Here is a 56,019-nt window from a genome sequence, read left to right as displayed (position 1 = left end):
CCAGGTGGTGGCCCAGGCCGACATCAGTCTGAACACCGAGCCGGCGGTGTTGGACCTGCTCTCGGCGGCGGCGATCGATCAGGACCATCGCCACGGTGTGGTGCTGATGGTGGAGCTGGGCGATCTACGCGAGGGGATCCTGCCGGAGCGGCTGGAGGGGATTGCGGCGGGCCTGCTGCGCCTGCCCGGCCTGGACCTGATCGGCATCGGCGCCAACCTGGCCTGTCAGAACGGCGTGGTGCCCTCCCAGGCCTCGATGGCCCAGCTCTCGTCGTTGGCCACGGGTCTGGAGACCCGCTTCGGCCTCGTGCTGCCGCTGGTGTCGGGCGGAAACTCCGCCAATCTCCCCTGGCTGTTTACCGGAGGGACGCCGGGGAGGATCAACAATCTGCGCCTCGGCGAGGCGATCCTGCTGGGCCGCGAACCGCTGCAGCGCCGCCCGATTCCTGGTCTGCGCACCGATGCCTTCCGCCTGGTGGCCGAGGTGATCGAAGCCAATCTCAAACCCACCCTGCCCTGGGGCCAATGCCAGCAGGGAGCCTTCGGCGCCCCGCCCGCCCGGGTTGATCGGGGCGAGCGCTGGCGGGCATTGGTGGCCCTGGGCCTTCAGGATGTGGATGCCGCAGGGCTCACGCTGCCGGCGGGCATGACCCTGCTGGGGGCCAGCAGTGACCATCTGGTGCTCGACACCGGCTCCGTGGCCGTGGCGGTGGGAGCGGAGCTGGGCTTCGATCTCAACTACAGCGCCCTGCTGCGGGCGATGACCTCACCCTTCGTGGCCCAAACCCTGATCGAGGCCCCGATCCAGGCAACGGCGGAGGGCCGTCAGCGGTTGGCCTCCAGCCCTGCGGGGGTCCAGGCCTGAGCGGTACCGAGGGCCGGGTCCAGGCTGGCCAGGTAGCGCTTGCGTTGCCCCGAAGCCCAGGGCTCATCGATGCAGACCCCGAGGGGGAGCAACGGGATCGGCTCAGGGGCGGCGCCGTGAGCGTTAGTCAAAGACGTGTCCATGGCTCGGAAGCTAGGCAGCAAGCCCGTTGTCGACTGTGCGCTGCATGGCCAAGGTCAGTGCCAGCGAACACGGCAGACGCCGGCGCACAGGCCGATCAGGCCAGGAACAGCCAGGCCGGCCAGCAAGGTTCAGAATGCAACCGACGGTTCCAGTGGCTCACACCCTGGAGGCAACGAGGAAAGACCGGTGTGGTGGGGCCCTTCTGGCCCCGTCGAATCCGGCACTGTCCCGCAGCTGTGATTGGGTTCCCCCTGGGCGTCCCTTCAGTCAGAACGCTCGCCGTCTCAGTTCCCCAACCCACCGGCGCGGACCGTTCCCCCACGATGAACCGAGCTCCCAGCACCAGCACCACCTCCCTCGCCCTCTACGGCGGCCTGGCCGCTGTGGCCTTTGCCCTGGCCGCCCAGCCGGCCCAGGCCCATGGCTTCGCCCATGGGGGCATCGGCTCTGGCTTCCTGCACCCCCTCACCGGCCTCGACCACCTGCTGCTGTTGATCGGTGTGGGCGCCGCCTCCGCCGCCATCTCCTCCACCCTGCTGCTCTGGGCCCTGGCGGGCGCCGTGGCCGGTGGCGTGTTCGGAGCGATGGGCGGTAGCCTGCCCTTCGCGGAGCTTCTGGCGGCCCTGGCCATCACCGTCGTGGCCGGCTCAATCCTCTGGGCCGAGCGCCAGGGGTCCAGCCCACGGCTCAGCCTCTGGGGGGGCCTGGTGGCCGCCGCCGTGGCCGTGCACGCCATGCTGCACGGGCTGGAAGCACCCAGTGATCACAACTCCCTCTCCTGGTGGCTGGGGGCCTTCGTGGGCTCGCTGCTGGTGAGCGGTGGCACGGTGCTGGTGCTGCGCCGTCTCCCCTGCAGCGTCACAACCAGGCTGGCAGTGGCCCTGGCCCTCGGCGGCGGCCTGGTGGCCTTCGCACCACTGGCCCTGCAACTGCGCTGATTCAGCGATGCCCACCGGGGGACTTGAACCCCCACGACCGAAGCCACTGGTACCTAAAACCAGCGCGTCTACCAATTCCGCCAGGTGGGCGTAACCCAACTCTATCGAGCGGCTCAGAATGGCCGCACCGCCGCTTCCGTCGCCATGCTCGCCACCCTCGGTGGATCCCTGGCACTTCTTGCCGGTCTGCTGGTGCTGCTGCTGCCGCTGCTGGTGCCCGAGCTCAGCCGCCCCCGCGATTCAGTATGGGGCGCCCTGGTGCTGGTGCTGGGCCTGGTGCTGGTCACCAGCGCCGAGCGCCTCAGCGGGGCCCCGATGCTGGCCGTGCTCTGCGGCGGCCTGCTGATCGGCCGGCTGAGCACGGAGGTGAGCCTGGGCCGCTGGCGCCAGCTCAGTCGCGAAGAGCAGGTACGCCTCACCGGCGTGGAGCGCTGGCGCACCAGCCTGCAACAACTCAGCGCCGCCCTGATGGGGCTGATCGCCCTGGCGGGATCCAAGTTGGGGGTCCTGAGCACCTGGCTCAAAGAGCGGCGCGAAGCCAGCGCCAAGGTCCAGACCAGCGGCAAGCGCTGGGTGCGTCCCGAGCCCGAAGCCAGCGACACCAACGTGACCACCGTGGAGTCGTTCGCCGAAATCGAGCAGCTGGTCGAGCAGGCAGGTGCACAGAGCCCAGACGCTTCCCCAGTGGTGGATTCAGTTCAGGGGCCAGCGGCGGACGCCGCTGCAGCCGCCGTTGGGGAAGCCGGCGCCGAGCCGACGACCGATGACGACGACAGACCCTGAGGGCTGGGGTCGATAATTCGCCCTTGCTGCCCTCCCGGAGCCGTGACAGTCAGCCCGGTCTCCTACAAGGACACCCTCAACCTGCTGCAGACGCCCTTCTCGATGCGGGCGAACGCCAAAACCCGTGAGCCGGAGCTGCAGGCGTTCTGGGCGGAGCTCGACCTCTACCAGCGGCTCAGCCGCGGCAATCCCGGCGAGGTGTTCACCCTCCACGACGGCCCTCCCTACGCCAATGGGCCCCTGCACGTGGGCCACGCCCTCAACAAGATCCTCAAGGACATCCTCAACAAGTACGCCCTGCTGCGCGGCCGGCGGGCCCGCTTCGTGCCGGGCTGGGACTGCCATGGGCTGCCGATCGAGCTCAAGGTGCTGCAGAGCCTCTCCAGTGCCGAGCGCTCCGCGCTCACGCCGATCGACCTGCGCCGCCGTGCCCACGCCTATGCCCTCGAGCAGGTGGAGGGCCAGAAGGCGGGCTTCAGGCGCTGGGGTATCTGGGCCGACTGGGAGCAGCCCTACCTGACCTTGAACAAGGCCTATGAGGCCGCCCAGATCGGTGTGTTCGGCCGCATGGTGCTCGCCGGCCACATCTACCGGGGCCTGAAGCCGGTGCACTGGAGCCCCAGCTCCCGCACCGCCCTGGCCGAGGCGGAACTGGAGTACCCCGACGGCCACACCTCCCCCAGCGTCTACGTGGCCTTCCCGGTGGTGGCCCTACCCGGAGGGCTCGGCGCCCGACTCACCGCCCTTGGCCTCACTACTGCCGAAGCGGCCACCACGCCGGCTGAAGGCGATCTGGCGGTGGCGATCTGGACCACCACCCCCTGGACCCTGCCCGCCAACCTGGCGGTTTCGGTGAACGCCTCCCTGGAGTACGCCCTCTGCCGCGTGGGCGATCAAGGAGCCAACGGCTATCGCACCAGCCGCCACCTGATCGTGGCCGCCGAGCTGGTGGAGAGCCTGCGCAGCAGCCTGCAGCTGGAGCTCGAACCCCTGCTCAGCCTCAGGGGCGCGGAACTGGAGGGGGCCCAGTACCGCCATCCCCTCCTCGATCGCACCAGCCCGGTGGTGATCGGCGGCGATTACATCACCACCGAAGCGGGCACCGGCCTAGTGCACACGGCACCGGGCCACGGGGTCGACGATTTCATCACCGGCCGCAAGGCCGGCCTGCCCGTGCTCTGCCCGGTGGATGAAGCCGGCACCCTCACAGCCGAAGCCGGCCCCTTCGCCGGCCTCAATGTGCTCAAGGACGCCAACCCGGCCATCATCTCCGCCCTCGAGGCCGCCGGCGCCCTGCTGCGCCATGAGCCCTACGAGCACCGCTACCCCTACGACTGGCGCACCAAGAAACCGACGATCTTCCGCGCCACCGAGCAGTGGTTCGCCTCGGTGGAGGGCTTCCGCGCCCAGGCCCTCGAGGCCATCGCCGCCGTCGACTGGCTGCCCGCCAGCGGCCGCAACCGCATCGAGGCGATGGTGCGCGACCGCGGCGACTGGTGCATCAGCCGCCAGCGCACCTGGGGCGTGCCCATCCCCGTTTTTTACCACCGAGACAGCGGCGAGACCCTGCTCAATGCCGGCACCCTCGCCCACGTGGAGGCCCTGATCGCCGAGCACGGCTCCGATGTGTGGTGGGAGAAGGACGAGGCCGAGCTGCTGCCGCCATCCCTCGCCGCCGAAGCGGCCCAGTGGCGCAAGGGCACCGACACGATGGACGTGTGGTTCGATTCCGGCTCCTCCTGGGCAGGAGTGCTGGGGGGCCTGGGCACGGGAGCAGATCAGGCAGCAGATTCTGGCGACGAGGCCTCCGGGGACGCGTCAGCGACCGCTGAGACTCCACCACTGAACTATCCCGCCGATCTCTACCTGGAGGGCTCCGACCAGCACCGGGGCTGGTTCCAGAGCAGCCTGCTCACCTCCGTCGCCGTCAACGGCCAGGCCCCCTACAGGCGGGTGCTCACCCACGGCTTCACCCTCGATGAGAAGGGTCGCAAGATGAGCAAATCCCTGGGCAATGTGGTCGATCCAGCCGTGCTGGTGGAGGGCGGCAAGAACGAGAAGCAGCAGCCCCCCTACGGCGCCGATGTGCTGCGCCTGTGGGTGAGTTCCGTGGATTATTCCGCCGATGTGCCGCTGGGGCCGGGCATCGTCAGGCAGCTGGCCGATGTGACCCGCAAGGTGCGCAACACGGCCCGCTACCTGCTGGGCAACCTCCACGACTTCGACCCAAGGCCGGCGGCCGAAGGGGGTGATGCGGTGGAGATCGCCGATCTGCCGCTGCTGGACCGCTGGATGCTGGAGCGCACCGCCAGTTTGATCGAGGTGGTGAGCGCCGATTTCGAGCGCTACGAGTTCTACCGCTTCTTCCAGGCCCTGCAGAACTTCTGCGTGGTGGATCTCTCCAACGTCTACCTCGACATCGCCAAGGACCGGCTGTACGTGAGCGGGGCCAGCGACTTCCGCCGCCGCAGCTGCCAGACAGTGCTGGCCCTGGTGGTGGAGCGGCTCGCGGGCCTGATCGCGCCGGTGCTCTGCCACATGGCCGAAGACATCTGGCAGAACCTGCCCTATCCGGTGACGGAGCGCTCGGTATTCGAGCGGGGCTGGCCTACCGCGCCGGCCACCTGGGGTGAGGCGGCCCTGGTGGAGCCGCTGCGGCCGCTACTGGAGCTGCGCGGGCAGGTGAACCGCCAGCTGGAGAGCTGCCGCACCACCGCTGATCTGGGGGCCTCCCTGGAGGCCCGGGTGGAGCTGGAACTGGGGAACGGCGATCGCGCCGCAGCCCTCGACGCCGCGCTGGAGCTACTGCAGGGCAGCCCCCATCCCTCCGTGGACAACCTGGCCGACTGGCTGATCGTCTCGAAGCTGGAGCTGCGCAAAGACGGCGCTCCAGCCCTGGCTGATCCGCTGGCTGAAGCCAGCGAAGGGGGCATCACTGTGCGGATCGCCCGCGCCGAAGGCCGCAAATGCGAGCGCTGCTGGCACATGGAAACCGACATCGGCTCCCATGCCTCCCACCCCAGCCTCTGCGGCCGCTGCGTGGCCGTGCTTGACGCCTGAGAGGGGCTGGTCAGGGCTTGATGCGGTCCCAGTCTGGAGCCAGGGCTTGGATCCCGTGGTCAATCCCGATCAGGCTGGGTGTCCTGACCTTGAGAAGACGGCTGGTGCATCGGCAGTCCAGCAGGTGAGGGGCGCCCCTCTGATGAAATCTGATGAAGAATCAACTGGCAGTTCTGTTCTTCTGAGAGGGCCCACTCCAGCAGATAGGCCGCCAGATTGCTAAGGGGATCGCCCTTGTTCGTTGGCAATCTGAGCCAATCCCTCATGAACGCTGTCTGGGATGGTGATACTGATGCGTACGGGAGAGCGGAAAGCAGAGGAAACTCGATGCTCACTTCTCATGGTCGCTTCCTCTCCTTGACTCCATCAAAAGAAACGATCGGTCATTGCGTGCGACCAGCAGGGCGGGCCAATTGAGCATCAATGGGACCGCACCCCTTACAGACTCAACCTAACGCTGTTGCGCCTTGATGGCATGCCAGCAGCGAGGCATGGACCAGGCTGGCGGCTATCGCGGCCGCAGACAGTAGGGGGCAACCCCCATTCATGCCTGGCCAAAACGCAACAGTGCTCAGAATCGGCATACCTGAGCCGAACACCCCGCAGATCAGCCTCGAATCGACGGCAGATCGACGATATCCCTCTCACATCTCTCTGACTATCCTGAAGAGGAAGGGAAGAAAACGGCATGGATAAACTAATCGTTGAACTCAGTCTTTCTCCAGGGACTGTCGACGTGATACAGCACGTTGCGGAAGCCTTGGGAACCAGTGTTGAGGGCACTCTGACTGTTTACCTGGAAACCCTCCGTACAGCGGTCGACTACGCCCCTTCCAGATATGGGCACAAGATTTGCTCCACTCCCATGAAAGTCATTGTTTCAGACAATCTCGTGACCATGGCCTGACCAGACCTCACAACTTGAAACTCCGAGTGGGCCTCGCTGCCTAGAGATTCACTCGCCAGCACTGCACTACAAGTCACTCTGCTGCCTAAGCTCTGAATTTCTCCTGAATGATGACAGAAAGACGACGCAGTCAACTCGGTGAACTCGATTCCAGGAGTTATGTATTGCATCGAGTCATCTCTTGCGCTCTGGAAGATCTCCAGCAAGAGATTCTGGCAGACTCTGCCATCACATCAGCTCTATCGCCCTTGGCCTCAGCCAGCCAGGTTCGACGTCTGCTGGTGGAATGGCTGCAAGATCCGGGATTCCCGCCAGCATCGGCCTACAATGATTGCGGAATCACTACAGACGTCGAGGACGGCTTGATGGGCGGTTCAGTCTAAAAGAAGCGGGTAGCTAGCTCAGGGGAGAGGACAGCAGAGGGCATCCCAGCTCAATGGCATGGACTGAATGGGGAAGAGGAATCGCTTCTGATGGGTCTTCGCCAGCAGGAACACATCAGCAACACAGGAGCCGCGCTGGGTCGTTCCACTGGGTTGGTGCAAAGATCCGCTCCCTTTGGGAGCCAACCAGCAATGGTCTGCGCACCTTCATCAAGCCAGCAAGCCGGAGGCAAGGAAAGCGCATGTATCACATAAACATGCTGACAAGCTGTCTGCCATCCTCGGGTCCAGTGGATGCGTTCTAGCATGAATAAGTGAATAAAACGCCTAACAAATAGAAGCCAACGAGACCAACTCTTCTGAGGGAATATGCATAAAACTCGTCCGAGCAGGAACGCTGCCGGCGATGGTCTCAACGACTATCTGAGACGGATCAAACGCACTCCACTGTTGGCTCCTGATGAAGAACTGCATCTGGCCGGACTCGTGCAGGAGTGGCTCAACCATGCCAATCCACCAAAGGCTCTGATCAAAGGTGGCACCGGGGCCAAGAGCCGCATGGTATCCGCCAACCTCAGGCTGGTGGCGCTGATCGGCCTCAAGTATAAGGACCGGATCGGCAGCCTCCAACTAGAGATGCTTGACCTTCTGCAGGCCGGCAATCTTGGATTGATCCGAGCAGTTGAACTGTTCGATCCCACCCGCGGCTACAAATTTTCCACCTATGCCTTCTGGTGGATTCGCGAGGCGGTCACGCAGGCCATGCGTGAAGGTGGCCACGGCATCAGGATTCCAAAGACGATACTCAATCTCGCCTTCCGTGCTGAACATCTGCAAGCCTCCTCCGACCAGGCTCTCTCCACCCGCATCATGGCGGTTCGTCTCGGAGAATCAGAACGACGTGTGGGGAATTCATTACGCACTGTACGGCAGTGCCGCACCACGTCACTCGACCAAAAGGCTGGAATCATGGGTGAGGATACATGCCTGATGGATCTAATCCGCGACGAAAAGAGCCTAACACCCAATGACGACTATCAATGGCTTCTTAGACATGTTCAAGCTCTCGATAGTCGTGAAAAGCATCTACTCCAGCTTCGCTTTGGCACTGAGGAGAGCCGTTCCTATGCCGAGGTGGCCGGCTCGATGGGGATGAGCAAGGGTCAGGTGCAGAGTCTTGAACAGAGAGTCCTGCGCAAGCTGCGCCGTCAACTCACACCTACAGCTCAGGGAGATGGATGCCGCCACCAGCCGGCAACTGGCCGGACGCTGCCAACACTGAAGCGGGAGCGAGCCAGCGCCAGGCTGTGATGGTCCAGCAGGAGGCCAAGCGTCAGCAGGCAGAACGGGAACTGCAGGATCTCAGGGCGCAACGAGTCCGGCTTGAAAAACAGGTCGACTGCGAACGGATTCAGTTGTCGATAAATCAACTGAAGTCCGGAGGGGAAATCGATCAAGCGCTCAAACTGCTGAAGCTCTGGAACGCCCCATGCCCGAACCTCCAGGCTGCTCGCTAACAAGGTTATACAGACTCAATCGCAACCACCGCATGGCCCGGCGCTGATGGCTTCTTTTGATCATGGGCGTAGCGATGGCCGTCGGGGATCTAACACCTCACACCCCCTGTTAAAAGTTGTCCAGGAAGGCCTGATGCTCTGCTCTGATGACGCTTGACCGAGCCCGGTGCCGTGATACTTAGCGGCGAGAGGGCCTTGATTGAGTGGACCATGGGCCTGAAGATCAAGGGGATCGAGTCCGTCTTTTCCGACAGCACCCATCTGCATTTCGGTGCCTTCGGAAGATCGTGGATTACCGCGATTACATTGATTTCCAAGGATCCACTTTCGCGCCGGTGTCGGTGCGGACCATCTAATACAGTCGCAGCCTTGAGATTGTATTAGATTCTAGTGGGCTTTTCGGATATTGCCTGAGCCCGTTCATCACTTGGTTATCATCACATCAACACCGGGCGTTCGCCGTCGTACCAAGACGCCGGTGTCATGATCGCTGCGATGCAGTTGCAGGTCGATCTCCTCCTCGCCGAGCCGCAGCCCGTTGACTTCCAGCAGGTTGATGCCCTTCGGGAGCACCGGCTTGCGGAACAGCACCTGCACCCGGTCCGTTTCGGGGTCGCGACCGATGCCCATTCCGGTGATCGCTTCCAGCAAACCAAACACCGAGCCGCTGGCCCAGGCTTGGGGGCTGCAAGCCACCGGGTAGAGGGTGGGGGCTTCATCATCGCGACGAGGGAATCCGCAGAACAACTCGGGCATCCGGAACTGCGGTATTGCCCGGGCCGTGTCGAACAAGCCGGTGAGGATTCGCATCGCCTCTGGCATGTGGCCGTAGCGGGCCAGGCCCAGGGCGATCAAGGCGTTGTCGTGGGGCCAGATTGAGCCGTTGTGGTAACTCATCGGGTTGTAACGGGCCTCTCGTTCATCGAGAGTGCGCACGCCCCAGCCGTTGAAGCTGGTGGGTGCAAGCAGCTGGCGGGCCACCGACGCAGCCGCGTCACGGCTGGCGATGCCGGTCCAGAGGCAGTGGCCCGTGTTGGAGCTGCGCACTGCACAGGGTGTGCCCTCTCCGTCGAGTGCCAGGGCATAGGTGCCGATGGCATCGCACCAGAAGGCTGCGTGGAAGCGACGGCGCAGCTGATGAGCTTCCTCGCGCAATTGCTCGGCTTCGGCGGCACGTCCGAAGCGATGCTCAATGCCCGCCATGGCGGTGCGGGCCCCGTAGGCGTAGGCCTGCACCTCGCAAAGGGCGATTGAACCCTCGGCCAGGCGGCCGTCGGCGTGGTGAATGGCATCATCGGAATCCTTCCAACCCTGGTTGCGAAGGCCGCCTTGGGCGGCGCACTGGTAGCGCAGGAATCCGTCCTGGCTACGCGCTTCGGCGGCCCTGATCCAGGCCAGAGCCTGGTCCAGCGCCGGCCGCAGGTGGTCAATGAAGGACTTGTCATCGCTGCGCAGGAGGTAGTCGCCCGCCAGGATCAGGAACAGAGGCGTGGCATCCACCGAACCGTAGTAACGGGCAAAGGGCACCTCCCCCAGGGCCGCCATTTCGCCCAGACGGGCTTCATGCAGGATCTTTCCGGGTTCGGCATCCACCGCGGGGTCGAGGTGGATGGCTTGCTGATCCGCCAGGTAGCCGAGCACGCCGCGGGCCAGGCGCGGTTCCACCAGGAGCATCTGGCGGGCGGTGATCAGCCCATCACGGCCGAAGGGGCAGCTGAACCAGGGAACGCCGGCATAGGGGTAGAGGCCGTGCTCGAGCTGGCTGGAGAGCAGATGCACATCCGACATGGAGCGGGCCACCCAGCAGTTGAACGCCTGGTTGTCGGTGGCGATGGAGGCTGCCTGGCGGTGGCTGTCGCGCAAACGCTCGTTCGTCGCCGCGAGTGCGGCATCAAAGGCATCATCAACCGCGACACGAGCGCCGGCGGGATGGAAATCAAGCAGGAGATGGACGCGACGGGTGCAGCGAGGTTCCAGCTGCAGGATCAGATTGATGTGGGTTTCACCCACCTCCGCCGCCACACCTTCCACCCGCAGGAGCGTGCGGCGATCCTCCCCGTCAAGCCCGCCGTAAGCCACTTCCAGGAAGTCCTGGGTGTGCTGGTGGACCGTGCGGCCGCGCTGCGGACGCTGGTGTCCACGGATCTCGAAGATGTCACGGAAATCGGCGTCGAAGCGCAGGGTCAACGGCAGCAACACCGCACCGCCCAGGTAACTGGTGAAATCGAGGGCCTGCAAACAGCTCGTGGGGGTCAGGACAGTGCTGCGCTTCAGGTGCACGGAACCGGGCGGGGGCGCACCGGGCCCATCGATGTCGTTGCTGAGATGGCTAACGTGAAGCCCCATCTCCTCGCTCTCGGCGGAGCTCAGCACGATCGGGGACTGATCCCAGAGCAGGAGTTCCAAGCGGCTCACATGGCGAGCGCCGCGGTGATAGATGCCGGAATCGGGATGGGTCTCGGGGCAGATTTCACCCCGGCGATCGAGCATCGCGAAGGTTTCTCCGTCCTTGAGTACGAACGGGGGGAGCAGATCATGCGGCATGGGAACACGTGGCAAGGAGCCTGGCCGGGGAGGGACTGCGACGGGCCTCGATCTGGCGTTGGAAGAGACGTTCGTAGTCGGCCGCCTGCCGGGCGACTGTGAAGCGCTGCTCGAAATCATGGCGAACACGCCGGCGATCCAGTCGCTCGATTCCCCGCACCGCCGTCACGGCCTCCTCGATCGTTTCCACCAGCAGTCCGTTGTGGCCGGGTCGGATCACCTCGGGGGTGGAGCCGTTGCGCCAGGCGATCACGGGCGTACCGCAGGCGTTGGCTTCGATCATCACCAAGCCGAAGGGTTCGGGCCAGTCGATCGGGAACAGCAGAGCCAGGGCGTTGCCGAGCAGCTCCTGCTTGCCGGCATCATCGACCTCCCCGATGAACTCCACCAGGGGACTGTCACGCAACAGAGGTTCAATTGTGGTGTGGAAATAATCCAGATCAACGGCATCGATCTTGGCGGCCACCTTGAGGGGCAGACCCAGAGCGTTGGCGATGGAGATGGCACGGTCAAGACGCTTCTCGGGTGAAATCCGCCCCACGAAGGCCAGGTACTCGGAGGGTGACGGCTGGAAGCGGTACAGATCGGTGGGCAGACCATGGTGAATGGTGCCGAGCCAGTGAGCCCCAGGCAGAGGCGCCCGCTGGGATTCCGAGATCGACACCAGGGGCACCGGATCGGAATCCCCGTGGAGCTGGGCCATCTCCGGACCCGTCAGGGGTCCGTGCAAGGTGTGGAGCTGCGCCACCGGCAGGCGGGCGATGCCGGGGTGGAGGCCATGGCCGGTATGGAAATGGAGAATGTCAAAGCGATCGAGCTGACCGATCACCTGATCAAGCTGGCGATCCTCGGGCACCCGTAGATCGCCCCGATAGCCGGCCGGCCTGAGGGCTCGCGGCACACAGGGGAAGAGCTCAGCGCTGGTGAGTGAATCACCGCTGGCAAACAGCACGACCTCATGACCACGGTTGACAAATTCTTCTGTCAGATAGTGAACAACTCGTTCCGTTCCGCCATATCGCAGCGGCGGAACACTTTCAAACAGTGGTGAAATCTGGGCGATCCGCATCGACGTGCTCTCGAAGAATCAATTGGCATCCCGCGTCCGTTAACGCTCAGAATGCAAATCTGCGGCCACCAAGGTGTCGCAGCAGGGGCGTTGCAGCAACCTGTTCCTAGTTCAAACGTAGACACGAACCAGTGGCGCTGCACCGAACAATGGGAATTACTGACACAGAACAGAAGTTCACAGGATCAGGGCAACACAGCCGCGCCAGCTCAAAGCATTGAGCGTTGATGGCGCCGTGGATATGGGGCACATCTACAGCGCTCAAACACCAGTTTCAGGCCCATGGTGAAAGGAGAGGGGCTATGGCGTGACAGGCGAAAGGATTTGCTCAAGCAGCGATCTGGCCGTGCCACATGCTCTGGCATTGATCTCACACCCTTGCGGACCTGATCATGAACAAACTCCAGTTCAAAGGTGAATGGCATGAATTGAAAGGAAAGCTCAGGCCGAAGTTCGCCGATCTCACCGATGACGACTTGGCCTACACCGAGGGACAGGAAGAAGAATTGCTGGGCCATCTGCAGAAGAAGCTCGGCAAGAGTCAGCAAGAGATCACTCAACTCATCAACACTCCTTAGGAGTCCCGTCATGCTGAACTACGCCATAACCTTTTTTGTCATTGCGATCTGGGCCATCAGTGATCACTGATGCTCAAATAATATGAGACATTCTGGTTACCGCAATAGAGTCTAGTTAAGCGCTAATTCTCATCCCCCTTCGCCTTGATCACCATGAATCACCAACTTCGCCTTCTGCGCCAGCTGGCCGCCACTTGCCTTGGCCTGGTCTTCAGCCTGCTGGTGCTGATTGCCACGCCGGCCTTGAGCACTCCCGGCCAGGCCTCAGCAGCCTTCACCCTCAGCGCCTCCGGCTTGCCCCTGGCCGCCACCGCCGGCCGCGTCAAGGCCGGCGCCAAGGAGTTCGAGGGCAAGACCCAGGAATCGATTGGCAACGTCACTGGCAATCAGGGAGATCGCCTCGCCGGCAAGGCGAAGCAGGCCGAGGCCAAAGTCCGGAATGCCGTCGAAGATGTAAAAGACAAGGCCGGAATGGGTTGAGCCAAGATCAGCGGAGTGCCCCAGCATCACGCCTGACGACGCCATGCCGGGGCATTGAAGCTTCAAACTTATTCGAGTATGGAGCTAGGGATGAAGCACGTTCCGCCCCCTGGTGTTCTCCAATTCACTGAACTTTTTACACATTAGCTCTCGCCACTCCAGCGCTCGCTAAAATGAGTTGATCAACTGAACTCGGCCAATCAATCGACCACGGCCCGCCAGACGCCTACGGGCTTACCACGCTCCATCTAAACAGAAGTACCGCCCACCAGAACTCCAAAATACCCCTCATCTTGTGCCAACCTCGAGACCTACATCTTGGCGAAGCATTTCGTTCGTGACAGCCAGTACATCAACATCTGAGTCCCGCTGCAGCAAGCATTAACTTAGCAGCGAAAAATATGACGAAGACGGTGACTTAGCCAGCAACACAATAATCCTTGCCATAATAAGAAATAGCCCTTAAATCTCTTGGCAATGACTAATATTCACGTCTACGGGCCAAATCACAGAAGTTCGAATCACGCGGCGTCGGGTGGATCCTGACCGCTGGTGAACGAAACTCACCAGCGGTCAGGATCCAGGAATCTCTCCGCCGGCTCTGGTCCGGCCAGCACCAGCTCAGACTCTGGGTTCATTGGCCCCTGCAGGAGCTCGGCGCTCTCCAGGCTTGCCCCCTCAGGCAGCGCCGGCTGATCGGGATCGAAGGCGGTGGGATGGGTCACGCTGCTGGAAAAGCCTCGGAAGATCAGCAGTTCAAACTCCTCCTCTATCGCTTCTTTGTCCCCTGGACCCACCAACGAGGGGAGAGTGCCCCGCAGACGCAGGACGCGGTCAGGCCGGCCGCGGCTGATCGCTTCAAGCTGGGCCAGCAAAGCGACCACCATCAGAACCCTCCAGCCACCCGCCCCTGGCGAGGCAGACGTACCAGGATCCACTGCAGCAGGCCCACCACGTAGGCCACCAGGGCCAGATAGCCGAAAAAGGCGGTGAGGGTGGGGGTGAGGTCGGCGCCGAACACGAAGGAGAACACCTGGGCGGCCCCACCGTGCAGGCGACGGGGCGCCTCCAGCCAGGCCTGGCAGAAGGCCGTGCCCGCCGCGCCAAGACCGCAGCCCATGGCACCCACTCCCAGTGCGGCCCCCAGAAGGCCGAAGGCCGTGAGCGCCCAGCGCCAGCTGCGCACTGCCAGCGGCAGCGGCCGCCAGGGGGGCAGATCAGCCAGTTCCTCGTTCAGATCCACCCAGAACCAGAGCGACGCCACCATCAGCAGCTTGGCCACGACCATCAGCGGATAGGCCAGGGGCCGGGCGTCGACGAACAACAGCACCGCGATCGCCGACAGGCTGGCCACCTTCCAATAGATGCCCATCAACCGCAGCAGCGCCCCCTCCCGCCGCCACGCCGCCCAGATCAGCAGCACCAGGGGCAGACCCAGGGTGAAGACCACCGCCAGACGGAAGTCGAGCCACACCAGGGTGCGGTACAGCAGGTCGGGCACAGCTTGGGTACGGGAAGGCGCCATTATCCGCGCCATGCTTCACCAGTAGGTTCAGTTGATGCCTGCGCCTCCCCTGTTCTCCTGGCTCCGCCGCGGTGATGAGCAGGCGTCCTGCCGCACGTCGCTCTCACGTCTGCCCTCCCTCGAAGACGCCGTCAGCGAGGTGGTGCAGCAGCTCAATGCCAAGGGCTTCGGCGCCGCGGTCCGGGGCGAGGCGGACCTGGCCCTGGTGTTCTGCTCCACCAGCTACGCCAGCGACCTGCAGCGGCTGATGCCTCTGTTGCGCTCCCGTCTGAAGGCCCGCCATTGGCTGGGTGCCGCCGGCGGTGGCGTGGTGGGCACCGGGGCGGGCGGCAGCGCCCATGAGGTGGAGCAGGAGCCGGCCCTGAGCGTGATGCTGCTGCGCCTGCCGGGAGCCGAATTGCAGCTGTTCGAGCTCGACACCGATCAGCTGCCCGATCTCGATGGCGACAGTCGCGTCTGGATCGACTGGGTGGGGGCCGATCCGGCGCGGGCCAACGCCATGGTGCTGCTGGTGGACCCCACCTGCCAGGCCATCAACGATCTGATCAGCGGCCTGGATTACGCCTTCCCGGGCCTGGCCAAGGTGGGGGGGATCGCCGGCCCCCACAGCGCCAGCCATGGATCCCTGCTGTTCGACGACCGGGTGGTGACCGGCGCCGTGGGCTGCCTGATCGGCGGCAGCTGGACCATCGATCCGGTGGTCGCCCAGGGCTGCCGACCGATCGGTCCTGTGTTCGAGATCGAGCAGGCTGAGCGCAATGTGGTGCTGCAGCTGAGCCGCGGCGACCAGCAGAACACACCGGTGAACTGCCTGCAGACGATCCTGCAGACCCTCAACCCCGCCGAGCGGGAACTGGTGCGCCACTCGCTCTTCCTCGGTGTGGCCCGCAACAGTTTCAACCTTGCCGGCGGTGGCGACAACGGCGAGACCACGGCCTTTCTGGTCAGGAATCTGATCGGGGTGGATCCCCGCAACGGAGCCGTGGCGGTGGCCGAACGCCTGCGGGTGGGCCAACAGGTGCAGTTCCAGTTGCGCGATGCCGACGCCTCCCGCCAGGAGCTGCGGCAACTGCTGCGCAGTCAGGCCAGGGGATCCGAGCCGCCCCTGGCGGGCCTGCTCTTCGCCTGTCTGGGCCGGGGCAAGGGCCTCTACGGCGAAGCCGATGGCGACGTGAGGATTGCCCAGGGGGAGTTTCCGGAGCTGCCCATGGCCGGGGCCTTCTGCAACGGCGAGATCGGGCCAGTGGCGGGCAGCACTTATCTGCATGGCTACACCGCCAGCTGGGGCTTCTTGGTGCCCCGCCCGGACGCCGCGGTATCAGCAGAGCCGCCGGAGGCCTGAGCGGTGGTGCGCCAGCACGTCAACCCCCTCTCGCGGGTGCACCAGCAACCGCTTGAGCTGCCAGCTCCAAAGGACCTGTTCGAGCGGCCACAACAACCTCTCCACCTCGACATCGGCAGTGCCCGCGGCCGCTTCCTGCTGGCGATGGCACCGCTCCAGCCTGGGTGGAACTTCCTGGGGGTCGAGATCCGCCGGCCGCTGGTGGAGGCCGCCGAACGCGACCGCCTGGCGCAGGCCAGCAACAACCTGCGCTTCCTGTTCTGCAACGCCAATGTGAGCCTGCTGGGCTGGCTGCGGGCCCTGCCGGCCGGGCGGCTGCAGCGGGTGACGATCCAGTTCCCCGACCCCTGGTTCAAGAGCCGGCACCACAAGCGACGGGTGCTGCAGAGCGATCTACTGGAGGCTCTGGCAGCGGCCCTGGCCGCGGGGGGCGAGCTGTTCCTGCAGAGCGATGTGACCGCGGTGATCGAGCCGATGGTGGCCCTCAGCGAAGCCAGCGGCTGGTTCCTCCGGCCAGCGGAAGATGGGCGCCCCTGGCGGACTGACAACCCTCTGCCAGTGCCGACGGAGCGGGAGCGGATCGTGCTCGCCCAGGGTCTGCCTGTGTACCGGGTGCTCTACCGCCGCAGGGCCGAAGGCGCCCATAATCCGTCGGCCAGCCCCGCCGGCCACTGATGTCCACCCCCACCGCCCACGCCATCGCCTCTGCGGAGCGGGAGGGGCGCGTGCCCTGGCTGCTGCGCTGGCAGGGCCTGCTCGCCCGATCCTCGGCCGGCCCCCTGGCCCGGCACCTGCCCCTGCTCTGCGGGCTGGTGCTCTGCGCGCTGATGGCTGGGCTGCCGCTGGTCACCCGGGCTGGGCTGAGTCTGCTGATCGTCGCCAGTGGCCTGCTCTGGCTGATCTGGGCCCTCTGCACCCCCGCCGGCCGCATCGGCCCGATCAGCGGCTGGCTGCTTGTGATGCTGGCGGTGGCGGTGCTGGCCACCGGCTTTTCTCCCGTTCCCACCGCCGCGGCCAAGGGCCTGCTCAAGCTGCTCAGCTACCTGGGCGTCTATGCCCTGATGCGCCAGCTGCTCGCCAGTGCTCCCCCCTGGTGGGACCGGATCGTGGCGGCCCTGCTGGGCGGGGGACTGATCACCGCGGTGATCGGCATCCGTCAGCTCTACGGCGACAGCTCGGCCCTGGCCCGCTGGTCGGATCCGAACTCGGTGGCAGAAGGCACGGTGCGCATCTACAGCACCCTCGACAACCCCAATCTGCTGGCGGGCTACCTGCTGCCGATCCTGCCCCTGGCGGCGGTGGCCCTGCTGCGCTGGCGGCGCCCCATGGCTCGCCTCTACGCTCTCTCGGCGCTTTTGAGCGGTGCGGTGGCCTTGCTGCTCACCTACAGCCGAGGTGGCTGGCTGGGGATGGTGGCGGCCGCAGGCAGCCTGGCCCTGCTGCTGGCTCTGCGGGCCAGCCGCCACTGGTCACCCCTGCTGCGCCGGTTGTTTCCCCTGCTGCTGCTGCTAGGGGGTGGCCTGGTGCTGGTGCTGGCCGTGAGCCAGATCGAACCCCTGCGGGTGCGGGTACTGAGCCTTGTGGCGGGCCGGGAAGACAGCTCCAACAATTTCCGCATCAACGTCTGGATGGCGGCGCTGCAGATGATCCAGGACCGGCCGTGGCTGGGCATCGGCCCCGGCAACACGATCTTCAACCTGATTTATCCGCTGTACCAGCAACCGAAGTTCAACGCCCTCAGCGCCTACTCGATCCCCCTGGAGCTGGCGGTGGAGGGGGGCATCCCCGGCCTGCTGGCAGGCCTGGGCCTGCTGCAGTGCAGCCTGCGCCAGGGCGTGGCTCAGCTGGGGCGTGAGCATCCCCAGGTGTTGCCGGCACTGGGGGCCGTGGCGGCCATCCTGGGCCTCTGCGTCCAGGGCCTCACCGACACGATCTTCTTCCGCCCGGAGGTACAGCTCACCGGCTGGTTCTGCCTCGCCACCCTCGCCACCCTGCCGGCGGCGACGGCGACAGATGACTGAGCCGGTCCTGCTGGCGGGCTTCGATGCCGGCCAGACCCACACCACCTGCCGGCTGGCCCTGCGCCGCAGCGACGGCAGCCTTCGGGTGCTGGGTGAAGGCGACGGCCCTGGGGTGAGCCATCTGGCGGCCGCCGCTGGCGAGGAGCGCTTCAGCGCCGCCCTGAGCATCAGCCTGGAGCGGGCCCGCGCCGCTGCTGCCAGCAAGGGTGAGCAGACCCTGTCCACGGCCCTGCAGGCCGCTGCCGTTGGGGCCAGCGGTATCGAGCAGGGCAGCGCGGTGCAGCGCCTCGGCACCACCCTGGCCGCCGCTGCGCTCGGGTTAACGCTGGAGCGCGTGCTGGTGAGCGGAGATGAGCGCACCGCCCTGCATGGCGCCTTCGGCGGCGGCCCTGGCATCGTGGTGATCAGCGGCACCGGCTGCATCGCCCTGGGGCGCACCAGCAGTGGGAACGTGAACCGTTGCGGTGGCTGGGGCTGGCTGCTGGATCAGGCCGGCTCCGCCTGCGACATCGGCCGCGATGCCCTGATCCGCTCTCTGGAGATGGCCGACGGCCGACGGCACGAGAGCGACTTTCGCAGCCGCCTCTGGGCGGCCCTGGGGGACGGCACCATCACCCCCCAGCGGATCAAGGCGATGGTGGTGGAGCCAGGCTTCGGCGCCGCCGGCTTCGCACGGCTGGCCCCGGCGGTGCATGCCCTGGCGGAAGCCGGCGATCCCGACGCCAACTCAGTGCTGGAGCGCTCGGCCCGGGGACTGGTGGAGCTGGTGGCGGCTGTGGCCCGGACCCTGGACCTTGAAGGCGGCGAGGTCTGCGGCCTGGGCGGGGCCCTGGAACACCTCAGCCTCTTCAGCGCGGCCTATCAACGCCGCCTGAGGCTGGTCTTACCGCAGGCCCAGCTGGTGCCTCCCCGCGGAGATGCCTGCCAGGGGGCCCTGCAACTGGCCGCCGGGCTTCTCACCATGAAGAAGCCCGAGGCCGCGCCCAACTCCACTTCGCTTGACCCCGGTGCGCTCAGGCCCGGTTGAGGTGAGCCGCGGCCAGCTCCGCCAGGTGCGACGACCAGTGATCGACAGCCTGCTGCTCCGCCGCCTCCACCATCACCCGCAGCAGCGGTTCGGTGCCGCTGGCGCGCACCAGCACCCGGCCGCTGCCGGCCATAGCCGTCTCGGCCTGCTCGACGGCCTGGCGCAGGGGGTCGCAGCGCTGCCACTGCTGGCGGCGGCTCCGGTCGGGCACGGTGACGTTGACCAGGGCCTGGGGATAGGGCTCGAAGCTGGCTTCCATCCAGTCGGCCAGCGAGCCGGTGCCGTTGTGGATCAGGGTGGCTACCTGCAGGGCGGTGAGCAGACCGTCGCCGCTCATGCCGTGCTGAGCCGAGAGAATATGGCCCGACTGCTCGCCCCCGAGGCCGGCCCCGCTTGCGGCCATCGCCGCATGCACGTGCTGATCCCCCACATCGGTGCGCTGCAGCAGGCCGCCCCGGGCCTGCCAGGCCCGCTCGAAGCCCAGGTTCGACATCACGGTGGCCACCAGCAGCCGGCCAGGCAGGTCGCCACTCTCCAGCAGCTCCCCCCCCCAGAGGTAGAGCACCTGGTCGCCATCGACGACCCGGCCTTTGCCGTCGACCGCCATCATCCGATCGGCATCGCCATCGAAGGCGAAGCCCATCTGGGCACCTGAGTGCAGCACCGCCTGGCGCAGGGCCTCCAGGTGGGTGCTGCCGCAGGACACATTGATGCGCTGTCCATCAGGTTCGCCATGCAGCACCGTAAGGTCGGCACCCAGGGCCTGGAACACCTCGGCGCCGCAGGCGGTGGCTGAGCCCCAGCAGAGATCCAGCACGATGCGGCAGCCATCCAGACGCCGCCCGGCGACGCTGGCGATCAGCGCTTCGCGGTAGTTCTCGAGCAGATCCTCTCGTTGATGGGCCGGGCCACAGCCGTGGGGGCCGCTCAGGCCCGTGGTCTGGATCGTGGCGGCCTCGTCTCCGCGCAGCCCTGCTTCGATCGCCGCCTGCAGGGTTCGATCGATCTTGTCGCCGGCCGGCCCGAACACCTTGATGCCGTTGTCGCCAGGAGGGTTGTGGCTGGCGGAGACCATCAGGCCACCGGCGGCTCCGACCCGGCGGATCGTGCCGGGCACGGCGGGAGTGGGGCAAAGCCCCAGGTTCCACACCTCCCGCCCGGCGGCGGTCAGCCCGGCGGTGAGGGCAGCGGCCAGCATCGGGCCGCTGTTGCGGGAGTCCATGCCGATCAGCACCGGGCGCTCCGCCGGCAGCACCCGGCCGCACCAGTAGCCCACCTGCAAGGCCAGCAGCGGTGTGATCAGGCTGCCTACCTGCCCCCGGATGCCATCGGTACCGAAACCGGTGCAGGCCTCCCCGAGGGGGGCGCCGATGGGGGACGAAGCCAGCTCCAGCATCAGGTGGGGGAGGAAGGAATTCAGGCTAAGCCGACCGACCGCCGCCACCACAGCTCAGCGCCAGCGCTTCGGCCACCAGGCCCAGCGCAGCAGCTCGATCACCGCCCAGAGCAGTAGACCGCCCACCACCCATCCCGGCACCCAGAGCAGGGGGATTAGCGGCCTCAGCACGTAGACGCCCAGTGCCACTCCGAGCACCAGCAGCGCCCGGCGGCGCCCTGTGGCACCAGGGAGTTGGGCCGACCAGCGGGGCCAGGACAGGGGCACAGGCCTGAGAGGAAGACACAAACCCCAGAATGCCAAAGCTCCAGCGGCCTGCCCTGCCCTGTCCGTGCCAAATCCCACCCCTGTCGGCCGCCGCGGGCCTCTGCCGCTGGCCCTCGCCGTGGCCGGCTGCGCCGGAGTGCTCCTGCTGGGGCGCCTGCTGCTGCTGCAGCGGCCCTTACTCTCCCCTGAGATCTCAACCCTCAGCCTGGAGCGCATCCGCCGCTGGGATCCCGATCCCGAGCGGCGGCGGGAGGCCAGCCTGCTGCTCCTGCCCGCCACCAGCAGCGACGACCCCGCCCGCCAGATCCAGTTGCTGCAGGGGCAGGGCTGGGGACCGGGCCCACTGGCCCCTGTGGCCTTGAAGCGAGAGGCCTTGGCCTTGGAAGCCCAGGGCCTCTCGGCCAGCTCCGAGTGGAAGGAGCTGCTGCAGCGGTTCCCCCAGGCTCCCTCCAGCGCCGATGCGCTCTATTCCCTCGGCCGCGAGAATCCGAGGCAACGCCTCGAGCTGCTGCGTCGCTTCCCGGCCCATCCCGCCGCCCTGGCGGCCGCCCTGGAGCTGGGGCCCAAGCCCGTCCAGCGCCAGCAGGGGGCCCTGCATCTTGCTCGCTGGGGTCCGCGCTGGCCCGGAGCGGACGGTCGCCTGCGCCAGATCTGCTCCCGGCCAGCGACGCCCCTGGGCGCCGCCGAGCGGGGCACGCTGGCGGCGGGTCTGGCCCGGCTGGGGGACAGCACCAGGGCCCTGAGCTGCCTGGGATCGGGGCGGGCCGAGCCTGGCCAGGAGCTGGAGATCGGCCGCGCTCTGTTGAAGGGAAGCCCCGCCGAAACCAAGGCCGGGGTGGCGCGTCTGCTGGCCCTCAGCCAAGGCCAGAGCCAGCGGCCCGAAGCCCTGGAGGCCGTGCGCCTGCTGGCCCAGACCCCCGCCCCCACGGTGACCCCGGCCGAGTTGCTGCAGCTGCCGGAACCCCTGCGCCAGAGCGCGCCGGTGCAGGCCAGGCTGGTGCTGGATGGTGGTGGCAACTGGCGATCGGTGCTGCGGCGCTGGCCCCAGGATCCCGCCAGTTGGGACCTGCAGTGGGAGCTGGCCCGCACCGCCCTGCTCAAGGGGAAAGCCGCCGACGCCCTGGCGCTGTTGCAGGCCCTGCCGCCCGAGAGCCTGCCGCCGCCCCTGGCGGTGCGCCAGCTGTTCTGGCAGGGCATGGCTCAGCAGCAGCTGGGACAGCAGCCCGCCGCCCGCCGCAGCTGGCAGGCGGTGCTGCAGCGGGTGCCCTGGAGTTACTACGCCTGGCGCAGCCGGGTTCAGCTGGGCGAACGGCCCGAACTGCGGCTGAGGGCCAGCGGCCCCATCGCCCTGCCGGCCCAGCCCTGGCGGCCCCTGGAGAGTGGTCAGCCCCAGCTTGATCAGCTCTGGCGCCTGGCCCTCAACCTCGAGGCCTGGGAGCACTGGCGGCAGGAGCGTCCATCGGCCACCCCCAGCTCCCCCCAGGAGCTGACCCTGGAGGGGCGGCTGCGGCAGGGCGTCGGCGACGACTGGACCGGCCTTGGCCAGCTGGATGAGGCGAACCTGCGCTGGGCCGGAGGCACCTGCCCCACCACCCTGCCCCTGCAGCGGGCGCTGCTGCCGCTGCGCCATGGCGAGGCCTTCACCGCATCGGCGGCCCGCCATGGACTGGACCCCACCCTGCTGCTGGCGGTGGCGCGGCAGGAATCGCGCTTCACCCCAGGGGTGGGATCAGTGGCAGGGGCCATTGGCCTCCTCCAACTGATGCCGGAAACGGCGGCGGAATTGGCCGGGGGGGCGGTCAGCGGCGATCAGCTGCGGGAGCCCGCCTTCAATGCCGAACTGGGGGCGAAATACCTCAGCCAGCTGCTCAGCTTCTGGGCTGGCGACCCCTTTCTGGTGATCGCCAGCTACAACGCCGGTCCAGGCGCCGTCGCCGGCTGGCGTGACTCCCGACTGCAGAGCGAGCCGGAACTCTGGGTGGAGGCGATCCCGTACCCGGAAACCCGTCTTTACGTCAAAAAGGTGCTGGGCAATCTCTGGGGCTATCAGGAGAAGCCCAGGCGCAGTTGCTGATCGGCCGGCCTCAGGCGTCGCTCGACCCCGTCAGCAGACCGCCGAGCTGCAACAGGCGGCCGATCCAGACGCCGAGCATCACGTAGCCGGAGAGCGCGAAGGCCGCGAACAGGGGCGAAGGGACCACTTTGATGCGGATGAGATCCAGCCGGGCCAGCAGCACCGCCGCGGCCAGGATCACCACGTCGGCGAGGGCGCTGAGGTGCAGCAGATAGAGGCCCCCGACGGTGACCAGCAACAGGCTGATGATCAGGGTGACCACCCGGCTGGCAGCCATCAGTGCCGAGAGCTGACTCAGCAGCAGATCGGGCACCGAGGCCACCACCACCACCAGCACCGCCTGCAGACATTCCACCGTCCAGTACAGACCGTGGACAGGATCCTGCTCGGCATTGAACAGGCCCTGCTGTGGTGCGTTGACCACCCAGTGGATGCCCAGATAGATGCTCACCAGCAGGAGCACCAGCAGGAACGGCGCCCGCAGGGGCAGAAGGGCCAGACGCAGGATGCCGCCGATCACACGGCTCATCGGGCCTCCAGCACCAGACCGATGGCATCCAGGGGACAGCTGGGGATGCATTGCTCGCACACCAGGCAGTGCTGGGCCCGGAACTCCAGCCGCCAGGCCGGCGGGCGGCTGCGAAGGGCACCACTGGGGCAGACGCTGGCGCAGATGCCGCAATCGACGCAACGGCCGCGGTCGATGCGGATTTCACCGGGGGCGCGATCCAGGCCCAGGCCCAGGTCCTCCAGCCACTGCTCGGCGGCATCGAGCTCGTCGATGTCGCCCGAGAGCTCCACCACCATGGTGCCGCTCTGGTTGGGGGCGATCTGGGCCCGAAGGATCTTGGCGGCGATATCGAAATCCACGGCGAGCCGGTAGGTGATCGGGTGATGCACCGTTTCGCGCGGGAAGTGAATCGTGAGGCGACGCTTCACCGCAGCCTGGAGGGAAGACCCATGCTATCGAGCCTTTGCAGACTGGCCGCCCGTCCTCCAGGAGACCGGCAGCCCCGAGCCGGCAGCCCCGGCAGCCGCGGCAGAGCTGCCAGAGTGCCGTCGGTTCAGGTTCCCCGCCCGTCACGATGACCCTGCCCAACCCCGCGGCTGATGCCAGCTCCCCCCTGGGGCGACGGGAGCGGATGCTGCTGGCCGCCATCGCTGCTGTCCTGGCCTTGCTGCTGTTCGGGTTGCGTGGAGGCCTGCAGCCCCAGGCACCGCTGGAGCAACTGGCCCGGCGCTCGCCGGAGCTGCCCCTGGCCCTCGCCAGTGGGAAACCCACGGTCGTGGAGTTCTACGCCGACTGGTGCGAAGCGTGCCGCTCAATGGCGCCGGCGATGGCGGCCCTTGAGGGCCAGCACCGCGGCGAGCTCAACGTGGTGCTGCTGAATGTGGACAATCCACGCTGGAGTCCGGAGATCGATCGCTACGCGGTGAACGGCATCCCCCAGCTGGAGCTGTTCGACCGCAGCGGCAAGGCAATCGGGCGCTCCCTGGGGGCCCGCAGCCGCCCTGAGCTGGCCTCGATCATGGCCGCGTTGATCGAGGCCACCCCCCTGCCGCTGCTGGCTGGCGTCGGCAACCTCTCGCCGCTGAGCGGCGGCGAGGCCCAGGGCAACACCCAGGGCACTGACCTGGTCCCACCAGCCCAGGCCGGCCCCCGCAGCCACGGCTGAGCCACCGCTGAGCCCACCGCCACTTCTCCCCTGCCCTGCAGCCCCATGGACCGTTTCCGGGTCGAGCTGATCGCCGCAACTCCCAACCCCCAGCAGTGCGTCTATGCCGCCATGCACCAGGACTACAGCGAGGGGTTCGTCGCGGCTGACCGCGCCGAATGGCCCGATGAACGCACGGCGGGCGAGATCTGCGTCAAGCGCCTGCTCTCCGGCGAGCGCGGCCACTACGGCCCCCTGGAGCATGCCCAGATCGTGCTCAACGTGGGCTGGTTTCCCCATTCGGTGATGCAGCAGGCGCGCACCCATCGGGTTGGCGTGAGTTTTGATGTGCAGTGCTTGGCAGGCAGCACGCAGGTCACGTTCGTGCAGGCTTCCGGCGCGCTGCGCAAGCTGGCGATCGCTGAACTGCATGACCTCTGGGCGAATGGGGAGAAGGCCGTGCGGCATCGGGCCGTGCGTGGCCGCCAGGGGGAGCCCCCTGGTGAATACCGCCGCGACTGCCGCGAGCGTCTGAAGCGCATGCGTCTCCGGGTATTGAACGAAGACACCGGCCTGTTCCAGACCAGCCACATCAAGGACGTGATGTGCAGCGGAGAGCAACCGGTGTATCGCGTCACCATGGAAGACGGACGCACACTGGATTGCACCACCAACCACCGTGTGCTGACGCCCGATGGCTGGCAGACCATGGGTGAGGCGGTCGGCCTCGTCACTCGCAACGATGGCCACGTGCGCAGCTTCCGCCGCACCGCTCAAGTGCTCGCCAACGGGTTGGTGGCTGCCGGCACCGGCGATTACCGCGACAAGTCCTGGCTAGAGCGCCAGTGCGCTGCCGGTCTTACCGCGAAGGAAATGGCAGAACAGGTGGGCTGCAGACCCATCACGATCCGCGAATGGGCCCGGCGCCACCAGATTGAGCTTCCACAACGCCAGACTCGCTTTCAATCCGGCAAGAAACCCTGGAACCACCAGCCTGAAGCGCTGTATCGCCAGCGGCTATGGCTTGAGCAGAAGCTGAAGGAAAACCTCAATGCCGATGAGATGGCGGCCTTGGCGGGTTGCTCGGTGGAGGCCATCAAGAAGTGGGTGTACCACTACAGGCTGAGCCTGAACTGCCGCCCACCGGGATTCCGCAAAGGGATGACCCCATGGAACAAAGACCGAGCCGGCTATGCCCTTCAGCTCAGCGACGCCTCACGTGAGGCACGCCGCGCCCATGCCCACCGAATCACGAAACGGGGAGCCGCTTCTCCCTTCTGGAAAGGGGGAGTGTCGAGTGATCGGGTGCTGACCGGCGCCTGGACACGCCAGATCGCCCCCGAAATTCACCGGCGCTTCGACTACACCTGCCAGCGGTGCGGACAACGGGGCAGCAACCAGCAACTTCAGGCCCATCATCTAGTGCCGGTCTATGCCGATCCGTCACTGGAGTTGGCAAGCGACAACCTGGTGACCTTGTGCCAGCCCTGCCATACCTTCATCCACGCGCATCATCAGGAAGCCACTTTCGCCGAAGCGTGGGGAGAGCAACGCGCACCGGTCTCTGCCTGGGCCAGCAAACCCCGCCCGCAAGGCCGCAAGTTGCGCGCTCATCCGCTCACTGTGGTGAAGGTGGAGTTCCTGGGCACCCAGACCACCTACGACCTTGAAGTGGAAGCGCCGTGGCACAACTTCGTGGCGAATGGCCTGGTGGTGCACAACTCGATGCGCTACACAGGCGACAGAATCTGCCAGGCCGCTAATGGCGAACTGGACCTAGAAGAAGTGTTCTATCTACGCCCTGTTGGCGCCTACAGCGACCGCCAGGGCAAGAAGTACCTCTACGACGACGCCCAGCGGGTCATCGATCTCGATCTCTGCCGTGCCGCCGCCGAGCGCTACCGCGACCTGCTCGATGCTGGCTTCGCCGAGGAGCACGCCCGCGGCATCCTGCCGTTCGACTACCGCCAGCACTTCGTGGTGAGCTTCAGCCTGCGGGCGTTTCTGCATTTCCTCGACCTGCGCGCGAAGCTGGATGCGCAGCTCGAAATCCGTCAGCTCTGTGACCTGATGTGGCCCCACCTGGAGGCGTGGGCTCCTGAGTTCGCTGCTTGGTACAGCCGAGCCCGGCTGCACAAAGCGCGCCTGGCCCCCTGAGCACCCCTGCCGATCTGCCGAGCCGACCTGTGCCTGCAAAAGCCTCTGCAAGCCCCGCCATGCCACCGCCACTGTCGTTGCCGCTGCCGTTGCCGCTGTTACCTCTGCTGGTGCTCATGATGCTTGTGGTCGCGCCTGCGGCCAGGAGCCAGACGCTGATCGACGCGGCGGGAGCGGCGGCCATCCAGGGAACCCTCCAGGGCGGCTCCGCTCCTGGCTACGGCAACCTGCTGCAATCGGTCGAAGGCCGGCTCCAAGGCCTTGGCGGTAGGGATAGCAGTTGGAATGGGAATGACGGCACCCCAGACCCAACCTCCTCGGGGAACTTTTCAGGGGAAACAGAAGCCCCCATGGCGAGTAGAGCTTCGGCCGATTCAAGCGCCGACACCCCTTTCGTGGTCAATGGCCGGCTGATCCGGCTCTGCCCAAGCGGGCTGCCCTGCATCGGCCAGGTGCGTCGGGCCATGGGACTGCGCTGAGTCAGACCCTGGCCAGGGTGACTCTCTCGGGCTGATGCTGATACTTGCCGGCGCGATCCTGGTAGGTGGTGTCGCAGGGATCGCCTTCAAAGAACAGCAACTGGGTGATGCCTTCGTTAGCATAAATCCGGCAGTCGGCGCCGGATGAGTTGCTGAACTCGAGGGTGAGATGGCCCTCCCAGCCGGCCTCCGCCGGAGTGGTGTTGACGATGATGCCCAGCCGGGCGTAAGTGCTCTTGCCCAGGCAGATCACAGTGATCATGGGCGGGACCTTCAGCTTCTCCAGGGCCACGCCTAGGCCATAGGAATGGGCCGGCAGGATAAAGAAGTCACCATCCTCGTCGTGATGGAGGGGGGCGGGCTCGAGGTTGTCTGGATTGAACCGCTTCGGGTTCATCACCGTGCCGGGCACGTGGCGGAAGATCAGGAATTCCCGCGGAGAGAGGCGCAGGTCGTAGCCGTAGGAGGAGCAGCCGAAGCTCAGCACCGGGCTGGAGCTGGTTTCCGGCTGCAGATGTCGCACCAGGCTGGACTGGAAGGGCTGGATCATCCCTTCCGCCGCCAGCGTGTTGATCCAGCGGTCGCTCTTCAGCACGGGGCACCTCCCCGCCGCAACTGGGTGACCTGATCAGCCATGGCCAGCAGCTCCAGGGGAATGGACGGGCCCGTGAGGATCACATCCAGGTGGGCCGGCCGTTGCTCCAGGGTGCTGATCACCTCCTGGGGAGCGAGAAAACCCAGCTCAATGGCCAGCCCCAGTTCATCGAGCACCATCAACTCCACGGCGGCCCCCAGCAGCTGGTCGCGGCTGAAGGCCCACACCTCCTGAACGGCGACACGTACCGGCTCCTGCTCCTCGGCGGCGGGCTGGGTGAGGCAGGAGGGCACCGCCGGACGCAACCACTGCAGCCGGCCACAGAGGCTGAGGCTGTGCTCTGGTCCCTGCTCCACCCCGCCCTTGAGAAACTGGCTGATCAGCACCCGGCTGCCCAGCCCGGCACTGCGCAGGGCCTGACTGAACACCCCACCGAAACTGCCGCGGAAGGGAGCCGTGTGCACCTGAAGCAAGCCTTCGGGCCTGGCGAGCGCCGGCCTGGGCCGGGGCGGCACCGGCCGGGACGTGCCAAGGGCGCGCAGGGAATGGCGCGACTCGGTGGAGGCGTTGCGCAGGCTGGCCGTCATCAACACCCCAAGGGAAGCGCGAACCCGAATGTAGCGGTGTCCGGGCCGCCAGCAAGCCTCAGCCACCATCCCTAGCGCGAACACCTGTACTTCAACCCCGGACGAGGCTTGGCCGGGCTTGAATGGATGCGATTGATTAGTGTCGGTGACTACAGGGCGCGCCATGGGCGATCCTTACCGTCCATCTCACACCTGCTCCGCCGAAACATGGTTGGCGCGATGCGCGGATTCAGTCGCACCGGCGGCCCATCGACACCGGCCCCCATAGGCCTCGCCGCTGCCGCCAACGGAGCGATCACGCTGCTGGATGTGATGCGTGGCCTGAGTGGTTGCGTGCTCGAAACCGTTGAGCGGGGAAAGACGATCTTTTTCCCCGGGGATCCGGCTGAACGGGTTTACCTCCTGCGTCGTGGAGCCGTGCGGCTCTCGCGGGTGTACGAATCGGGCGAAGAGATCACTGTGGCCCTGCTGCGGGAAAACAGCCTGTTTGGCGTGCTCTCTCTGCTTACCGGCCAGCGCTCGGATCGCTTTTATCACGCAGTGGCTTTCACCCGCGTGGAGCTGGTGGCGGCGCCAGCGTCTTCGGTGCGCCGGGCCATCGAGCAGGACTCCGCCGTGGGTCTGCTGCTCCTGCAGGGCCTCTCCTCGCGGATCCTGCAGACCGAGACCATGATCGAAACCCTCACCCACCGTGACATGTCGTCACGGCTGGTGAGTTTCCTGTTAGTGCTCTGCCGGGATTTCGGCGTGCCCGGCACCGAAGGCATCACAATCGACTTGCGACTCTCCCATCAGGCTATCGCCGAAGCGATCGGCTCCACCCGGGTGACGATCACCCGCCTGCTGGGCGATCTGCGTCAGGCCGGGCTGGTGCAGATCGACCGCAAGAAAATCACAGTCTTCGATCCAGTGGCCCTGGCCAAGCGCTTCAGCTGAAGCGGGAGCCGCCACGGCGGATACTGGACCCTCACGCACAGCACTGTGTCTGGCTGGCTGCTGATTCTGGCCCTCCTGGCCCTTGGAGGCGTGCTGGCCACCCTGGGCGATCGGCTCGGCAGCCGGGTGGGCAAAGCCAGGCTCAGCCTGTTCAACCTGCGGCCGCGCAAGACAGCCGTGCTGATCACCGTGCTCACGGGCAGCCTGATCAGTGCCGTCTCGCTCGGGTTGATGCTGGCGGTGAGCGAACGCCTGCGCGTTGGGCTGTTCGAACTCGACGCCCTGCAGGCCAGGCTGCTGGAGAGCCGCACCACCCTGCGGCGCAGCGAGAGGAATCTGCGTCTCAGCCGCCAGGAGCAGGCCCGGGTGGAAGAGGCCCTGCAGCGTGCCCGCCGCGACCGCGAGCAGACCCGCCGTCAGCTCACCGCCGCCGAGATCCAGGCGCGCCAGCTGCGCGGTGAACTCAAGCCCCTGCAGGCCCAGCGGCAGGAACTGCTGGCCCAGCGCGACCGCCTCAACAGAGACATCCGCGCTAGAGACCAGGACATCCGCAAAACTGAAACGGAACTGGCGAGGGTGCGCGGCCTGATCACGGCCGGCGAAAGAGAACTCAAAGGACTGGAGGGGAAACTGATCGCCCTGCGCCGCGGCGATGTGGTGATCAGCAGCGGTCAACCCCTCGCCAGCGCCAAAGTGAATCCCCGCAACGCCACCGAAGCCAATGCGGCAGTGGTGGCGTTGCTACGGCAGGCCAATCTCAATGCCTTCCAGCGGGTGTTGCCCGCGGAAACCCCCAACCGCCAGATCCTGCTGGTGCCTCGCCAGGACATCGCCACCCTGGAAACGCGCCTCTCCCGCGGCGGGCCCTGGGTGGTGAGCATCCTCTCGGCCGCCAACGTGCTGCGCGGCGAGGACCAGGTGCTGGGCTTCCCCGACCTCAGACCCAACCGCCAGGTGCTGCGACGGGGTGACCTGATGGCCTCCACGGTGCTGGAGGGCAATGAACGCTCCAGTGAGCAGGTGCGCAACCGTCTCAACCTGCTGCTGGCGGCCTCCTTCGCCAAGGCCCAGCGCCAGGGCTCGATCGCCGATGGTGTTCAGTTCGATGTGGCCACCTTCAACCGGCTGGGGAGGGAACTGAGCGAGCGCCCCCCCGGTCAGACCGTGACCCTCGAGGCCGTGGCGGTCCGTGACGCCGAAACACCCGATCCGCTGGTGCTGGAACTGCGCCTGGCGGTGGGCCCAAGCGAGCCTCGACTGGAGCGGCAGGGTCCCCAGGGTCCCGGGCGTCCATGACGCCGCCGCCCGCCCCGGAGCTGCCCAGCCAGGGCGCCCTGGCCGGACTTGATCCAGGTCGCAGCAAATGTGGTCTGGTGCGCACCGACCGGGCCAGGCGGCGGCTACTCGAAGCGCTGGTGATCCCCCCTGAGCAGGCCTGGGACCGACTGGAAGCCTGGCTCAGCCAGGGCGAAGTGACCGCGGTGATCCTTGGCAACGGTACCGGCAGCGCCCTCTGGCGGCGGAGGCTGGAGCCGCTGGCACCAGTGCTGCTGGTGGAGGAGTATGGCTCAACCCTGGCCGCCAGAGAGCGCTTCTGGGACCTGCACCAGCCCCGCGGCTGGCGGCGGCTGTTGCCCCAGGGCCTGCGTCAGCCACCCCGCGACTGGGATGACGTGGTGGCCCAGCTGCTGCTGGAGCGACAGCTGGGCCACCCCCTGGCTAAGGCGCCGGAGACCCGTTGAAGCGGCCCTAGAACTTGGCCCGCACGGTGAAGGCATAGTCACCGCCGGGCTCAAGCTGATAGTCCACCTGCAACAGAAAGCGCAGTAGGGCGTCCTGGATCAGGGCACGGCCCAGGGAGGGCTCCACCGTGAGCTCTCCGCGGCCGAAGGCCCAGCAGAAGGTCCAGTGGAAGCCGCCGGCGGCCACCTCCCCCTCCAGCAGCTGATGGCTGAAGCTCTGGTGCAGCACCCGCAACTGGGCGGTGGTGGCGGGCAGGCGGCTCAAGGGATCAGGTCATGGAGCGTGGAGGTGAAGCCAGCGTCAACCAGGGGTGGGTTGAAAACTGTTCAGGCGCGTGGCCGCCCGCTCATATCCCCAGCGGCGGGTGAAGCTGACACCATCGAGCACCTCGATCAGCACCTGCTGCAGCAAGGGCAGCTCGTCGGCCTCAAAGCGACCCAGCACATGGGAGATCGTACGGGCTTTGCGCAGGGCTGGGTCCAGGGCCGGGGCACCGATGCCGATGCGCAGGCGGGCGAAGTCCTGGCTGCCCAGGTGGCTGATGGTGCTGCGCAGGCCGTTGTGGCCGCCGGCACTGCCGGAGCGGCGCAGGCGCAGGCGCCCCAGGGGCAGATCCATGTCATCCACCAGCACCAGCATCTGCTCGGGGCGCAAGCCGAACCAGTCGAGCGTGGCCCTAATCGAGCGGCCGCTGTCATTCATGAAGGTGCTGGGCTTGAGCAGCCGCAGGCGATCGGAGCCCTGACCGAGGTCGGCGATGGTTCCCTGCAGCTTGCCGTTGGCCCGGAAGGAGGCCCCCTCACGGCGGGCGAGCTGATCGAGGGCCATGAAGCCCACGTTGTGGCGGGTCTGGTCGTACTTCGCGCCGGGATTGCCGAGACCGACCAGCAGCTGCAGGTCGGCCGATGCTGCAGCGGTGGAGGTCATCGCAGACGGCCGCCTGGGGACAGGCAGACAGCGGGTTTCAGCACCAACGCTCAGCTGGAGGAGGAGAAGGCGTTGGGAGAGGGCAGGTCCTGCGGCTCAGCGACAGCCGCCACAACCCCGGTTCCGGCATGGGCTTCGGCAGCGCTGGCCTCTGGGCTGTTATCCGGGGCTGGCAAAGAATTCGCGGCCGCGGCCAGGGGTTCGGCCGCCAAGGCTTCGGAACCCAGGCTGGTGGCCGAAACGGTTTCCGTGTCGACAGCCTTGCGGAACTCCTGCTCAAACTCCCTTGAGGCCGATTGGAAACCCTTGAGGGTACGGCCCAGGCTGCGGCCCAGCTCAGGCAGGCGCTTGGGTCCAAAAACCAGCAGGCCAATGGCGGCGATCACCGCCATCTCCGGCAGACCGATCCCGAAGAAGTTCATGGAGGAGAGGTCTCAGGTGAGGAGCAGCGGCGAAGTGATGATCCCGACGATCAGCCCATGCCGTTCCAGTTGACGGTGATGCCGTCGAGGAGCAGGGAACGGTTGTAGAGCTGGAGGATCACCAGAAGAAAGACCAGGAACAGCGCCATGAAGATGCCCATGACCGGAGTGGTTCCCCAGCCGGGCACGACCTTGCCGTACTCCGAGTTCAGGGGACGCAGCAGGTTTCCCAGGGGAGTGCGTTGAGCCATGGCTGTGGTGTCCTCTCTGGCACAGGGGTCAAGACCGTTACTGTAAGGGTCGAGCGGCGGCAGGTGCAGCCCTCATCCGCAGTTGTGACGGACCGGCGAACCCTCGGGGCTCCGCCTGCCGCCATCGCTGCCTGAAGCCGCGCCGCCGCAACCCGGCCTGAGTCCGGCCTGTCCCTCCCCAGACACCACCCTTGAGCGAAACCTCCCCAGCCATCTCTGTGGCGATCACCGTTTTGGTGGCGCTCCTTGCCCTCACCGGCTTCGGTGTCTATACCGCCTTCGGCCCACCCTCCAAGCAGCTCACGGATCCTTTCGACGACCACGACGACTGATCCGCCAGCTGGCCAGCTGCCAAGGCGCCAAGCGGGTGATGTCTCCATCGGCTGAACTGGCAGTCTCTGCTCCGCTCGCCGCCGTCAGGGGAGCCCCCAGCCCGTCGATCCGCTCCAGCACCTCCCACTGGCCTGCCAGCTCAAGCCAGCGACGGCAGGGGGAGAGGTTCTGCACAGTCAGCCGCGCCAGGCCTTCGCCTTCGCTGGCGAGGCTGATCAGGCGCAGGTCGGGATGCCCCAGCCGCAGCACCGACCCAGGCACAGCGACTTTGGCTAAGCCCTGAGCCGAGCCAAGGGCAGTGGCCGAGCTTTCGACCGGCCTCAGCCAGCAGGGCTCGCGGAAACGCACCGCCGCCGCCGCCACCCCGGCCTGGCGCCAGCCCTGGGCACAGGGCATCAGCGCCAGACGCAGGCGCTGGGGTCCGTTGTCGGCCCCGGGATCGGGCCAGGTGGGCCCACGCAGCAACGAAACCCCGAGGGCCTCAGGGCTGCAGGAAACCCCCTGGGGCCCATCGAGCAGCACCGCCAGGCCACCGCTTGCGGCCTGACTCGCCAGCCAGCTGATGGCCGGCACCTCCCAGCGACTGGCTTCCCGTGCCGTGGCGGTCGCCGCGATCCGCTCGATCACGCCCGCACTGGTGTCGGCGGCCCAGCGCACGGCCTGATGCTGCAGCGGCAGCTCCAGGCGCAGCAGTTCATGGCGCTGGCGCCAGTCGACCCGCAGGTTGAGCTCCAGCCATGGGCAACCGGCCCGCAGCTGCAGATCGAGGCGCAGGGCGCTGGCGCCGCAGCAGCCGCGCCAGACCAGGCGGCTGCAAAGCGGACCCACCTCCGCCTGCATCGGGCCCGGCTCCCAGTGCAGGGGCAGGGGGTGCTGGCGGTAGTCGGCGGCCAGATCCCAGGCATCCCAGAACTCACCGCGATCGATCCAGCGGCGCCATTGCAGCGGCTCGGCCAGCTGGGGACTGTGGTCGCCCCCCCAGAGCTGCTCAAGGCCGAGGGGGCCGAGCTGGGCCCAGAGCAGGCCATTGCCCAGACGCCAGCGCTCGCCGGCCCCAAGTCTCTCCAGCCGTACCGGATTGACGATCGAGGCGGCAGCGGCCAGCGGCGGCAGCGCCCCAGGCGGCTGGCGTTGACGGCTGAGCTGGAGGGCCACCACACCGCCGGGGGAGGGCAGCTGCACCCAGTGGCCGCCCGATGGGGCGGCCTGCGAGGGCAGGGGCTGCCCCCCAAGGCTCCAGTGGCCCGAAGGCAGGCGCAGGGTGAGGGGGGCCGGCGGCAGGGGCTGCAGCTGAACCCACCACCACGGTTCCGCCTCGCCGCCCCGCTCAACCTCACAGCCCTGCTCCTGGGCCTTGGCCCCAGCGGGCTCCAGCCAGGCCCGAAGCGCCCTGTCGCGGCGGCGGGATGCCTGGCGGCGAGCCGCCCGCCACTGGGGTTCGGCCTGCTCGAACACCTCCGGGATGGAGGTGCCCGGCAGGATGTCGTGGAATTGCTGAAACAGCAGCTCCCGCCAGCCATCCGGCTCCGCAGGATTGGCTGGCTCCCCCAGCAGTGCGCTGGCGAGATCGGCCTCGCGCAGCAACCGCTCCAGGCTGCGGTTGTGGCGCTTCTGGTCGGGGCGGCTGGTGGCGCAGCCCCGGTGCAGCTCCAGGTAGAGCTCATCGCGCCAGACGGGCAGCTGGGCGCCCAGGGGCTCCAGCCGCTGCAGGTAGTCGCGCAGGGTGCCGTGCCGCTGGGGTGCTGTGGCCTCGTCGTCACGCCAGAGGTCCAGTTGTTCCAGCAACTCGCGGGTCGGCCCGCCGCCGTGGTCCCCCACCCCCGGCAGCCACAGGGCCTCGGCGTCGCCCGTGGCCGCCTGCCACTCCAGCCGGTAGCGCTCCATTGCCAGGGGATCGCCATCGGTGCCGATCGGGGCGCTCATCAGGGCCAGCACCTCGGCGCCACAGCGGCTGCGCCAGCGGAAGAGCCGGTGGGGGAAAGGGTTGGTGGCGTTCCAGGCCAGCTTGTGGGTGCAGAACCAGCGCACACCGGTGGCCGCCGCCACCGCCGGCAGGCCGGCGGCGAAGCCGAAGCTGTCGGGCAGCCAGGCCAGCTGGTGCTCCCACTCGGGGAAGGTCTGGCGGCTGTAGGCCTGCCCCTCCTGGAACTGCCTCAGCAGCGAGGCGGAATCGAGGAGCACACAATCGCTCTCCACCCAGGGGCCATTGATCGGCTCCCAGCGGCCGGCGCGCATGGCGGCGCGGATCCGCTCGAACAGCTCGGGCCGGTGACGCTCCAGCCAGGCGTAGAGCGCCGGCGTGGAATGGCCGAAGTGAAGGTCCCGGTGCTGCTCGATCAGATCGAGGGCCGAGCGGAAGGTGCGCTCGGCGGCCTGCCAGGTGTCGGCCACAGGCCAGAGCCAGGCCAGATCAAGGTGAGCATGGCCGAGCAGGTGGAACGAACCGGGCGGTCCAGCAGGCGCGGCCTGGCGCAGCTGCTCCAGCTCCAGCCGCGTGGCCACCAGCAGACCATCCGGGTCAGCCGGATCCAGGGGCTCCGCCTCGATCCGGCTGAGCATCAGGGCGCCGTCGTCGTGGAGCGGGCTGCGCAGCTCCAGCTCCAGGCGCAGCGGCTCCCCCTCCCACCAGCGCTGCGGCAGGGCCCAGCGGCAGGAGCTGTCAAAGAGATCACCGCGGTGAACGGTGCGGCCGTCGACCCGGAGTTCGGCGGCATCAGCCCACCAGCGCAGGGCCAGACGGGCCAGCGCCGGAGCCCGGCCACGCCAACCGGGGGGACAGCTCAGCTCCTGCACCAGGCGCTGGGTCTGTCCACCCCGCGGCCAGGCGATCAGCCCGCGGGCATGCCAGTCGGGGCGATGCAGCCGGGCCCAGGGGTCGGCCAGGGCGCCCTGCCAGGAGCCATCAGCGCCCTGCCTCTGCCAGGCGGCGAGCAGGTCGAGTCTCGAACGTGATCGAAACGTTTCAATCTCAGGGGGAAGCTGGGGGTCCAGGGCCTGCGTCATCGATCCCGGCCATCAGTGACCCATAGGATGATGCCGCTGCCGCAGGGTCGTTCAGGCCCCACCTGGCGCCTGTCACTCCCTGTCACCCGCCGGACGGAACCATGCTCGCCCTCAAGATCTCCGTTTACTCGGTCGTTTTCTTCTTCATCGGCATCTTCGTCTTCGGCTTCCTGGCCAGCGATCCCAGCCGCACCCCCAGCCGCAAGGACCTCGAAGACTGAGGGTCAGTGGCTCCAGGTGGGGTCACTGAACCAACCCACCTGAGCGGAGCACCAGCCTCTGCGGGGGCATGGCAGGATCGGCCGCGGTCTTGGAGATGTGGTGCCCTCAGCAAGGCTTATCCGGTGGACCATCGGGCTTGTGGGCGCGGTAACCCTGGCGACACCGGCGGTGAGCCGGGCCCAGACCCTCGAGTCAGACGTCCCACCTGCCCTTCAAAGCGGTGCGGACGTCAGCAGTGGCGATCCGCTCGTTCCGAGCGCGCCGCAGCACAGCACCGCTGCTGAATCCGGGGCTGCCACAGCCGAACCATCTGGCCTTGAACCGACTGGCGCTGCACCGACTGGCCCCGAACCGCTCGGGTTAAAACCCGCTGAGACCGATCCGCCTGCGGCGGCGGCCAGCGACCCCGCTCCTTCAGGCCCTGTCACCAGGACCCCGCCCAAGGAACTGGGGATCAGCGCCGATCAACAGGGGTTCGACGTGGTGATCAACCGCTACGTGGCCACCGGCAAGGCCAAGGCCGTGCTGGCCGGTGGCCGGCTGATGGCGGATCGGATCGAATACGACACCACCACCCGCACCCTTTACGCCACGGGCAGTGTTCGCTTCTGGCGTGGCCAGCAGTATCTGCAGGGCAGCCTGTTCCGCTACGGCCTGATCGAGGGCGAAGGGGAGATGGAGGACGTCTACGGCGTTCTCGACCTCGAGACCAGCCTCGAAGACCTCGACATCGAGCAGCCCCCCTCCCAGCCGCTCCCTGAGCCCGAGCCGATCGCCTGCCCCACGCTGCTGCCCGAGATTCCCGACTGGCACCCCCACCCTTGGAGCGCCACCCTCTGGGGCGGGCAGATGTTCCACTCCGATTTCGGCCAGACCTTCTTCGGACAGGGGGTCTTCCGGCCGGAGCGGGTGCTGGGCGCCGGGCTGCAGAAGCGACTGATCAAGGCCGGCCCTTTCGCGCTTGAACTCGATTTCAATGCGCTCGGGCACTGGGCTTCGGCCCAGAAAGGCGGTCGTTACCTCGGACCTTTCACGTCCGCGGAGGTGGCCAACCTCTCCACCTCCGCCCAGACCTTCGGCGAGTTCACCGGCGGCATCGGACTGCGGGCCTGGCTCCAACCCTGGCTGAGCCTGGGCTTCGTGCAGGGGGTGAGCCTGAACACCAACCTCAGCAAGTACGAGGACACCTACCGGGAGAAGTCGGCCCGCTTCCTCAATTACCTGGGTTTCGAGATCGAGGGCTCCTTCTCGCCTCAGTGGTCGATGGTGGGGCGGATTCACCACCGCTCCGGCGCTTTCGGCACCTACAACGGCGTCAGGGAGGGCAGCAACGCCTACCTGCTGGGCCTGCGCTATCGCTTCGGCGGCGATCCACCGCCCGAGGGGGATCCGCAGGCCACGCTGCGTCCGGCCAAGGGCTGCCCCAACCGTGGAGCCGAGCCGCCAGATCGCCCCCGCTCCCTCCCAGAAGCGCTTGAGCAGGTGGCCATGGGCGGTGAGGCACAGGTGCCGGCGCAAGACCCGTCGACGTCAGACAGCCGGGCTGATGGTGCCCAGAGCACCCCGGCCCGGCGTCCAGCGTCGTTCCGCGCCATGGGCGAGCAGGAGCGTCAGCGCGCCGCCGCCGCCGCCGCCATCGAGCAGCGCATCTCCGGGGTACAGCAACGGGAAGGTCTGGTGATCGAGCGCCGTCGTCAGGGCGGTGGTAACGATGATGTGGCCACCGATCAGGACAGCGACTTCGGACCGTCCCGCCCACCACAGGTCAGGCGGCTTAGCTCGGAAAAGACTCCCCAGGCTGTACAGGGCACCCTGACCCATCTGCGCTATCAGGCGGCCAGGATCGTACTCACCGCCAACGGCTGGCGCAGCGACCGGGCCAGCTTCAGCAACGACCCCTTCACGCCGGCCCAGTCGTGGATGGATGCGGATCAGGTGGTGGTCAACCAGGATGCCAACGGCGACCTGCTGATCACCTCCAGACGCAACCGGCTGATCCTGGAAGACCGCCTCGCCATTCCCGTGACCTCGCGCACGCGTGTCCGCAAGCAACAGGAGGTGGAGAACCGTTGGGTGCTTGGGGTCGATCAGGAAGACCGCGATGGCATTTACGTGGGCCGCCGCCTGCGGCCGATCCGCATCGGCGAGAAGGGAACCCTGCAACTGGAGCCCCAGTTCATGCTCGAGCGTGCCTACCAAGGCACCACCGACAGCTATCCCATCCCAGGCGGCCAGGCTGGTGGCCCCACGGTCAGCCAGGACAACACCCTGGGTGATCTGTTTGGCCTTGAAGCCCGGCTGAAGACGCAACTGCTGGGTTTCGACACCAGCTTGAACCTCGACATCTCCACCTTCAATCCTGAGAACATCTCCAACGGCACCCGCAGCTGGGGCCAGCTGGATCGCAACATCAATCTCCCCCTGGTGGGCTCCACCACGGCCCGTCTCTTCGGTGCCTACCGCTTCAGGATCTGGAATGGATCCCTCGGTGAGCAAGACATCTATTCGGCCTACGGCGCTTCCCTGGAGAAAGAAGAGACCCTCCCCAACTGGGGCAAGCTCAGCAACCGCTACTTCTGGCGGGTGGGCCTTGGCAACTACCAGAGCAATGAATTCCTCAGCAACGGAGAGGAATCCACGAATTTTGCCCAGCTCTGGCGTGCTAACGCGGTGGGATCACTCAACAGCTCTCTGCAGCTCTGGCGTGGCCGTGCCCTGCCCTCTACGCCGAATGGGGCTCTGCGCTATTCCCCTGAGCCGATCGTGCCTGGCCTGGCCCTGAACACCAATCTTTCGGGGAGCCTGGCCTATTTCGGCGACGGCACCTACCAGAACACCTTCTCGATCTCCGGTGGACCCACCCTCACCCTGGGGCACTTCAACAAGCGCTTCTTTGATTTCACCCAGCTCACGGTCACTGGCGGCATCACCCTGCGCAATGGCCTCAGCCCCTTCGGTTTCGACGCGGCGGTCGATCTGGGCACGGTGGGTATCGGGCTCACCCAGCAGATCGCCGGTCCGCTGCTGTTCAACGGGGGGATCGGCGTCAACGTGGACCCCTCCTCACCGAACTACGGCGACTTGACCGGGTCCTACGTGGAACTGCGCTGGCAGCGCCGTGCCTACGCCTTCAGCGTCTTCTACAGCCCCTATGAGGGCATCGGCGGGGTGCGGCTCCGCCTCAACGACTTCGGCTTCAAGGGTACGGGGGTGCCCTTCGCTCCCTTCCGTCCCCAGCTCAGTGGGGCTGGCGGACCAGGCCGAACCCCCTTCTGAGCCTCAGGCCTGGGCGGCGATGACCAGCTCGCTCAGTGAAAGCCGTTGGCGTAGGGCAGGGCCCCCAGGGTTCGGCTGAGTTCGGCGTGGTGGGAGAGCAGCTGAGCGGTGGCATCCCACTGGCCCGTGGTCAGCATCTGCAGCGGCCCGGCGGGAAGTTCCAGAGGCCAGCGCTGGCCGTAGCCCTCGAGGGTGGCATCGGCCAGGGTTAAGCAGAGGGGCGCGGTGGGGGCGGCCAGGGCCGCCTCCTGCAGGGCGCGCATGGTGTCGTGGCCGGCCGTCAGGCAGGGGAGGCCGAGCGCCAAGCAGTTGCCGTAGAAAATCTCGGCAAAGCTTTCGCCCACCACGGCCCGGATGCCCCAGCGCATCAAGGCCTGGGGGGCATGTTCGCGGCTGGAGCCACAGCCGAAATTGCGGTTGACCAGCAGCAGCGAGGCCCCCTGGTGCTCCGCCCGGTCGAAGGCATGGGCCCCGGCCAGCTCGGTGCGGTCATCGGCGAAGGCCCCTTCAGCCAGTCCCTCGAAGGTGACGCACTTGAGAAAACGGGCCGGGATGATCCGATCGGTGTCGATGTCATCGCCGCGCACCACCACAGCGGTGCCGGTGACGCTGGCGATGGGGCCGGCTGGGAAGGGCCTGGGGGGCAGGGAGCTGCTCATGGCAGGAGGCGGGGCACGGAACCGGGGCAAGGGGCGGATCAAGGGGGAGACCGGCGGCGGCGCTCAGCCCACCGGCACCTGGAGGGGCACGAGGGCAAGGAGGTCGCGCACATCGCTCACCCGACCGGTGACGGCGGCGGCGGCCACCATGGCGGGGCTCATCAGCAGGGTGCGGCCGGAGGCGGAACCCTGGCGGCCCTTGAAGTTACGGTTGCTGGAGCTGGCGCTGATCTGGCGACCCTCCAGGCGGTCGGGGTTCATCGCCAGGCACATCGAGCAGCCAGGCTCGCGCCATTCGAAGCCCGCCGCCGTGAACACGGCATCGAGACCTTCGGCCTCGGCGGCAGCCGCCACCTGCTCCGAACCCGGCACCACAAAAGCTTTGAGGCCCGGGGCCACCTGACGACCCCGGGCCACGGCAGCCGCCGCCTGCAGGTCACTGAGGCGACCGTTGGTGCAGCTGCCGATGAAGCAGACATCGATCGGGACTCCGGCGATCGGCATGCCGGGCTGGAGGTCCATATAGCGGTAGGCCTCCTCCGCCAGCGGACGCTCATCCACCGGGGTATCGGCCAGGCTGGGCACCGACTCGTCCACACCGATGCCCTGACCTGGGGTGATGCCCCAGGTGACGGTGGGGGCAATCGTGCCGGCCTCGAAGACCACCTCGTCGTCGAATACGGCCTCAGCTCCGCTGGCCAGGCTGCTCCACCACGCCACCGCCCGATCCCAGGCCGCTCCCTCGGGGGCAAAAGGCCTGCCCTGGATGTAAGCGAAGGTGGTGGCATCGGGGTTCACATAGCCGCAGCGGGCGCCCCCTTCAATGGCCATGTTGCAGAGGGTCATGCGCTCCTCCATCGAGAGGGCCTCAATGCAGGATCCAGCGAATTCATAGGCGTAGCCCACACCGCCCTTCACCCCCAGGCTGCGGATGATGTGCAGCACCAGATCCTTGGCGAACACGCCTGGCTGCAGGCGGCCCTCCACCAGGATGCGGCGCACCTTGAGCTTGTTCATCGCCAGGCTCTGGCTGGCGAGCACATCCCGCACCTGGCTGGTGCCGATGCCGAAGGCGATCGCGCCGAAGGCCCCGTGGGTGGAGGTGTGCGAGTCGCCGCAGGCGACGGTCATACCCGGCTGGGTGAGGCCCAGTTCCGGGGCGATCACGTGGACGATGCCCTGGCGGCCGCTGCCCAGACCGTGCAGGGTGATGCCGTGCTCGGCGCAGTTGCGCTCCAGGGTGGCGAGCATCTCCTCGGCCAGGGGATCGGCAAAGGGCCGTGCCTGGGAGGTGGTGGGCACGATGTGATCCACCGTGGCCACGGTGCGCTCGGGGTGACGCACGCCCAGGCCCAGGTCGCGCAGGGCGGCGAAGGCCTGAGGGCTGGTCACCTCATGGATCAGGTGCAGGCCGATGAACAGCTGGGTGGAGCCTCCAGGCAGCTCCGCCACGCAGTGCCGGTCCCAGACCTTGTCGTACAGCGTGCCGGCGCTCACCGTGTCCCCACAACCAAGACACACCAGCCTAGGTCCGGGGGGCCTGGCCATCGGTCTGGGTCTGGGCCAGCAGACGCAAGCGCAGGCGGTTGAGGGCCTCACCGGCGCTGACCACCTGGATCCAGTCGCGGCTGCGGCCAGCGCCGAAATGCACCCCCTCACTGGTGCTGCCCTGGGGCCCAGCCAGGGCGATGTGCACCAGCCCCACAGGCTTGTCGCGGCTGCCACCGCCCGGGCCGGCGACGCCCGTGAGGGCCAGGGCCCAGCTGCTGCCGGTGACCCGCCGCGCCCCTTCGGCCATGGCGATCGCCACCGGATCACTCACCGCCCCATGGGCCTCGAGCGTGGCGGCAGGCACCCCCAGCAGGCCTTGCTTGACGGAATTGGCATAGGCGATCACCCCCCCGAGGAAGGCATCGGAAGCACCGGGCACCGCCGCCAGGGCCGCGCCCAGCCCACCACCGGTGCAGGATTCTGCCACCGCCAGCGTCTCCCCGCGCCGCCGCAGCAGCTCCAGGCAGCAGGAAGCCTGGCTGTCGTCATCGACGCCGTAGAACCAGGCCCCCAGCCGCTGGCGCAGCTCAGCCTCCAGCGGGGCCAGAAGTGCCTCGGCCTGGGGGAGCGTGGAGCCCTGGGCCGTGATCCGCAGCTTCACCTCACCGGTGCCGGCATAGGGGGCCACGGTGGGATTGGCCAACTCCAGCAGGTCGGCCACCTGCTCCGCCAGTCGCGATTCCCCCGCCCCCCAGAAGCGCAGGATCCGGCTGGCGAACACCCCCTCCGCCAAGCCCTGTCCCCGCAGCCAGGGCGCCGCGGTGGCGGCCCACATCGCCCGCAGCTCGGAGGGCACTCCGGGGAAGGTGAGCAGGCTGAAACCGGGCCTGGGGCTCCAGATCATGCCGGGGGCCGTGCCAAGCGGGTTGGGCAGCACGGCCGCTCCCACAGGCAGCAGGGCCTGCTTGCGGTTGCTCGGCGAGGGGATGCGGCCCAGGGCCGCGAACTTGGCCTGGATGTCGCTCCACACCTCAGGGCGCTCCTCCAGCGGGGTGGAGAAGGCGGCGGCCAGGGCCTCTGTGGTGAGGTCATCGGGGGTGGGTCCAAGGCCACCGGTACAGATCAGCAGCCGGCAGCGGCTGGAGGCCTCCCGCACCATGGCGATCAAGCGGTCGCGGTTGTCGCCCACCACCGACTGGCGGTAGTGGGGCAGCCCCAGGCCCGCCAGCTGCTCCGCCAGCCAGCGGGCATTGCCGTTGAGGATGTTGCCCAGCAGCAGCTCGGTGCCGATGCAGAGGATTTCGCTGCCGCCGCTCTCAGGGCCTTGGATCAAGGCTTGGGTCACGGCCGGCATCACAGGGAACGGAGTTGGAGGGGGCCGCCACTGAGGCGGAAGCCGAAGGCCCTGGGGAAACCGCCGATGTGCTGTCAACGGCGGAATCCCCCGGCAAGCGGCGCTGGCGCCTGGATCCCATCACGGCGCCGATCAGCACGGCGGTGGCCAGTGCCAGCCAGAGGAAGCGCAGCTCCACGTTGGCCGCCACCAGGGCCAGGGCAGCCAACCACTGGGTGAAGGCGTAGATCAACAGCACCGTGCGGCGATGGCTGAAGCCGGCCCGCAGCAGCCGGTGATGGAGATGGCGCCGATCGGGATAGAAGGGGGAGTGCCCCTCGCTGAGGCGGCCCATGATCACTGCTGACATGTCGGCCAGGGGTAGCGAGAGAATCAGCAGCGGGAACAGCAAGCTCACGGTGGTGAGCCCCTTGGCCGGACCGACGATGCTGATCGCCGCCAGGGCAAACCCAAGGAAATAGGAGCCACCATCGCCCATGAAGATGCGGGCGGGGTTGAAGTTGTGGCGCAGGAAACCGAGGCAGGCGCCGGCCAGCGCGGCGGCGAGCAGGCCGGCGGCGCTCTGCTGCAGGCTGAAGCTCACCGAAAGCAACCCCACCGCGGCGATGCCACCCACGCCGGCGGCCAGGCCGTCGAGGCCATCGATCCAGTTGATGGCGTTGGTGATGCCCACCAACCAGATCACCGTGGCCAGCAGGCTGAGGCTGTCGGGCAGGGGAAAGGCCAGCGACGGCAGACCGAACCATCCCAGCGGCAGATCAATCGCTCCGATGCGCACCCCCTCGCTCCAGACCACCACCGCCACCGCCACCTGACCCGCCAGGCGCGGCAGGGGTGGCAGCGCAAAGAGGTCATCGGCCAGCCCGATTACGAAGTAACAGAGAGCGCCGGCCAGGGTGGTCCAGATCAGCTGGTCCCGGTCCGGGGTCAGGGTGCCGAACCCCCCCAGGGCCCAGGTGATCGCCAGGGCCAGGGAAAAGCCCACCACCATGCCGATTCCCCCCAGCCGCACCATCGGGATGTCGTGCTGCTTGCGCGAATCCGGGGGATCGATCAGGCCGTAGCGCAGCCCCATGCGACGCACAATCGGCACCACCAGCGCCGTGAGCAGCGCTGCGATCACGAGGGTCAGGAAGGCCGCAGCGAGCGGACTGGAGGCCATGCTCACAGGCCGCTGCCGAGGATCGGGTTGCCTCTGCTGGGCAACGCTGGTGGCAACGACGCGGGGGGTGCCATGCAGAGACCGGATCGAGGACTCAGCTTAGGCAGTGGGAGTCAGGCCGGCTGGGGGATGCGGCTCGGCCCATAGAGCGGATGGCGCGCGCAGAGGGCACGCACCCGCTCGCGGCAGCGCAACTCGATCACGCTGTCCTCGGGGTGGAGCAGCCGATCGGCGATCACATCGGCCACCTCGACGAAGTCGTCGGCATCGAAACCGCGGGTGGTGAGGGCGGCCGTGCCCAGGCGCAGACCACTGGTGACGAAGGGCGATTCCGGATCAAAGGGCACGGTGTTCTTGTTGGCCGTGATATTGACCTCGCTCACCAGCAGGTCGGCCACTTTGCCGGTGAGACCGATCGAGCGCAGGTCGAGCAGCACCAGGTGGTTGTCGGTGCCACCCGACACCACGGCGATGCCCCGCTCCTGGATCCGAGTGGCCAGGGCCTGGGCATTGCGGATCACCTGCTGGCTGTAGGTGCGGAAGGAGGGCTGCAGGGCCTCACCGAAGGCCACCGCCTTGGCGGCCACCACATGCTCCAGGGGACCCCCCTGGCTGCCGGGGAAGACGGCCTTGTCAAAGCGCTTGCCGAACTCGGCGTCATTGCAGAGGATCAGCCCGCCGCGGGGACCCCGCAGGGTCTTGTGGGTGGTGGTGGTGACCACATGGCAATGGGGGACGGGGCTGGGATGGGCACCCGTCGCCACCAGGCCGGCGATGTGGGCCATGTCGGCCAGAAGGAAGGCGTCGACTGAATCGGCGATCGAGCGGAAGGCCGCGAAGTCGATCGTGCGGGGATAGGCGGAGTAGCCGCAGATGATCAAGCGGGGGCGGTGCTGCTCGGCCAGGGTCCGGATGGCGTCGTAGTCGAGCTGCTGGGTGTGGGGATCGACGCCGTAATGGACCGCCTTGAACCACTTGCCCGAGACATTCACCGGCGAACCATGGGTGAGGTGACCGCCGTGGGAGAGGTCCATGCCCAGGATCGTGTCGCCGGGCTGGAGCAGGGCCAGAAACACGGCGAAGTTGGCCTGGGCTCCGCTGTGGGGCTGCACGTTCGCCCAGGCGGCCCCGAACAGCTGGCGGGCCCGGGCGATCGCCAGCTCCTCGATCGCATCGACGTGCTCACAGCCGCCGTAGTAGCGCTTGTGGGGCAGGCCTTCGGCGTATTTGTTGGTGAGCACCGACCCCTGGGCCTCCATCACGGCCCTGGAGGTGAAGTTCTCGCTGGCGATCAGCTCCAGATGGCTCTGCTGACGGTCCAGCTCACGACCGATCAGGGCGGCGATGGCGGGGTCCCCGGCCGCCAGGGACTGGTTCAGGGGCGTACCGGTGGCATCCACCATGGGATCGACAGCAAGGCGCGAGCTTCCCATCGTAAGAAATCACCCTGTCGAGAACCCAGCCAAGAAAAAACCGCCCGATGTCGGACGGTTGACAAGCGCGCCTGGAGAGATTCGAACTCCCGACCCTCTGATCCGTAGTCAGATGCTCTAATCCGCTGAGCTACAAGCGCATGCCAAGCATTCTCACCGCACGGGGGGGCCATCCGTCAACTGTTGCCGGGGCACAATCGAGCCCGCCATCGCAGCCACTGCGTCTCCCTTCCCCCATGCCGATCCGCTGGTACGGCCCCGCCGACCCCGCCGACCCCACCTATTGCCACTACGAGCGGGTGGTCAACCTCTGCCTGCACGGCGGCCTGTTCGCCGCCGTGAACACGGGCCTGTGGTTCGTCCAGGGGCTGCGCCATCCCTGGGTGCACCTGAGCTGGCTGAGCCTGGCCTGGGGGGCGCTCTGGCTGCTGCACCTCATCATCGTGTTGCGGCTGCGGCCACGAACCCAGCCCCTCGACCAAGGTGAAGCCTGAGCGCGCACCACTGCAGTGAGCCTGACGGCAACGGAACTCGAGGAGCTGAGCCTGGCCCTGGCGGACCGCCTCTACATCCAGGTGGCCAGCTGGCATCTGTACCTGGGCGACGCCGGTCTGGCCAAGACCCTGGCGATCGAATGCGCCGCCCGCCTCGATCAGGGCCCAGAGGTCTGCGCCCGCCAGGCCCTTGAAGCGGTACAGGTGCCGATCGGCGGCGGCTCCAGCCGCCTGCCCCTGGCCCGCCTGCTACCCCCCGGGCAGTTGCGCGACCTCGAAGACATCCTTGACGCCATCGGCGACTGAGGCCCCAAGGGCGCGCTGCCGCGGCTGAAGAAGCGCGACAGGGCCGGCCTGGGAGATGGGCTGCGAATAGGGTTCAAACCCGTTGCAGGCGTTGGATGCTGGTCATCGAGGTCACCAATGCCCGAGAGGTGGTCCGGCAGCGCATCGGACCCCTCGGCGGCCGCTTGATCGGCAAGGTCGTCGACGCCGAGGCCCAGGTGGAGAAGGCGCTGATCCAGGAACTGGAGACCGCCTTTCGTGAGTTCGGTATCGAGGCGCGGATCTTCTCGGTGGATGGCCCCCAGATGCTCGGCCGCAGCCACCTGGAGATCCCAGTGCAGGTGCGCGAGGAGCGCCGGGTGACCCTCAGGAACCCCGACTGAGACGCCCGCGCACCTGCAGAACCAGATCGCGGGCCTCGGGCACCCCCGCCCAGGTGGCGATCAGGCCGTAGAGCGTCAGCCCCAGGCCGGCACTCAGGGCGCACTGCAGCAGCTGGCCCAGCAGTCCGCCTGGCCAGGCCACAAGGCTGGAGAGCACCCAGGCGGCCAGACCCCCAGCCAGGGCGGCCAGCAGCAGCCAGAGGCTGTCCCGGCCCCACACCCGCAGGGGCAGGCCCCCAAGTCGCCGTTGCAGCGCCAGCAGCAATCCCGCGCAGGTGAGCACATTCACCGCCACCGTGGCCATCACCAGCCCGGCAGCGCCGAAGTTGAACGCCGGTAGCTGGAGCCCCCAGGGGGTGGGTCCCCCGACGAACAACCAGCAGAAGATCACATTGAAGCCGATCCCGGCTAGGGAGAAGCGGAATGGCGTGGTGCCATCACCCAGGGCATAGAAGACGCGCACGATCACATCACGGCCGAGGTAAGCGGGCATGCCGATCCCGTAAGCGATCAGAAGGCTCGTCACCAGCTGGGCCGCACCCACATCAAAGGCCCCCCGCTTGTAGACCAGGCCCACGATCGGACCGGCCAGACCCACCATCAAGGCCCCCAGCGGCAGCATGCTGGCGTTCGAGAGCATCAATCCCTGGCGGATGCGGGCCAGCAGTGCAGACCGGTCGGCTGGGGCCGTGAGCCGGGCGAACACCGGCAGAAGCGGCACGAGCAAGGCGTTCGAGATCAAGCCCAGCGGTGTCTGCACCAGCAGGTTGGCGTAACCCAGGCCGGCCGCCGCACCCACCATCCCCGAGGCAAAGAACAGACTGGTGAACACATTGATCTGGAGCATCCCCGAGGAAAGCGTGGCCGGACCCATCACCTGAAGGACCTCCTTGACGCCAGGGTGGTGCCAATCCCAGACGAGCTGGAACCGATTCAACCCCTCCTTCGCCAGGGCGGGCAGCTGGATCAACCACTGCAGCAGCGCACCCAGGGTGGTGGTGAGTGCCAGCACCACGCCGCCGATCACCGCCGTGGCGGGCAGGGTGATCGCCGGGCCCAACTGCCACCAGAGAATGCCGATGCCGCCGATCATCGCCACGCTCGACACCAGCGGGCTCACCGACGGCAGCCAGAACACGTCGGCGGCATTGAGAGCCCCGAAGCCCAGGCCGATCAAGCCCGAAAACAGGGCCATTGGCGCCATCCAACGTAACTGCAGCACGGCGATGGCGTGGCGCTCGTCCCCCAGCCCAGGCCCCACCAGGGAGATCAACGGGTCGGCTGCGACCACCAGCAACAACGTCACCGCCAGCAGGCCAACCCCCACCAGGGTGTTGATCGCCGCCAGCACATGGGCCCCCTCCTCGCGGGGACGGCGGGCCAGCACGCTCACCATGGCGCTGTGGAACGGCCCGTTGATGCCCCCCAGCAGGATCAGCAGGAAACCGGGCAGCACGTAGGCGTAGTTGTAGGCGTCGTAAGCAGCTCCCACCCCGAAGGCGGCGGCGATCACCAGCTGTCGCAGCAGACCGGCCACCTTGCTCAGAGCCGTGGCCAGCGCCACGATCAGGGCGATGCGCCGCAGGGATTTCGCCATCCAGTCAGGCCGTTGGGCCCCATCCATCGGGGGATTCTCCTCCCCGCCGCCCGCAGAGAGACCCACCGACCGAGCGGCACCATGGACGCCTGAGCCGGCACCCCCTGGCCAGCCCTTGACTCGATGCCGGATTTGAAGCTCTTCCCCAGACCCGCCGGCACGCTGATCCTGCCGTTGCAGAACCTGGTGGAGGGGGTGCTGCTGCGCCGCTACAAGCGTTTCCTGGCGGATGTGGAACTGGCCAACGGCCAGGTGGTGATCGCCCATTGCCCCAACACCGGTCCCATGACCGGTGTGCTCCTCCCGGGCGGGAAGGTACGCCTGCGCCACGACCCCAGGCCCGAGCGCAAGCTGGCCTGGACCTGGGAGCAGGCCCTGGTGAGCGGCAGCGACGGCGAGCCCTGCTGGGTGGGGGTGAACACGATGCTGCCGAACCGGCTGGTGCGGGCCACGATCGAAGCGGGCTGCCTGCAGCCCTGGATCGGGCCGATCGGCTCGATCCGCGCCGAGGTGGCCTACGGCGAAGGCCGCCGCAGCCGGATCGATCTGCTGCTGAGCCCGACCGCCGATGCCGCCGACCCACGCCCCATCTACCTGGAGGTGAAAAACACCACCTGGAGCCGGGGGGAGCTGGCCCTCTTCCCTGACACCGTCACCGAGAGGGGCCAGAAGCACCTCCGGGAGCTGATGGCCCTGGGGAGCGAAGCCCGGGGCCTGCTCGTTCCCTGCCTGAGCCGCGCCGATGTGACGAGCTTCGCACCGGGGGATTCAGCCGATCCCCTCTACGGGGAGCTGTTTCGGGAGGCCCTCTCGGCGGGGGTTGAGGTGTTGCCCCTGCGCTACCACTTCAGCGCCGAGGCCGTGAGCTGGATTGGAGTGGCCCAGCTGATCCCCAGGGACCCCGAGGGACCTCAGTAAGCGATCCGATCAGAAATTGTGTAGCAAATACAACCAGCATGTGGTGCGGCAGCGTCCATCTTTGCCGGGTACCTACGCCCTCGGGCGTGATCCCCCCTCTCTCACTACAACTCTGTAGGACGTTCCGATCCATGACAGTTGCTCCTCACACCTCTGGGGGACGCCGACCGCGGCTTCTCCAGGAGGCGAGTCTGCTTGAGGCTCCCGAATTGCTGCTACGCAGCGTTCGCGGGCTGTCCAGTTCCCGCACACTGACCTGGCTGGCCTGTGTACCCCTGGCCCTTTTCGGCCTCGGAGTGTTCAACCTCTCCGCCCACGCCGCCGAGCTCCCTGAACTCACGGCTGCGTTTCTCGCCAATAACCTCTGGGTGCTGATTGGGGCGATTCTCGTTATTTTCATGAACGCCGGGTTCGCGATGGTGGAGGCCGGACTCTGCCGGTCCAAGAATGCCGTCAATATTCTCGCCAAGAACCTGATTGTTTTTGGGGTCGCTGTCACCGCCTATTGGTTGGTCGGCTATTCACTGATGTACGGCAATTCCATTGCCGGCGGCTGGCTGTTCTTCAATGGACTGTTCTTCGATCCAACGGTGACGGCCGACATGGTCAAGGAGGCCAAACTGGTTCCCAGTCTTGATTTCCTCTTCCAGGCTGCCTTCGCAGGAACCTCGGCGACCATTGTTTCCGGGATGGTGGCTGAGCGGATCAAGTTCACACCGTTCGTTCTGTTCTCAGCGATCAAGTGCGGCATCATCTATCCGATCGGCGCGGCCTGGATCTGGAACTCGGCAGGCTGGCTCAAGCAGCTTGGTTTCATCGACTTCGCCGGCACCACAGCCGTGCACCAAATGGGTGCATGGGGCGGCTTGGTTGGAGCCATCATTCTCGGCCCCCGGATCGGTAAATTTGTCGGGGGCAAGCCTCAGGCCATTCCTGGTCACAACCTGTCGATCGCCACACTGGGAGCCCTGCTCCTCTGGGTCTGTTGGTATGGGTTCAACGGCGCATCTGAGTTGGCGTTCAATCAGAACGTTCCTTACATCTGCGTCACCACCACCCTCTCCGCTTCAGCAGGAGGCATTGCCGCCACCATTGTTTCCCAGCTCAGATCCGGCAAACCGGACCTCTCGATGACCATCAACGGCATCCTGGCCGGACTGGTGAGCATCACGGCTGTCTGCAACGACATCTCCATGCCTGCCTCCTGGATCGTGGGCGCCATCGGCGGCACCTTGGCGGTCTTATCGGTCAGCTGGGTCGACAGCCTCAAGATCGATGATCCGGTGGGTGCCTGGTCCGTTCACGGCACCTGCGGACTCTGGGGAACACTGGCTGTAGGTGTCTTTTCCACCAAGCATGGACTGTTCACTGGTCACGGGTTCGGCCAGATCGGCCTCCAACTGGTCGGAGCCTTCGCCATCGCCGCTGAAGCCATCGTCACAGGCATCATCGTCTGGAATCTTCTGGCCGTGATGTTTGATGGAATCCGTGTTCACGAAAAAGAGGAGATCACGGGCCTGGACATCAGCGAGCATGGCATGGAGGCCTATCCAGATTTCGCAACTACGAGCCACTGATTTATTGCACAATTCTTAAGTTCCAAGCCCATGCCATTCGGCATGGGCTTTTCTATGTGTAGGCAGGGTCTGCCGTCAGACGCCCTTCAATTCAGTCAGACGGGCGAGCATGCAGACTCAAGCAGGTTGAATTCATCCTGGACGAACATCAGGATTCCCACCAGTTAGGGTCGAGAAGATTTTCAGCATCTGGTCGATCAGCTGATTCGTCTGCGCCTGCCTGACCTCCTGACTCAAGCTGGTGAGCTGGGCCCGGCGCTCACTCACTAGCAGAGCAAGCTCTTCCACCAGCCTGGGATTACCTTCAAGCACGGGCCTGAGGTCATCGCGTTCCACCTCCAGAAGCACGCATTCCTGCAGTGCACGGACGCTGGCACTGCGGGGAAGGTCACTGAACACACTCATCTCCCCGAAGATCGCTCCGACTCCCAGCTGAGCAACCGTCTTCGTGCTCCCATCACCCATCCGCTTGATCACTTCAACGCTGCCGCGGACCAGTTGAAAGAGAGCGTCTCCTCGGTCGTCTTCGACGATGATCGACTCTCCCACCGCGTAGCGAAGACAACGGGTCAGCGGCGCGATCTTCTCCAGTTGCCCGGAGCTGAGATGGGTAAACAAAACATTCTGCCTGAGCAAGTCGAGTCGAGATGGCAGGTCGTAACCGGCGGGATCATCAATCGCGGCCGGCCTGGCCTTCGGGCGCAGTTCACGAACCGGGTAGGGGAGGGTTCTGCCGGCTCGCTCAAGCGCATACCAGATCTGGGCCAGCAACTGCCCCCTCAGGACATCAAATCCATTGTCCGTAGGGTCTTCTTGCCAGACCTCCAGCTCATAGGTGATCGCATGATCCGCATAGGCATACACAAAGGCTGTCGGCTCCGGGTCACTCAAGACAAGGGGATTGGCCCTGGCCACCTGGGTGAGCACAGTCGTCGCCTTCTCCGGCGGGAGATCAAGATCGAGATTGAGATGAATCTCACGCGCGATCGGACCTCTGGGACCGAAGCGTCGAATCTCAGTACTCCACATCTTGCTGTTGGGCATGGTGATCAGAGCCCCGTGAACGTGCTGAAGGCGGGTGCTCATCAGCGTCAGTGAGACGACCCACCCCTCAATCCCATTCCCTGCACTGATGAAGTCCCCCTCCTGGAACGGGGAATCGACCTGCAGAACGATTCCGGCAAAGAGGTCCTTGAGAGACTCCTGAGCCGCCAGACCGATCACCGCTGTCAGGATGGCGGAGGTGGTGACCAGTCCCACCACATTGATCTTTGCCTGTTCCTGCAGGACTATCACGGTGATGACTGCAGCGACCAGCAACATTCCAAGATCCCGCAGGATCTTCGGTGGCCGCGGCCACCAGGCCAGGGAACTGGGCACCTCCAGGGTGCACCAGACCAACAACTGGAGAGCCGCATAGGACTGGCTTAGCAGCAGCGCACTCGCTAGCCAGGGGCGTAAGCGCAGGACGACCAGCGAATCCGGCAGGCTCGAGAGGATCAGCCAGAGCCAGATGGCAACGCTAGGCAGCCGCACCGGAATCAGGGGAATACGGCGCCTGTTGCTCACCAGCCGAACGGTGAGCAGCACAATCTGCAGCCCAATGGCAATCGCTAGATTGGACAGGATGGCCATCATGAGGGATGGATTCTAAAACCCCCTGTGCATCAGTGGCAGGCGAGCTTGCTCTTGCAAAGCCATCCTAGCCAGACCTGGCTGCTGAAAACGGGTTCAGTGCGTTACAAGGAAGACCACTCAGATCAATGCAAAATCTGACGATCCACACGCACACTGAACTCACGATTCAGGTGCCTGCTCGAAGCCGTGTGATTTCCTCTCTCCAGGATGCAACGAGCGGATCGGCAGCTGGATCCTTTCCATGGTGACTGAGGCGCCATTTTCGGATTGCAAGCTCATTCTGGGCATTCACGATCGAAGCCGACAGCGACTTGCTGATTCCCTGGATCCGACGAGTGTGCAACATCCGATCAGCCAGAACAGCTTGATACTCCTGCAACGTAATCACAGGCTCAACCTCATCTACCAGCTCATCTCGGATCACCTGCCGCTCCCATTCACCGCTCCTCCAGAGCATCAGGCCTGCAAGGGCCACGAATGGAAATGACCAAAAGAAACTGATGTAGCCACCCGAAAGTAGAAGTGCCCAGAAGGAGGGGTTGGAGAACAGGTCAGATCCAGGGCTGAACGGTGCGACAAGACTCTTGCCGACGACTGAAACAGCCAGAAAGATCGTCAGGAGCCCCATCAGGCTTCCTGTGATGTGGGCCAACAATCCGGTGAGCCAACCAAGAACAGGAGCCGCAATTCGCTGCCAGGGAATCGCCGACTGGCGAGCGAGACCCAGACCCATCCCAAACAGGCCGGTGTAGAGAGCGTGGCCACCAAAGCCCATCAAGGAATGGTGGGTGACTAGATACTGCCACCACGGCGCCACTCCAGTCTGGGCATAGGCCTTGGCAAGATAGAATGAGGAATCAATCAGATTATAGCCAATTCCAATTAATGCCCCATAGATAAATCCATCTCGGACGCCGTCGAATTCGGACTTAAGCAGAAGAAACACGACGAACACACCCAGCCCCTTTACAAACTCTTCGATTGCCGGTGTTAGCAACATCGCAGCAAAGGTGGGTCCCGAATTCTGTGTCACCTGCCTCAGGATATCGGAGTGGAGCGAGGCGAGTTGAGTTGCCTTTGGAAACAATATTCCAGTGACTGGGGATGCAATGCCGGTAGCTATGAGAGCTCCCCAGAGAAACATCACGATATAAAGCCATATCGATTCCCGCTCACGACGGTCCAAGAACCATAGAGCCGCAAAGGGAATGATCGACAGCAATCCGGACACCAGCAGAGCACGCAGAAACACACCCAGGGAGCTGGGGGCCAGGCTCATCAGCTGGAACTTGACGAGGACAATCAGCGAGGCCTCGGCAAGAATTGCCAAAACAATCGCGATCAGCCGAGCCACTCTCGGATTGCTGAGCGGCGAATCAAAGAGAAACCGGCTTCCAGCTGCAATCGACATGGAGGGGTCAACAGATGAAGAGGTCTGAGGGTTGGGGCGATCTGGCCGATGACGCAATCCTGAGCAGATCACTGACCGGCGATCAGACCGAACGACAAGCCAGGCCAGGCCAGGCGCCGATAATCGACAGGCCGGAGAGCCACTCTAAGCCAATCTTGCAAATTCCGAACGACTAAAGAGCGAACTGCCGCACTACTTCACGCAACCGACGGAGGCCCGGATCAACGCGGCGCCGGGCCAGGTCGATCCCGGCGTGACTTGCGAAATTACCGCAGAACTACACCATTTCAGGTAGGCACCGGTCGGCAAAGACACCCACATAGAGAGATGCAGCTCCACCTCACGGATTTTAAGATATGAATGAGCCCAGTCTTCGGAGCACAAATAATAACGAAATACGAAGCCTGCTCCCCTTGGTTGCCGGCACAGGGTCAAAAGAAGCCCCTTTCCAGCAGAGCCAAGCCCGCCGTGATCGTGATGGTTGCCGTCTTAACTCTGGCAAGTCTAGAGGCCGCAGTTGAATCCAGTCTGAAGTTGACTACCGTCCGGCTGCTGGTGAAGTCCATGAGCACTCCAACCAAGGTGGCGTCCAGATCCAACAGGCGATAGCGCTCATCTGAGCAGATGGAGCACTCAGCCAGCTCGAAACGACGTGGGTGTCCGGACCATGCGGGCCAGAAAGCTGACCACGACCTCAGCGCCCCCCAGCCTGGAATGTCTGAAGCTGATCGTCGCACCGTGATTGTCCGCGGCAGTACGAACCATGAACAGACCCAGACCGAAGCCTCCTGGATTTGAGCTGCTCAACAGGAGCTGATCTGGCCCCCTGGGGTTGGGCAGAAAACCAGGGCCACTGTCAGCGACCCGAAGTGCCAGGCCGCCTTGTGGCCAGAAGCCGGCGGGTCGATCAGGAAAGGCACTCACGAGGGCGGCCGCCATGACTCCTGGCAGAGGGGGCTCCAGCGTCGCGTGAGAAGCCCAGGCCTGCAGCAGGCTGCAGGCCTGGGTACCGTCCACTGAGAAGTGCTCGTTACTGAGCAAGGGTTTCACCTCCTGTGCCCACATCAGCTTCTCCAGAACCTTGCCCATCACCTGCTCGCTCAAGAGCCGGTCTCTGTTCTTGGTAAACGTGGTGGGGTGCCAGATCGGATCGTCGGGGCTCAAGCCCACGAATCATCGAATCATTAGATTGTAGTGGAGCTGCTCCAGCAGCAGGCGCTCCGAGCGGATCCCGTAGAACGCCTGCAACAACGAGGCCAGCAGCAGTTGCTCCGGCGGCACCGATGGGCGACCTTCTAAGGCATACAGCTCACAGAAGGTGGGATTGAGTCAATCCAGAGCCTGATTCGCCCGCCTCCGGATCCTCCGGAGTGGATGGCTGGCCGGGATCCGCTCCTCGATCAACAGGTAGGTGAACAGGGAGCCACTGCGCTCCTGCTGACCTCGCATCACGACTTGGGCAGTTGCCCCATTTTCGCAGAGGTGGCAGGGTTTTTCAGCAAACTCCTAAGGAAACATCTCCGCCAATCAGCTGCCCTCACCGCGACGAGGGACGTCCTGCCGGTTTGCCAAGGGGCTGGCAGGCAGCCTATCTCCGCGAGGCCGACACGCTGTGAAAAAATTAACACCCATGCAAGACCTGCTTACATCAGCAGGGCTTCAATCCGCCTGACTCACCAGACGAAGCGCCGCCACAGAGACATCCCTCGGTGGATCACAGCACGACACCTCTTCCGCGCAGCAAAGAACAGGCCCTACAAAGGTACCCGCATAGTGTTCTTGGCTGTGACTGTGACTGTTGCTACACATCCCTACCGCAAAGCGTGTAAAAAGCTTCTTGACCACTGACTCAATCCCCTTGGGACAATTTGACGGTCAGCCGCTCAGGGGATCACCCTCAGCTCTCGCCACAGTAGACTCCGTCCGATTAAGGAACCCCTGAAAAACCCGCTAAAATCAGTCCAGATCTAGTACTGAGACTGGAACGGATGGCCGACCCTCTCCAGCTGGGCTTCACGGACTACGAGCAGACCTACGCCAAAAAGAGGACGCGTCGCCAGCGCTTCTTGGATGAGATGGAGACCACGGTTCCCTGGGAGGCGTTTCTGGCC

Annotated in this window: 51 protein-coding genes, 2 tRNA genes, 4 pseudogenes and 1 riboswitch (1 of these 58 only partly in view); of the genes and pseudogenes, 29 read left to right on the top strand and 28 right to left on the bottom strand. The window is 66.1% G+C overall.

Features of this window, described 5'->3' with window-relative positions:
• Positions 1–865 carry the 3' portion of an alanine/ornithine racemase family PLP-dependent enzyme gene (locus tag KBY67_RS06785; RefSeq protein WP_255110081.1) on the top strand. It extends 263 nt beyond the left edge of the window, so 865 of the gene's 1,128 nt are visible here — the last part of the coding sequence; the start codon falls outside the window, past its left edge; its stop codon occupies positions 863–865.
• On the opposite strand, the gene KBY67_RS06780 is transcribed toward KBY67_RS06785, so the two are convergent.
• Positions 826–1,008 (bottom strand): hypothetical protein, encoded by a 183-nt coding sequence (locus KBY67_RS06780; protein WP_255110079.1) that lies wholly within the window; start codon positions 1,006–1,008, stop codon positions 826–828. The genes KBY67_RS06785 and KBY67_RS06780 overlap by 40 nt on opposite strands.
• 127 nt (positions 1,009–1,135) lie before the next feature.
• Positions 1,136–1,308, top strand: a riboswitch (cobalamin riboswitch).
• Between the two features lie 24 nt (positions 1,309–1,332).
• On the opposite strand from KBY67_RS06780, the gene KBY67_RS06775 reads away from it, so the two are divergent.
• A complete protein-coding gene (locus tag KBY67_RS06775; RefSeq protein ID WP_255110077.1) occupies positions 1,333–1,947 on the top strand; it encodes a HupE/UreJ family protein in 615 nt (204 codons plus the stop codon).
• Between the two features lie 8 nt (positions 1,948–1,955).
• Here the strand turns inward: KBY67_RS06775 and KBY67_RS06770 are convergent.
• Positions 1,956–2,037: transfer RNA gene (locus KBY67_RS06770), tRNA-Leu, on the bottom strand.
• Between the two features lie 54 nt (positions 2,038–2,091).
• Here KBY67_RS06770 and KBY67_RS06765 point away from each other — a divergent pair.
• The 4 genes from KBY67_RS06765 to KBY67_RS06750 all read left to right on the top strand — a co-directional run bounded on the left by KBY67_RS06765 (position 2,092) and on the right by KBY67_RS06750 (position 8,597).
• Positions 2,092–2,730 carry a Ycf66 family protein gene (locus KBY67_RS06765; RefSeq protein WP_255110075.1) on the top strand — a complete coding sequence of 213 codons (639 nt, stop codon included), beginning with the start codon at positions 2,092–2,094 and terminating at the stop codon, positions 2,728–2,730.
• A 102-nt stretch (positions 2,731–2,832) separates the two neighbouring features.
• Complete coding sequence (ileS, locus tag KBY67_RS06760) at positions 2,833–5,790, top strand: isoleucine--tRNA ligase (protein WP_255110135.1); 2,958 nt, start codon at positions 2,833–2,835, stop codon at positions 5,788–5,790.
• Between the two features lie 1,659 nt (positions 5,791–7,449).
• Positions 7,450–8,391: a sigma-70 family RNA polymerase sigma factor gene (locus KBY67_RS06755; protein ID WP_255110073.1), complete on the top strand. Its 942-nt coding sequence runs from the start codon at positions 7,450–7,452 to the stop codon at positions 8,389–8,391.
• The gene (locus KBY67_RS06750) at positions 8,391–8,597 is read left to right on the top strand and encodes a hypothetical protein (RefSeq protein WP_255110071.1); all 207 of its coding nucleotides are present in this window, start codon (positions 8,391–8,393) and stop codon (positions 8,595–8,597) included. The genes KBY67_RS06755 and KBY67_RS06750 overlap by 1 nt, the downstream gene beginning before the upstream one ends.
• Positions 8,598–9,020: 423 nt before the next feature.
• Here KBY67_RS06750 and KBY67_RS06745 read toward each other — a convergent pair whose 3' ends face one another.
• Positions 9,021–11,141: a glycogen debranching N-terminal domain-containing protein gene (locus tag KBY67_RS06745; RefSeq protein WP_255110070.1), complete on the bottom strand. Its 2,121-nt coding sequence runs from the start codon at positions 11,139–11,141 to the stop codon at positions 9,021–9,023.
• The gene (locus tag KBY67_RS06740) at positions 11,131–12,210 is read right to left on the bottom strand and encodes a glycosyltransferase family 4 protein (RefSeq protein WP_255110068.1); all 1,080 of its coding nucleotides are present in this window, start codon (positions 12,208–12,210) and stop codon (positions 11,131–11,133) included. The genes KBY67_RS06745 and KBY67_RS06740 overlap by 11 nt, the downstream gene beginning before the upstream one ends.
• A 392-nt stretch (positions 12,211–12,602) precedes the next feature.
• Between KBY67_RS06740 and KBY67_RS06735 the strand changes: the two genes are divergently transcribed.
• Together KBY67_RS06735 and KBY67_RS14780 are read left to right on the top strand one after the other, a co-directional pair.
• The gene (locus KBY67_RS06735) at positions 12,603–12,788 is read left to right on the top strand and encodes a CsbD family protein (protein ID WP_255110066.1); all 186 of its coding nucleotides are present in this window, start codon (positions 12,603–12,605) and stop codon (positions 12,786–12,788) included.
• A 153-nt stretch (positions 12,789–12,941) separates the two neighbouring features.
• Positions 12,942–13,268: a CsbD family protein gene (locus KBY67_RS14780; RefSeq protein ID WP_315855561.1), complete on the top strand. Its 327-nt coding sequence runs from the start codon at positions 12,942–12,944 to the stop codon at positions 13,266–13,268.
• Positions 13,269–13,831: 563 nt separating this feature from the next.
• Here the strand turns inward: KBY67_RS14780 and KBY67_RS06725 are convergent.
• Together KBY67_RS06725 and KBY67_RS06720 are read right to left on the bottom strand one after the other, a co-directional pair.
• Positions 13,832–14,155, bottom strand: a complete 324-nt coding sequence (locus tag KBY67_RS06725) for a hypothetical protein (RefSeq protein WP_255110064.1) — start codon at positions 14,153–14,155, stop codon at positions 13,832–13,834.
• On the bottom strand, positions 14,155–14,769 hold the full coding sequence (locus KBY67_RS06720) for a DUF3177 family protein (RefSeq protein ID WP_255110062.1): 615 nt from the start codon (positions 14,767–14,769) through the stop codon (positions 14,155–14,157). Before KBY67_RS06720 ends, KBY67_RS06725 begins: the two co-directional genes overlap by 1 nt.
• A gap of 58 nt (positions 14,770–14,827) precedes the next feature.
• Between KBY67_RS06720 and KBY67_RS06715 the strand changes: the two genes are divergently transcribed.
• The 4 genes from KBY67_RS06715 to KBY67_RS06700 are packed head-to-tail and all read left to right on the top strand — an operon-like array spanning position 14,828 to position 19,183.
• Complete coding sequence (locus tag KBY67_RS06715; protein WP_255110060.1) at positions 14,828–16,135, top strand: FIST N-terminal domain-containing protein; 1,308 nt, start codon at positions 14,828–14,830, stop codon at positions 16,133–16,135.
• Between the two features lie 6 nt (positions 16,136–16,141).
• Positions 16,142–16,810 (top strand): tRNA (guanosine(46)-N7)-methyltransferase TrmB, encoded by a 669-nt coding sequence (gene trmB / locus KBY67_RS06710; RefSeq protein WP_255110131.1) that lies wholly within the window; start codon positions 16,142–16,144, stop codon positions 16,808–16,810.
• Positions 16,810–18,156: an IctB family putative bicarbonate transporter gene (locus KBY67_RS06705; protein ID WP_255110058.1), complete on the top strand. Its 1,347-nt coding sequence runs from the start codon at positions 16,810–16,812 to the stop codon at positions 18,154–18,156. The genes trmB and KBY67_RS06705 overlap by 1 nt, the downstream gene beginning before the upstream one ends.
• Positions 18,149–19,183, top strand: coding sequence for an N-acetylglucosamine kinase (locus KBY67_RS06700; RefSeq protein WP_255110056.1), 1,035 nt, complete (start codon positions 18,149–18,151; stop codon positions 19,181–19,183). Before KBY67_RS06705 ends, KBY67_RS06700 begins: the two co-directional genes overlap by 8 nt.
• Here the strand turns inward: KBY67_RS06700 and glmM are convergent.
• Together glmM and KBY67_RS06690 are read right to left on the bottom strand one after the other, a co-directional pair.
• On the bottom strand, positions 19,170–20,579 hold the full coding sequence (gene glmM, locus KBY67_RS06695; RefSeq protein ID WP_255110129.1) for a phosphoglucosamine mutase: 1,410 nt from the start codon (positions 20,577–20,579) through the stop codon (positions 19,170–19,172). The genes KBY67_RS06700 and glmM overlap by 14 nt on opposite strands.
• A gap of 54 nt (positions 20,580–20,633) precedes the next feature.
• Complete coding sequence (locus tag KBY67_RS06690; protein WP_255110054.1) at positions 20,634–20,846, bottom strand: hypothetical protein; 213 nt, start codon at positions 20,844–20,846, stop codon at positions 20,634–20,636.
• Between the two features lie 64 nt (positions 20,847–20,910).
• Here KBY67_RS06690 and KBY67_RS14775 point away from each other — a divergent pair, with 64 nt between their 5' ends.
• Positions 20,911–22,920 (top strand): lytic transglycosylase domain-containing protein, encoded by a 2,010-nt coding sequence (locus KBY67_RS14775; protein ID WP_255110052.1) that lies wholly within the window; start codon positions 20,911–20,913, stop codon positions 22,918–22,920.
• A gap of 10 nt (positions 22,921–22,930) precedes the next feature.
• Here KBY67_RS14775 and KBY67_RS06680 read toward each other — a convergent pair whose 3' ends face one another.
• Together KBY67_RS06680 and KBY67_RS06675 are read right to left on the bottom strand one after the other, a co-directional pair.
• Positions 22,931–23,449 carry a hypothetical protein gene (locus tag KBY67_RS06680; RefSeq protein ID WP_255110050.1) on the bottom strand — a complete coding sequence of 173 codons (519 nt, stop codon included), beginning with the start codon at positions 23,447–23,449 and terminating at the stop codon, positions 22,931–22,933.
• On the bottom strand, positions 23,446–23,859 hold the full coding sequence (locus KBY67_RS06675; protein WP_255110048.1) for an NIL domain-containing protein: 414 nt from the start codon (positions 23,857–23,859) through the stop codon (positions 23,446–23,448). The genes KBY67_RS06680 and KBY67_RS06675 overlap by 4 nt, the downstream gene beginning before the upstream one ends.
• Before the next feature lie 146 nt (positions 23,860–24,005).
• Between KBY67_RS06675 and KBY67_RS06670 the strand changes: the two genes are divergently transcribed.
• The 5 genes and pseudogenes from KBY67_RS06670 (at position 24,006) to KBY67_RS06650 (ending at position 27,211) form a co-directional block, all read left to right on the top strand.
• A complete protein-coding gene (locus KBY67_RS06670) occupies positions 24,006–24,596 on the top strand; it encodes a thioredoxin domain-containing protein (RefSeq protein WP_255110046.1) in 591 nt (196 codons plus the stop codon).
• Positions 24,597–24,641: 45 nt separating this feature from the next.
• Positions 24,642–24,980, top strand: a pseudogene (locus tag KBY67_RS06665) (FAD-dependent thymidylate synthase); the annotation flags it as partial.
• A 135-nt stretch (positions 24,981–25,115) separates the two neighbouring features.
• A pseudogene (locus KBY67_RS14770) lies at positions 25,116–26,294 on the top strand (HNH endonuclease); the annotation flags it as partial.
• Positions 26,295–26,297: 3 nt separating this feature from the next.
• Positions 26,298–26,732: pseudogene (gene thyX / locus KBY67_RS06655) on the top strand (FAD-dependent thymidylate synthase); the annotation flags it as partial.
• Positions 26,733–26,791: 59 nt separating this feature from the next.
• Positions 26,792–27,211 (top strand): hypothetical protein, encoded by a 420-nt coding sequence (locus KBY67_RS06650; RefSeq protein ID WP_255110044.1) that lies wholly within the window; start codon positions 26,792–26,794, stop codon positions 27,209–27,211.
• A 1-nt stretch (position 27,212) separates the two neighbouring features.
• Here KBY67_RS06650 and dcd read toward each other — a convergent pair whose 3' ends face one another.
• Both dcd and KBY67_RS06640 read right to left on the bottom strand, forming a co-directional pair.
• The gene (gene dcd, locus KBY67_RS06645) at positions 27,213–27,806 is read right to left on the bottom strand and encodes a dCTP deaminase (protein WP_255110042.1); all 594 of its coding nucleotides are present in this window, start codon (positions 27,804–27,806) and stop codon (positions 27,213–27,215) included.
• On the bottom strand, positions 27,800–28,393 hold the full coding sequence (locus KBY67_RS06640; RefSeq protein ID WP_255110040.1) for a cob(I)yrinic acid a,c-diamide adenosyltransferase: 594 nt from the start codon (positions 28,391–28,393) through the stop codon (positions 27,800–27,802). The genes dcd and KBY67_RS06640 overlap by 7 nt, the downstream gene beginning before the upstream one ends.
• Before the next feature lie 207 nt (positions 28,394–28,600).
• On the opposite strand from KBY67_RS06640, the gene ntcA reads away from it, so the two are divergent.
• Genes ntcA through KBY67_RS06625 form a run of 3 tightly spaced genes read left to right on the top strand, consistent with a single transcriptional unit; the run spans position 28,601 to position 31,071 of the window.
• Positions 28,601–29,329, top strand: a complete 729-nt coding sequence (gene ntcA, locus KBY67_RS06635; RefSeq protein WP_399214062.1) for a global nitrogen regulator NtcA — start codon at positions 28,601–28,603, stop codon at positions 29,327–29,329.
• Positions 29,330–29,374: 45 nt separating this feature from the next.
• The gene (locus KBY67_RS06630) at positions 29,375–30,625 is read left to right on the top strand and encodes a DUF3084 domain-containing protein (RefSeq protein ID WP_255110037.1); all 1,251 of its coding nucleotides are present in this window, start codon (positions 29,375–29,377) and stop codon (positions 30,623–30,625) included.
• Complete coding sequence (locus tag KBY67_RS06625; protein ID WP_255110035.1) at positions 30,622–31,071, top strand: resolvase; 450 nt, start codon at positions 30,622–30,624, stop codon at positions 31,069–31,071. The genes KBY67_RS06630 and KBY67_RS06625 overlap by 4 nt, the downstream gene beginning before the upstream one ends.
• Positions 31,072–31,078: 7 nt before the next feature.
• Here the strand turns inward: KBY67_RS06625 and KBY67_RS06620 are convergent, their stop codons facing one another.
• Genes KBY67_RS06620 through psbH form a run of 4 tightly spaced genes read right to left on the bottom strand, consistent with a single transcriptional unit; the run spans position 31,079 to position 32,672 of the window.
• On the bottom strand, positions 31,079–31,336 hold the full coding sequence (locus KBY67_RS06620) for a DUF3146 family protein (protein WP_255110033.1): 258 nt from the start codon (positions 31,334–31,336) through the stop codon (positions 31,079–31,081).
• Between the two features lie 36 nt (positions 31,337–31,372).
• On the bottom strand, positions 31,373–31,999 hold the full coding sequence (gene pth / locus KBY67_RS06615) for an aminoacyl-tRNA hydrolase (protein WP_255110030.1): 627 nt from the start codon (positions 31,997–31,999) through the stop codon (positions 31,373–31,375).
• Positions 32,000–32,049: 50 nt separating this feature from the next.
• Positions 32,050–32,421 carry a TatA/E family twin arginine-targeting protein translocase gene (locus KBY67_RS06610; protein WP_255110027.1) on the bottom strand — a complete coding sequence of 124 codons (372 nt, stop codon included), beginning with the start codon at positions 32,419–32,421 and terminating at the stop codon, positions 32,050–32,052.
• A gap of 50 nt (positions 32,422–32,471) precedes the next feature.
• Positions 32,472–32,672: a photosystem II reaction center phosphoprotein PsbH gene (gene psbH / locus KBY67_RS06605; RefSeq protein WP_255110025.1), complete on the bottom strand. Its 201-nt coding sequence runs from the start codon at positions 32,670–32,672 to the stop codon at positions 32,472–32,474.
• Positions 32,673–32,863: 191 nt separating this feature from the next.
• On the opposite strand from psbH, the gene psbN reads away from it, so the two are divergent.
• Complete coding sequence (psbN, locus tag KBY67_RS06600) at positions 32,864–33,004, top strand: photosystem II reaction center protein PsbN (protein ID WP_006172418.1); 141 nt, start codon at positions 32,864–32,866, stop codon at positions 33,002–33,004.
• Here psbN and KBY67_RS06595 read toward each other — a convergent pair.
• Positions 32,973–36,008: an alpha-mannosidase gene (locus KBY67_RS06595; RefSeq protein ID WP_255110022.1), complete on the bottom strand. Its 3,036-nt coding sequence runs from the start codon at positions 36,006–36,008 to the stop codon at positions 32,973–32,975. The genes psbN and KBY67_RS06595 overlap by 32 nt on opposite strands.
• A gap of 101 nt (positions 36,009–36,109) precedes the next feature.
• Between KBY67_RS06595 and KBY67_RS06590 the strand changes: the two genes are divergently transcribed.
• Both KBY67_RS06590 and KBY67_RS06585 read left to right on the top strand, forming a co-directional pair.
• Positions 36,110–36,229 (top strand): photosystem II reaction center protein I, encoded by a 120-nt coding sequence (locus tag KBY67_RS06590; RefSeq protein ID WP_006172424.1) that lies wholly within the window; start codon positions 36,110–36,112, stop codon positions 36,227–36,229.
• Between the two features lie 97 nt (positions 36,230–36,326).
• Complete coding sequence (locus KBY67_RS06585) at positions 36,327–39,506, top strand: DUF3769 domain-containing protein (protein ID WP_399214058.1); 3,180 nt, start codon at positions 36,327–36,329, stop codon at positions 39,504–39,506.
• A gap of 32 nt (positions 39,507–39,538) precedes the next feature.
• On the opposite strand, the gene KBY67_RS06580 is transcribed toward KBY67_RS06585, so the two are convergent.
• The 6 genes from KBY67_RS06580 to KBY67_RS06555 form a co-directional block, all read right to left on the bottom strand.
• Positions 39,539–40,165 (bottom strand): 3-isopropylmalate dehydratase small subunit 2, encoded by a 627-nt coding sequence (locus tag KBY67_RS06580; RefSeq protein WP_255110018.1) that lies wholly within the window; start codon positions 40,163–40,165, stop codon positions 39,539–39,541.
• 63 nt (positions 40,166–40,228) lie between these two features.
• The gene (leuC, locus tag KBY67_RS06575; RefSeq protein ID WP_255110016.1) at positions 40,229–41,662 is read right to left on the bottom strand and encodes a 3-isopropylmalate dehydratase large subunit; all 1,434 of its coding nucleotides are present in this window, start codon (positions 41,660–41,662) and stop codon (positions 40,229–40,231) included.
• Positions 41,663–41,690: 28 nt separating this feature from the next.
• Positions 41,691–43,001: a competence/damage-inducible protein A gene (locus KBY67_RS06570; RefSeq protein WP_399214055.1), complete on the bottom strand. Its 1,311-nt coding sequence runs from the start codon at positions 42,999–43,001 to the stop codon at positions 41,691–41,693.
• Entirely contained in the window at positions 42,973–44,178 is a 1,206-nt protein-coding gene (locus KBY67_RS06565; RefSeq protein WP_255110012.1) for a glycosyltransferase family 4 protein, read from the bottom strand. Before KBY67_RS06565 ends, KBY67_RS06570 begins: the two co-directional genes overlap by 29 nt.
• Positions 44,179–44,285: 107 nt before the next feature.
• Positions 44,286–45,575, bottom strand: a complete 1,290-nt coding sequence (gene glyA, locus KBY67_RS06560) for a serine hydroxymethyltransferase (RefSeq protein WP_255110010.1) — start codon at positions 45,573–45,575, stop codon at positions 44,286–44,288.
• Between the two features lie 96 nt (positions 45,576–45,671).
• Positions 45,672–45,745 (bottom strand) — tRNA-Arg (locus KBY67_RS06555).
• 96 nt (positions 45,746–45,841) lie between these two features.
• Between KBY67_RS06555 and KBY67_RS06550 the strand changes: the two genes are divergently transcribed.
• The 3 genes from KBY67_RS06550 to KBY67_RS06540 all read left to right on the top strand — a co-directional run bounded on the left by KBY67_RS06550 (position 45,842) and on the right by KBY67_RS06540 (position 46,767).
• A complete protein-coding gene (locus KBY67_RS06550; RefSeq protein ID WP_255110008.1) occupies positions 45,842–46,099 on the top strand; it encodes a hypothetical protein in 258 nt (85 codons plus the stop codon).
• Between the two features lie 15 nt (positions 46,100–46,114).
• The gene (locus tag KBY67_RS06545; protein ID WP_255110006.1) at positions 46,115–46,405 is read left to right on the top strand and encodes a DUF3181 family protein; all 291 of its coding nucleotides are present in this window, start codon (positions 46,115–46,117) and stop codon (positions 46,403–46,405) included.
• A gap of 95 nt (positions 46,406–46,500) precedes the next feature.
• Positions 46,501–46,767, top strand: a complete 267-nt coding sequence (locus KBY67_RS06540) for a cytochrome-c oxidase (protein WP_255110003.1) — start codon at positions 46,501–46,503, stop codon at positions 46,765–46,767.
• On the opposite strand, the gene murJ is transcribed toward KBY67_RS06540, so the two are convergent.
• Positions 46,751–48,364: a murein biosynthesis integral membrane protein MurJ gene (murJ, locus tag KBY67_RS06535; RefSeq protein WP_255110000.1), complete on the bottom strand. Its 1,614-nt coding sequence runs from the start codon at positions 48,362–48,364 to the stop codon at positions 46,751–46,753. The genes KBY67_RS06540 and murJ overlap by 17 nt on opposite strands.
• A 123-nt stretch (positions 48,365–48,487) precedes the next feature.
• On the opposite strand from murJ, the gene sfsA reads away from it, so the two are divergent.
• Both sfsA and KBY67_RS06525 read left to right on the top strand, forming a co-directional pair.
• The gene (gene sfsA, locus KBY67_RS06530; protein ID WP_255109998.1) at positions 48,488–49,282 is read left to right on the top strand and encodes a DNA/RNA nuclease SfsA; all 795 of its coding nucleotides are present in this window, start codon (positions 48,488–48,490) and stop codon (positions 49,280–49,282) included.
• A gap of 131 nt (positions 49,283–49,413) precedes the next feature.
• Positions 49,414–50,859: an ammonium transporter gene (locus KBY67_RS06525; RefSeq protein WP_255109997.1), complete on the top strand. Its 1,446-nt coding sequence runs from the start codon at positions 49,414–49,416 to the stop codon at positions 50,857–50,859.
• A gap of 132 nt (positions 50,860–50,991) precedes the next feature.
• On the opposite strand, the gene KBY67_RS06520 is transcribed toward KBY67_RS06525, so the two are convergent.
• From KBY67_RS06520 to KBY67_RS06510, 4 genes and pseudogenes are all read right to left on the bottom strand, one after another.
• Positions 50,992–52,494 (bottom strand): mechanosensitive ion channel family protein, encoded by a 1,503-nt coding sequence (locus tag KBY67_RS06520; RefSeq protein WP_255109995.1) that lies wholly within the window; start codon positions 52,492–52,494, stop codon positions 50,992–50,994.
• 169 nt (positions 52,495–52,663) lie between these two features.
• Entirely contained in the window at positions 52,664–53,908 is a 1,245-nt protein-coding gene (locus KBY67_RS06515) for a PrsW family intramembrane metalloprotease (protein ID WP_255109993.1), read from the bottom strand.
• A gap of 633 nt (positions 53,909–54,541) precedes the next feature.
• The gene (locus KBY67_RS14915; RefSeq protein ID WP_399214078.1) at positions 54,542–54,847 is read right to left on the bottom strand and encodes an ATP-binding protein; all 306 of its coding nucleotides are present in this window, start codon (positions 54,845–54,847) and stop codon (positions 54,542–54,544) included.
• A gap of 18 nt (positions 54,848–54,865) precedes the next feature.
• A pseudogene (locus tag KBY67_RS06510) lies at positions 54,866–55,357 on the bottom strand (transposase); the annotation flags it as partial.
• Positions 55,358–56,019 lie beyond the last annotated feature (662 nt).

The sequence above is a fragment of the Synechococcus sp. RedBA-s genome, from assembly GCF_024345495.1.
Taxonomy (GTDB): Bacteria; Cyanobacteriota; Cyanobacteriia; order PCC-6307; family Cyanobiaceae; genus Regnicoccus_A.
Note: the sequence above shows the minus strand (reverse complement) of the source record. Positions and strands in the feature narration are given on the sequence as shown.

Coding starts and splice junctions, on each gene's coding strand:
- KBY67_RS06780 (WP_255110079.1), bottom strand. CDS start 1,008: ATGGACACGTCTTTGACTAACGCTCACGGCGCCGCCCCTGAGCCGATC.
- KBY67_RS06775 (WP_255110077.1), top strand. CDS start 1,333: ATGAACCGAGCTCCCAGCACCAGCACCACCTCCCTCGCCCTCTACGGC.
- KBY67_RS06765 (WP_255110075.1), top strand. CDS start 2,092: ATGCTCGCCACCCTCGGTGGATCCCTGGCACTTCTTGCCGGTCTGCTG.
- ileS (WP_255110135.1), top strand. CDS start 2,833: ATGCGGGCGAACGCCAAAACCCGTGAGCCGGAGCTGCAGGCGTTCTGG.
- KBY67_RS06755 (WP_255110073.1), top strand. CDS start 7,450: ATGCATAAAACTCGTCCGAGCAGGAACGCTGCCGGCGATGGTCTCAAC.
- KBY67_RS06750 (WP_255110071.1), top strand. CDS start 8,391: ATGGTCCAGCAGGAGGCCAAGCGTCAGCAGGCAGAACGGGAACTGCAG.
- KBY67_RS06745 (WP_255110070.1), bottom strand. CDS start 11,141: ATGCCGCATGATCTGCTCCCCCCGTTCGTACTCAAGGACGGAGAAACC.
- KBY67_RS06740 (WP_255110068.1), bottom strand. CDS start 12,210: ATGCGGATCGCCCAGATTTCACCACTGTTTGAAAGTGTTCCGCCGCTG.
- KBY67_RS06735 (WP_255110066.1), top strand. CDS start 12,603: ATGAACAAACTCCAGTTCAAAGGTGAATGGCATGAATTGAAAGGAAAG.
- KBY67_RS14780 (WP_315855561.1), top strand. CDS start 12,942: ATGAATCACCAACTTCGCCTTCTGCGCCAGCTGGCCGCCACTTGCCTT.
- KBY67_RS06725 (WP_255110064.1), bottom strand. CDS start 14,155: ATGGTGGTCGCTTTGCTGGCCCAGCTTGAAGCGATCAGCCGCGGCCGG.
- KBY67_RS06715 (WP_255110060.1), top strand. CDS start 14,828: ATGCCTGCGCCTCCCCTGTTCTCCTGGCTCCGCCGCGGTGATGAGCAG.
- KBY67_RS06705 (WP_255110058.1), top strand. CDS start 16,810: ATGTCCACCCCCACCGCCCACGCCATCGCCTCTGCGGAGCGGGAGGGG.
- KBY67_RS06700 (WP_255110056.1), top strand. CDS start 18,149: ATGACTGAGCCGGTCCTGCTGGCGGGCTTCGATGCCGGCCAGACCCAC.
- glmM (WP_255110129.1), bottom strand. CDS start 20,579: ATGCTGGAGCTGGCTTCGTCCCCCATCGGCGCCCCCCTCGGGGAGGCC.
- KBY67_RS06680 (WP_255110050.1), bottom strand. CDS start 23,449: ATGAGCCGTGTGATCGGCGGCATCCTGCGTCTGGCCCTTCTGCCCCTG.
- KBY67_RS06670 (WP_255110046.1), top strand. CDS start 24,006: ATGACCCTGCCCAACCCCGCGGCTGATGCCAGCTCCCCCCTGGGGCGA.
- KBY67_RS06650 (WP_255110044.1), top strand. CDS start 26,792: ATGCCACCGCCACTGTCGTTGCCGCTGCCGTTGCCGCTGTTACCTCTG.
- KBY67_RS06640 (WP_255110040.1), bottom strand. CDS start 28,393: ATGACGGCCAGCCTGCGCAACGCCTCCACCGAGTCGCGCCATTCCCTG.
- ntcA (WP_399214062.1), top strand. CDS start 28,601: ATGGTTGGCGCGATGCGCGGATTCAGTCGCACCGGCGGCCCATCGACA.
- KBY67_RS06625 (WP_255110035.1), top strand. CDS start 30,622: ATGACGCCGCCGCCCGCCCCGGAGCTGCCCAGCCAGGGCGCCCTGGCC.
- pth (WP_255110030.1), bottom strand. CDS start 31,999: ATGACCTCCACCGCTGCAGCATCGGCCGACCTGCAGCTGCTGGTCGGT.
- KBY67_RS06610 (WP_255110027.1), bottom strand. CDS start 32,421: ATGAACTTCTTCGGGATCGGTCTGCCGGAGATGGCGGTGATCGCCGCC.
- psbH (WP_255110025.1), bottom strand. CDS start 32,672: ATGGCTCAACGCACTCCCCTGGGAAACCTGCTGCGTCCCCTGAACTCG.
- KBY67_RS06595 (WP_255110022.1), bottom strand. CDS start 36,008: ATGACGCAGGCCCTGGACCCCCAGCTTCCCCCTGAGATTGAAACGTTT.
- KBY67_RS06590 (WP_006172424.1), top strand. CDS start 36,110: ATGCTCGCCCTCAAGATCTCCGTTTACTCGGTCGTTTTCTTCTTCATC.
- KBY67_RS06580 (WP_255110018.1), bottom strand. CDS start 40,165: ATGAGCAGCTCCCTGCCCCCCAGGCCCTTCCCAGCCGGCCCCATCGCC.
- glyA (WP_255110010.1), bottom strand. CDS start 45,575: ATGGTGGATGCCACCGGTACGCCCCTGAACCAGTCCCTGGCGGCCGGG.
- KBY67_RS06550 (WP_255110008.1), top strand. CDS start 45,842: ATGCCGATCCGCTGGTACGGCCCCGCCGACCCCGCCGACCCCACCTAT.
- KBY67_RS06540 (WP_255110003.1), top strand. CDS start 46,501: ATGCTGGTCATCGAGGTCACCAATGCCCGAGAGGTGGTCCGGCAGCGC.
- murJ (WP_255110000.1), bottom strand. CDS start 48,364: ATGGCGAAATCCCTGCGGCGCATCGCCCTGATCGTGGCGCTGGCCACG.
- sfsA (WP_255109998.1), top strand. CDS start 48,488: ATGCCGGATTTGAAGCTCTTCCCCAGACCCGCCGGCACGCTGATCCTG.
- KBY67_RS06525 (WP_255109997.1), top strand. CDS start 49,414: ATGACAGTTGCTCCTCACACCTCTGGGGGACGCCGACCGCGGCTTCTC.
- KBY67_RS06520 (WP_255109995.1), bottom strand. CDS start 52,494: ATGGCCATCCTGTCCAATCTAGCGATTGCCATTGGGCTGCAGATTGTG.
- KBY67_RS06515 (WP_255109993.1), bottom strand. CDS start 53,908: ATGTCGATTGCAGCTGGAAGCCGGTTTCTCTTTGATTCGCCGCTCAGC.
- KBY67_RS14915 (WP_399214078.1), bottom strand. CDS start 54,847: ATGGCGGCCGCCCTCGTGAGTGCCTTTCCTGATCGACCCGCCGGCTTC.